Source organism: Arthrobacter sp. 01N442 (genome assembly GCF_056399345.1).
Window position 1 is genome coordinate 1 of the sequence record NZ_JBFTRD010000001.1, and the last position, 57,671, is coordinate 57,671.

Consider the following 57,671-nt stretch of genomic DNA (forward strand, 5'->3'; position numbering starts at 1 on the left):
CCCCGCCGTGGGCCAGGTTCAGGCCCATGATGGTGTCGCCGGGGCGGATCAGGGCGTGCATGACCGAGGCGTTCGCCTGCGCCCCGGAGTGCGGCTGGACGTTCGCGTATTCCGCGCCGAACAGGGCCTTGACCCGGTCGATCGCGAGCTGCTCGACGACGTCGACGTGCTCGCAGCCGCCGTAGTAGCGCTTGCCCGGGTAGCCCTCGGCGTACTTGTTCGTCAGCACCGAGCCCTGCGCCTGCATCACCGCCCGGGCGGTGTGGTTCTCCGAAGCGATCATCTCCAGCCCATCCCGCTGGCGGGTGAGCTCGGCGTCGATCTTCGCGGCGATCTCCGGATCCAGCGCGGACAGCTCCGCGTCCAGCGACGGGGACACAACCTGCTCAAACGTCGCCGTCGCGACGCCCGCCCCGCTCACAGCTCGCCGCCGTTGGCTGCGGCGTATTCTTCAGCCGACATCAGCGGGCCTTCTTCGGCTACGGCCACCTTGAACAGCCAGCCGGCACCGTACGGATCGCTGTTGATCAGCGCCGGATCGGACACGACCGCGTCGTTGATCTCCGTGACCTCGCCCGTCACCGGGGCGTAGAGATCCGAAACCGACTTGGTCGACTCAACCTCACCACAGGTCTCACCCGCCGTCACCGACGAGCCCACCTCGGGCAGGTCAACGTAGACGATGTCGCCCAGCGCATCTGCGGCCACAGCGGAAATGCCGATGCCGGCCGGCCCCGACCCGTCAGCGGCAACCCATTCGTGCTCTGCGGAGTACTTCAGTTCAGCAACAACCTTGCTCATGTGTTTTTTCCTTCTGTTTGATCTGTAGTCGATGTGTGGCGGTTTCACCGCCTGTGGAGCTATTTTTCGCGCTTGTAGAAAGGCAGTGACACGACTTCGAACGGCTCGCTCTTGCCGCGCAGGTCGATGTCCAGGGCGGTGCCGGGTTCGGCGAACTCGACGTCAACGTAGGCCATGGCGACCGGGTAGCCCAGCGTCGGGGACGGCTGCCCGGAGGTGACTTCGCCGACGACATTGCCGTCCTTGAGGACCGGATAGTGGCTGCGGCCGGAGCGCCGGCCCAGGCCCTTGAGCCCCACGAGCTTGCGGCCCGTCGTGGAACCGGCGCCGCCGGCCTTCAGCGCCTCAAGTGCCGTGCGGCCCACGAAGTCGGATTCCTTGGCGAGGGACACCACCGGGCCCAGCCCTGCCTCGTACGGGTTGCCGTTCCGGGAGAGTTCGTTGCCGTAGAGCGGCATGCCGGCCTCGAGGCGCAGCGAGTCGCGGCACGCCAGCCCGGCAGGGATCAGTCCACGGTCTGCGCCGGCCTCCAGCAGCGTCTCCCATAGCGCCGGAGCGTCCGCGTTGGGGACGTAGATCTCGAAGCCGTCCTCTCCGGTGTAGCCGGTGCGGGCCAGCAGCAGGTTCTTGCTGGCACCGCCGAAGTTGAAGCCGACCTCGACGGCGGCGTAGTACTTCAGTTCCGTGACCAGGCTGTGCTGCGCGGCCGGGACGAGGGCCAGCAGGATGGCTTCCGCGTTCGGCCCCTGGACGGCGATCAGCGAGGTCTCGTCCGAGACGTCCTCGACGGTGACGTCGAAACCGCCTTCCTGGGCAGAACCGGCGCGATCGGCCAGGGCCGCGGCCACGACCTTGGCGTTGCCGGCGTTGGGGACCACCAGGTACTGCTCGTCGCCGCGGCGGTAGGAGATCAGGTCGTCGATGATGCCGCCGTCCTCCTGGCAGATCAGCGAGTACTTCGCCTTGCCGACGGCGACTGCCGAGAGCTTGCCGGCCAGGGCGTAGTCGAGGAAGGCGGCGGCGTCCGGGCCGGTGACCCAGACTTCGCCCATGTGCGAGAGGTCGAACAGGCCCGCGGCGTTGCGGACGGCGTGGTGTTCGGCCAGCTCGGAACTATATTTGAGCGGCATCTGCCAGCCACCGAAATCGGTGAAAGACGCACCGGCCTTCTTATGCTCTTCGTAGAGCGCGGTGTAACTCTCAGTCATTGTTGGTCCTTAGTTCTCGAAGTCTTCGATCGGGGGGCAGGAGCAGACCAGGTTGCGGTCGCCGGCGGCGCCGTCGATCCGGCCGACCGGCGGGAAGTACTTGTCCTGCCGCAGCGTGTGGACCGGGAAGGCGGCCTGTTCGCGCGGGTACGCACGGTCCCAATCGGAGGAAACGACGGCGGCCGCAGTGTGCGGTGCGTTGCGCAGCGGGGAGTCCGCCAAGGTGAAGTCGCCGGCCGCAAGCTGTTCAATTTCGGCGTGGATGGCGATCATCGCGTCGATGAACCGGTCGATCTCGCCCAGGTCCTCGGACTCGGTGGGCTCGACCATCAGGGTCCCGGCAACCGGGAACGCCAGCGTCGGGGCGTGGAATCCGTAATCGATCAGGCGCTTGGCGACGTCCTCGGCCGTGACGCCGGTCTTGGCCGTGAGTTCGCGCAGGTCCAGGATGCACTCGTGCGCGACGAGGCCGCCCTCGCCGGTGTAGAGCACCGGGAAGAACTCATTGAGCCTCGAGGCAACATAGTTCGCGGCGAGCAGCGCGGACTTGGTCGCCTCGGTCAGGCCCTGGCCGCCCATCAGCTTCACGTAAGCCCAGGAGATCGGCAGCACGCCGGCCGAGCCGTAGCGGGAGGCAGAGATCGGGGTGCCCTCGGCGCCGCTGGCCGGATCTGCCGCGTTGCCGGGCATGAACGGGGCCAGGTGGGCCTTGGCCGCCACCGGTCCCACGCCGGGTCCGCCGCCGCCGTGCGGGATGCAGAAGGTCTTGTGCAGGTTCAGGTGCGAGACGTCACCGCCGAACTTACCCGGCTGGGCCAGTCCGACGAGGGCGTTCAGGTTGGCACCGTCAACGTACACCTGGCCGCCGGCTGCATGGACAGCGTCACAAACCTCACGGACATCGGCGTCGTACACCCCGTGCGTGGACGGGTAGGTGATCATGATCGCCGAGAGGGCATCCTTGTGCTGTTCGATCTTGGCCTGCAGGTCGGCATGGTCGATCGTGCCGTCCGAGGCGGTGGCCACGACGACGACCTTCATGCCGGCCAGCACCGCGGACGCGGCGTTGGTGCCGTGCGCGGAGGCCGGGATCAGGCAGATATTGCGCTGGTCATCACCCCGGGAGAGGTGGTAGCCGCGGATCGCGAGGAGCCCGGCGAGTTCGCCCTGGGAGCCGGCGTTGGGCTGGATGGAGACCTGGTCGTAGCCGGTGATCTCGGTCAGGTCCGCTTCGAGGTCCTCGATCAGTTCGCGCCAGCCGGCGGTCTGGGAGTCCGGGGCGAAGGGGTGGATGGAGGCGAATTCCGGCCAGGAGATGGCTTCCATTTCGGCCGTGGCGTTCAGCTTCATGGTGCAGGACCCCAGCGGGATCATGGTGCGGTCCAGAGCGAGGTCGCGGTCCGAGAGGCGGCGGATGTAGCGCAGCAACTGGGTTTCGGAGCGGTGCGTGTTGAAGACCGGGTGCTGCAGGTAATCGGAGGTGCGCAGCACCGCTTCCGGCAGTTCAAAGCCGTTCGCTTCTCTCACCGGGCCGGCACCGAAGGCCACGGCCACCGCGGAGAGGACTTCCGGCGTCGTGGTCTCATCGACCGACACGCCAACTGTGTCCGGGTCGATGAAGCGCAGGTTGATGCCGCGGGCTTCCGCGGCGGTGATGACCTTGCGGGCTTTGCCGGGGACGCGGACGGTCAGGGTGTCGAAGAAGGACCCGCTGAGCAGTTCGCGGCCCGCCGTTTCCAGTGCGGTGGCGAGGACCCGGGCGTTGTTGTGGACGTTGTCGGCGATCGCTTTCAGTCCGTCCGGGCCGTGGTAGACGGCGTAGAACGAGGAGACGATCGCCAGCAGGGCCTGCGCGGTGCAGATGTTGGACGTGGCCTTCTCGCGGCGGATGTGCTGCTCGCGGGTCTGCAGCGCCAGCCGATAGGCGGGGGCGCCGGCGTTGTCCTTGGACACCCCCACGATGCGGCCCGGCAGGGTGCGTTCCATCCCGGCCCGCACGGCCATGTAGGCGGCGTGCGGGCCGCCGAAGAACAGCGGCACGCCGAAGCGCTGGGTGGATCCGACGGCGATATCGGCGCCCTGCTCACCGGGAGGTGTGATCAGGGTCAGGGCAAGCAGGTCCGCGGCGACGGTGACGAGGGCGCCGCGCTCCTTCGCGTCCGCAATGATCGTGGACTGGTCCCAGACGCGGCCGGAAACGCCGGGCTGCTGCAGCACGATGCCGTTGATGTCGCCCTCGGGCAGGCCGTGGGACAGGTCAGCGACCTCGACCTCGAAGCCGAGGGCCTCGGCGCGGCCCTTGACGATCGCGATGGTCTGCGGGAGGCAGTCGGCGTCGATGACGGTCTTGCCGTCGTGGGCCGCCTTGTCCTTATTGGCCCGGCGCATCAGCAGCACTGCCTCGGCGACGGCGGTGGCTTCGTCCAGCAGCGAGGCGTTGGCAACCGGCAGGGCGGTCAAATCCTGGACCATGGTCTGGAAGTTCAACAGCGCCTCCAGCCGGCCCTGCGATATTTCCGGCTGGTAGGGCGTGTAGGCGGTGTACCAGGCCGGAGCTTCGAGGATGTTCCGCCGGATCACGGCGGGGGTCACCGTGTCGTAGTAGCCCTGCCCGATCATCTGCACGGCGGTTTTGTTTTTCGATGCCAGCCTGCGCAGCTCGGCCAGGACCTCCACCTCGCTGAGGGCATCGGTCAATCGCAGGGGAACATCCTGGCGGATGGAATCGGGAACGGCGGTATCAACCAGGCCGTCAACGCTGTCGTAGCCGACAGCCTTCAGCATGGTGTCGACGTCGGCCTGGCGGCGCGCGCCGATATGGCGGTCGGCGAAGTTGGATGGAAGAGATTGAACCGTCAAGAGGAACTCCAAGGTTTGGCCGGCGCAACGCGCCGGAGGGGACCGGGTTCCTCCCCGCTCTGTATTGGACCTGAGAGATTCCGCAGACCTTTGTCCGCTTGCACCGTCGGTGAGCCAGGAACGTGCCTGACTGCTTTCCAGAGTTGCCTCGCCGCGGCGGTACGGGGGCCTGAGAGATTCCTGGGGAGGATTTGCTCCTACGGCGCCTGCCCGGTGATGACGGGGAGGACTCTCCCGCCACGGCTCGAAAGGCTTATTTGAATGTGGTGATTCGGCTCACACGCTACACACAATCCCCGCACCCGGCAACACGATGGCGCCGTGCGACGAAACAATTCGACGGGGTTGACTTTCCAGCGTGATCCATCCCACACTGAATCGGCCAAGCAATGTTCCGGACGGAACAGATGGCCAGTGTTTCTGCGGATCCGGGGATTCCCGGAGGCGCGGAATTCGGTTGCGGCCGGTGGTGGAGCGGGGTTGATCTCCCCGCCACTGCGCCTTCCGCACCACAACAAAATCAACATGCTTACGATCTGCGGCGGGAGAGTCCTGCCGGTACATTCAGCAGGCGCCGTAGGAGCAAATCCTCCCCAGGAATCTCTCAGGCCCATGTACCGCCGCGGCGAGGCGACTCTGGAAAGCAGCCGGACGGCGTCCGGCTCACCGAAGGTGCAAGCGGTTCCTGCGGGGGCAGGAAACGCGGAAACTCTCAGGTCCAAGACAGAGCGGGGAGGAACCCGAATCATCGTGGCACCGATGCCACTTGAACGATGGAGTTCCTCATGACGATTCAGCGACCACCCACTACCGCAGTCGAAGCCCCGCACCTTGAGCGGCAGCTCAGCAACCGGCACATCCAGCTCATCGCGATCGGCGGCGCCATCGGCACCGGCCTGTTCATGGGCTCGGGCAAGACCATCTCGGCGGCCGGCCCGTCGGTGATCTTCGTTTACATGATTATCGGCTTCATGCTGTTTTTCGTCATGCGGGCCATGGGCGAGCTGCTCCTGTCCAACCTGCACTACAAGTCGTTCAGCGATTTCGCGGCAGATCTATTGGGTCCCTGGGCCGGGTTCTTCACCGGGTGGACTTACTGGTTCTGCTGGGTGATCACCGGCATTGCAGACGTCATTGCCATCGCCGGGTACTCCCAGGAACTCTGGCCGGGACTGCCCCTCTGGATCCCGGGGCTGGTCACCATTGCGATCCTGCTGCTGTTGAACCTGACAACGGTGAAGGCGTTCGGTGAGACCGAGTTCTGGTTTGCCCTCATCAAGATCATCGCCATCGCTGCGCTGATCGTCGTGGGCCTGTTCATGATCTTCAGCGGATTCAGCTCCGAGGCCGGACCGGCAACCTTCAGCAACCTCTGGAGCCATGGCGGCTTCTTCCCGAATGAGTTCATGGGCTTCGTGGCCGGATTCCAGATCGCCGTGTTCGCTTTCGTGGGCATCGAACTGGTGGGCACGACGGCGGCAGAGGCCAAGGACCCGGAGAAGAACCTGCCCCGCGCCATCAACTCCATCCCGGTGCGCGTCCTCCTCTTCTACGTCGGCGCCCTCATCATCCTGATGTCCGTCATCCCGTGGACCCAGTTCGCCGCCGGACACAGCCCATTCATCGCCATGTTCTCCCTGGCCGGCCTCGGCGCGGCCGCCACGGTCGTCAACCTGGTGGTCCTCAGCTCGGCGATGTCCTCGGCCAACTCCGGCATCTACTCCACCTCGCGCATGGTCTACGGCCTGGCCCAGGAAGGTGACGCGCCGGCACGCTTCGGCGACCTGTCCCGCCGCAAGGTTCCGCAGAACGCACTCTTCCTGTCCTGCGTGCTGCTGCTGGCCGGCGTCGTGCTCATGTACGCGGGGGAGAACATCGGCAAGGCCTTTGAAATGGTCACCACCGTTTCCGCGGTCTGCTTCATCTTTGTCTGGTCGATCATCCTCGCCAGCTACGTAGCGTTCCGCCGTCGCCGTCCCGGTTTGCATGACTCATCCAAGTTCAAAATGCCCGGCGGCGTTCCCATGGTCTGGGTTGTCTTCGCCTTCTTCGCCTTCGTGCTCTGGACCCTGACCACCCAGCCCGACACGCTGGCGGCGCTGCTGGTGACTCCGGTGTGGTTCCTCGTGCTCGGCGCCGCATGGTTCGTGCTGCGCCGCAGGCCCGTCCACCTGGCCCGCTACGAGGCGTTCAAGGCAGAGCTGCAGTCCGAACAGGATGTCGCAGCCGAGCTCCGGGCGGTGGACAGCAAGTGAGCACCGGAACAGGCACGCCATCCAACGTCCCGGCCCCCGAACAGCTGGAGGGATCGAGTACGGAGTTTGTCCTCACCCTCGACTGCGCGGAATCGCCGGGGATCATTCACTCCGTGTCCAAATTCCTCCTGGACCACGGCTGCAACATCGTCGACATCAAGCAGTTCGGAGACCGGCAGGAACAGCACTTCTTCATGAGGGTGCATTTCGTCTCGACCGGCAGCTTCGCCGACGTCGAAGAACTCCGGCGCGACTTCACGCCGGTGGCCGCGGAATGGACCATGAACTGGCGCCTGGAGCGGCACGGCCGGAAACAGCGAATCCTCGTCATGGTCTCCAAATACGGCCACTGCCTCAACGACCTGCTCTTCCGCGCCCGCATCGGGGAACTGCCGGTCGAGATAGTGGCGGTGGTGTCCAACCACCGGGACCACGAGGACCTGGTCACCTGGCACGGGATCCCCTTCCACCACTTGCCCGTGACCCAGGCAACGAAGCCGGAGGCCGAGGCAACGCTGCTCTCCCTGGTGGACACCTACGATGTGGAGCTGGTTGTCCTTGCCCGCTACATGCAGGTCCTGAGCGACAACCTCACGGCCCGGCTCGCCGGCAGGGCGATCAACATCCACCATTCCTTCCTGCCGAGTTTCAAGGGAGCCAAGCCCTACCACCAGGCATACGAACGGGGGGTCAAGACCGTTGGGGCCACAGCCCACTACGTTAATTCGGAGCTGGATGAGGGGCCGATCATCGCGCAGCAGGTCATCGAAGTGGACCACACCTACGCGCCCGCTGACCTGGTGGCGGTGGGCCGCGACGCCGAATGCAAAGCCCTGACGAACGCCGTCCGCTGGCATTCCGAAGGCCGCATCATTCTCTCCGGCAACCGGACCGTCATCCTTCGCTGACGGCCTCCCGCCCGGTCATGCGAAGCCACCCGACGTCCGGGTGGCTTCGCATGACGAACCTGGTCCGGTCCCCGGATCCCACCGCTCAGGCCTGTCCCTTCCGGCGCATCGCGCCGGCCATTCCTTGGAGTTCCACGTGACGGTTCAGTCTCTTTCATCCACGTCTTCGAAATCCCGGCCCGCGGCCAGTGCCCCTGCGCTTCCGACCCGGCTGGAAATCGTGCCCACCGACGGCATCGTCGCCAGGGTCCAGTCAAGCCTGCCGCCGGGCTCCGCGCTCACGGTCACCTGCCTGCCGCACCACGGGGTCAACCCCACCATGCGGGCAGCTGTCCAGCTTCGGCTCCTGGGTTATGACGTGGTGCCGCACCTCGCCGCCCGCAGCCTCGAGAGCCGCACCCAGCTCGCCGGCATCCTTAAGGATTGCGGTGCTGCCGGAATCAACGAGGTCTTCGCCGTCGGCGGGGACACGGCGCAGGCAGCGGGCCCCTACCTGAGCAGCGCCCGGCTGTTGGAAGACATCGCCCAGCTCTCCGGCGGGAGCGTGGCCGTGGGCGTCGCCGGCTACCCCGAGGGGCATCCGCAGCAGAGCCAGCTGCGCATGCTCGACGCCCTGCTGGAGAAGCAGCACCTTGCCACCAGCGTGGTCACGCAGATGTGCTTCTCCGCCGCCCGGATCAGCTGGTACGTGGAGCTGCTGCGCCGTGAAGGCGTCGCCCTGCCGGTGTGGGCCGGCGTCGCCGGGTCGGTGCCGCGGACCAAGCTCATCTCGCTGGCCACCAAGATCGGCGTGGGACCCTCGCTCCGGTTCATCAGCCGCAAGGGTCCGCTGGCCCGGCGGCTCATGGACGGCGGCAACTATTCGCCGCAACGGCTCGTATCCGAGTTGTCGGCCGTCCAGCCCTCCCTGGCCGGCGTGCACCTGTACACCTTCAACAATCTGGAACCGTACCTGGCCGCCCGCAGGGCCGAAAGCGTGGCTGTCCCCTGAGCCGAGGCGGTTAAGGGCGGCCGATAATCCCGGGCACAGCAGGGGCCCCGCCCTGAATCCGGACGGGGCCCCGGCAGTGCCAGCCGCTTAGTGGCCGCACTGTGGAAGTAGTCGCTTAGTGGCCGCGCGCGATCCATTCCTCAAGCTGCGGCGCCTCGGCGCCGACCGTCGTCGAATCTCCGTGCCCGGTCCGCACCACGGTGTCCGCCGGCAGGGTCAGGAGCCGGGACTTGATGGATTCGATGATGGTGGGGAAATCGCTAAAGGACCGGCCGGTGGCTCCGGGACCGCCCTGGAAGAGGGTGTCGCCGGTGAAGACCGTGCCCTCGCTCTCCAGCCGGAAGCTCACGGAGCCGGGGGAGTGGCCCGGCGTGTGCAGCGCCACCAGTCGGGCGCCGGCGACGTCGAAGGTCTCGCCGTCGTCGATGCCGTGGTCCGGCTCGGTCCCCGGGAAGACCCGGTCCCAGAGCATCCAGTCGTCCCGGTGCAGGTAGACCGGTGCGTTGACCAGGCCGCGGAACGCGCCCACGGCGGCGATGTGGTCGTCGTGGCCGTGCGTGAGCAGGATGGCCTTAACAGTGCGCCCGGCGACGGCGGACGCGATGGCCTCGGCGTCGTGGGCCGGATCGATCACGACGCATTCCTGCTCGTCTCCGACGATCCAGACGTTGTTGTCGACGTCCCACGTGCCGCCGTCCAGCGAGAACGTGCCCGAAGTGACGAGCTGGTCGATCCTGAGGCCGTTACCGGAACCGCCGGTCACAGCTCAACCACCGAGCGGAGCACGGACCCGGAGTGCATCTTCTCAAACGCTTCCTCGATCTGCTCGATCCTGATCCGCTCCGTGACGAAGGCGTCCAGATCCAGCCGGCCCTGCCGGTAGAGGTCAATCAGCATGGGGAAGTCGCGGGACGGCAAGCAGTCGCCGTACCAGGAGGACTTCAGCGAGCCGCCGCGGCCAAAGACGTCCAGCAGCGGCAGCTCCAGGGTCATCTCCGGGCTGGGGACGCCGACCAGAACAACAGTTCCGGCGAGGTCGCGGGCGTAGAAAGCCTGCTTGTACGTCTCCGGCCGTCCTACGGCATCGATGACGACGTCGGCACCGAAGCCGCCGGTCAGTTCGCGGATCGCCTCGACCGGGTCGACGGCGGAGGAGTCCACGGTGTGGGTGGCGCCGAGTTCCTTGGCGCGTTCGAGCTTCTTGGCGTCGATGTCCACCGCGATCACGGTGGTGGCGCCGGCGAGCGCGGCACCGGCCACGGCCGCCACGCCCACGCCGCCGCAACCGATCACGGCGACGGAATCGCCGCGCTGGACGTCACCGGTGTTGATCGCGGCGCCGAGGCCGGCCATGACGCCGCAGCCGAGCAAGCCAATCGCGGCTGGGTCGGCGTCGGGGTCCACCTTAGTGCACTGGCCGGCGGCGACCAGGGTCTTCTCAGCGAAGGCGCCGATGCCCAGCGCGGCGGTGAGCTCGGTGCCGTCAGCCAGCGTCATCTTCTGCGTGGCGTTGTGCGTGTTGAAGCAGTACTGCGGCTCGCCGCGGCGGCAGGCGCGGCACTCGCCGCAGACCGCTCGCCAGTTCAGCACCACCCGGTCGCCGGGGGCCACCTCGGTGACGTCGGGGCCGACCGCGTTCACTACGCCCGTTGCCTCGTGGCCGAGCAGGAACGGGAAATCGTCGTTGATGGCGCCCTGCTTGTAGTGCAGGTCGGTGTGGCAGACGCCGCAGGTGAGGATGTCCACCAGGGCTTCGCCGGGTCCGGGATCCGGGACCAGGATGGTTTCCAGGGTGACGGGTGCGTTCTTGGAACGGACGACTGCGCCTTTGACTTCGTGGACCATGGGCTGGCTCCTTTGCTCGTGTCGCTGATGTTGCCGTGAAACTCTGTCTTACTACTCTGTCGCACAACTGGACACGGCGCGGCCCTGAGGGGGCCGCGCCGTGTCGCGAGGGCTACATATCGCTAAAAAGTGGGGCCTAGGCCGCGAGGCGGCTCTTGACCTCGGCCGCGGACGGGTTGGTGGCGGCGGTACCGTCCGGGAAGAGCACGGTGGGGACCGTGCGGTTGCCTCCGTTGAGCTGCTCGACGAGTTCGGCGGTGCCTTCGACTTCCTCGATGTTGATCTCGGTGTACCCGATGCCCTGCGCGTCCAGCTGCTTCTTCAGCCGGTTGCAGTAGCCGCACCAGGTGGTCGAAAACATGGTGATGGTGCCGGAATCGGGGGTGAAGTCCACGAAGTTCTCCTCAAAGCTGGGTTGGCGGCGCTGGTTGCAGGTACTGCGTGGCAGCGCCGGTTGCCGACAAAAGTCGTACGTCACTACCAATAACCGTAACCCGAAGTGCGCTATTCCCTGGCTCTATTCCCGGTAGGCGGCCCGCGGTGGCATGCTGTTGCCATGTGTGGACGCTACGTGATGGCCCGGGCCGTCGGGGACCTGCTCGCCGAATTCGACGCCGAACTGGAAGAAGAGATCGTGATTCCGCCCTCGTGGAACGTGGCGCCGACCGCGGACGTGCCGATCCTGCTGGAGCGGCTCGTCGAGGACGGGGCCGCGCCAAAGCCGGTGCGGCAGCTGCACATGGCCCGCTGGGGACTCGTGCCGTCCTGGGCCAAAGACCCCGGCATCGGCTCGAAGATGATCAACGCGCGCAGCGAGAGCGTTTTGGAGAAGCCGGCGTTCCGCAAGGCCACCCGCACCCGGCGCTGTGCCGTTCCGGCAGATGGCTATTACGAGTGGAAGGGCGAGGGCAAGGCCAAGCAGCCCTACTACGTCCACCCGAAGGACGGCAGCCCGGTAGTTTTTGCGGGACTCTATGAATGGTGGAAGGACCCGACGAAGGCCGAGGGGGATCCGGAGCGCTGGTTGCTCTCGACCTCGATCCTGACCACGGATTCTCCGCCGGAGGGTTACGCGGGCGGCATGCTCGCGGAATTGACGGCGCTGCACGACCGGGTCCCGCTGCCGATGGACCGCCGGACGATGGAGGCCTGGCTGGACCCGCACGCCGACGACGCAGCCGCCCTCGTGGGGCTGGTCCGGGCCGGCGCGCACGACGTCGCGGAGGGCTGGCGGATCGACGCCGTCGGCACCGCCGTCGGGAACGTGAAGAATGATTCCCCGGAGCTGATCGAACCGGTGGGCAGCCTCTTCTAGGAGTCCCTAGACGGTGACCTTGCCGCCGGCGTCGACCGTCCAGGTGGGGTTGAAGGCGACCTCCCAGCGGAACCCGTCCGGATCCGCGAAGTAGCCCGTGTAGCCGCCCCACGGCTGGGTCTTCGGCGCGGCGACGACGACGGCGCCGGCGGCCTCCGCCTGGCGCATCACCTTGTCCACCTCGTCGGCGCTGCCCACGTTGTGGCTCAGCGTGATGCAGGGGATGCCGGCCGGAGCGTCGGTGCCCGCCTCGGCCTGCATCTGCCCGGCGTCCCAGAGCGAGAGGATAAGGCCGTGGTTGACCTGGAGGAAGACCACGTCGCCGGGAACCTCCCGGTGGACTGGCCACCCGAGGCCTGCCACGTAGAAGCGGCGTGAGGCGTCAACGCTGCGGACACCCAATGAGATGAAGTCGACTCGTGGTTGCATCATTCGATACTGTCATGCACATGTCCACACATCACCGTGACGCCAAAGAAGCCCAGGCCGATAAGGAACAGCTCGCCGCCGTGCGGGTGGCCGTGGATGAGGTGGACGAGCAGATCGTCGCGCTGATCGGCCGCCGCGAACGGCTGATCCGGATTGCCGGCACCCTTAAGGCGGACAGTGCCGAGGTGAGGGCGCCAGGCCGCGTGGAGCGGGTCTTGGAACACGTCAAGGCCACGGCGGAGCAAAAGGACATCGACACCGAGATTGTCGAACAGACCTACCGGGCCATGATCGATGCCTTCATTAGGCTCGAGCTGGACGTCTACAAAGCCTCCAGCTAAGGCTGGTTGAGTCGGTTAGAGCGACTCTTCGACCGGGACGTTGGCCTGGTATTCGCGGCCCTCGCAATCGCTGTAAGCCGTCATCAGGTGGCCCTTGGCCAGGCCCATCACCGTACTGAGCGGAAAGTTGCCGGTAATGGTGTTGCCGGAGTGCTCTACGCCCTTGAGGTCGAAGTTCTCTTCCGTGCCGTCATGGCTGAAGCAGAAAAAAGAAACGGCCTCGCCGTTCATGAACTCGATTTCCATCCGGCGCTGGTGCGAATGGTCCGGAGTGGCCGCCACGAGCCCCACCACATAGGCCCCGGAACTCGGGATATTCCCGTCTATATCGAACTTCGCCACCAAGGTTGAATCCTTGGCGGCGATGCTTACGTGCTTCAGGAGTGCGCTATGGGAGCTCATAGCTCAATCCTGCTACCTGCGCCTGCGTCCGTCCACCCCCCATCTAGGTTTTGTCCCAGGCCCGGCGTAGACTTGAAGTGTTCGAAGATATATTCGAATACCCTCTCAAAATTCTTGCCAGAGGGCTGCGCTTCCGGGAGGCATCATGGGGACATTCAGTCAGTCGGTGGATGTCGCCTGCACCCCGGCCGACCAGCCGTTGTCCCTTGACTGGGCCGGGCGGCATTACGAGGTCTGCGCCGAACCCGTCCGCTGGTTCGAGCGGCGGCAATGGTGGGCCGAAGAACAACGCGCGCCATTGGGCAGCGGGCCGGGGCTGGTGGACCACGAGATCTGGCGGATCCAGGTCAGGGAGGCCGGCACACCGGAACAGACCCTCACCCTGGACCTGAGCCGGCACCTTGGCAGCGGCCGCTGGCGGTTGCTGCGGATCCATGATGCCCTTCACCCCCTCAGGAAGACCGAGTCGGCATGAGTTTCACCCATCTGCACGTTGCCACCGCCTTCAGCGCCCACTACGGGGTGTCCTGGCCGGAGGAACTCGCAGCCGCTGCAGCCGCTGACGGTGCCACAGCGCTCGCCTGCACGGACCGCGACGGCCTCTACGGCACGGTCAAGCACCTGAAGGCGTGCATGGCCGCGGGCCTGGACGCGATCGTCGGGGTGGACCTGGCAGTCTTCGACGACGACGGGGACCTCCGCACCCAGCTGGGCGGACGGGTCGTCGTCCTGGCGCACGGACAAAACGACGGTGCCGGCTACCGTGCGCTGTGCAGGCTGGTTTCCGATGCCCACGCCCGAACCACGGGCAAGGCCGGGGGAACTGTGCCGGTCGCCGTGACCAGGGCGGAACTGGCCTCGCGCGCCCTGGACCCGCAGACCCTCAAACCGGTGCTAACGGTACTGATCGGCCCGGACTCGGATGTCGGCCGTGCCATGGGAGGCCGGCGGTACCTGCGCCCCCGGACGCTCTTCAAGCGCTGGCTGGATGCCATGCCGGCAGGAACCCTCGCCGCAGAGGTCGTCTCGCAGCTCAGCCCTCCCGGGGAACCGCTGAGCACCGCCCATGCCGTGCGGATGCTCAAGCTTGCCGCGGAACACGCCGTTCCCGCGGTGCTGAGCAATGCCGTACGGTACTGCGCCGAGGACGGCGCCGCCACGGCGGACGTACTGGACTCCGCCCGGGCACTGAAATCGCTGCCCGAGCTCTCCGCCGCGCCGCTGCTGCAACCCAACGGGCAGGGCTGGCTGAAGTCCTCCGCGCAGATGCTGCGGCTGGGCCAGGAAATCATGCACGCCGCGGGCTATGGTGCCGCGGACCTGAAGAGCCTGCTGGCCCATACCCAGGCGCTCGCGGACCGCTGCCGGATGGACCCGGGCGCGGACATGGGATGGAAGCAGCCCGTGGTCCCGGAAGCCTCGGTCATCGGGATCGCGGGGGATCCGCTCGTGGAACTCACGCAGCGCTGCGAGGCCGGCATCAGCCGTCGCTTCCCGGGAATCTCCGGCAAACCCGCGGAAGAGCTGCGCGCCCGGCTGGAGCACGAACTGCGGATCATCGACAGCCTGGGCTTCGCCTCCTACTTCCTGACGGTCGCCGAAGTTTCCCGGATGATCCTGGACATGGGGGTCCGGGCGGCCGCCCGCGGCTCGGGAGCCTCCAGCCTGGTCAACTTCCTGATCGAGGTCAGCCAGGTCAACCCGCTGAAGCACGACCTCATCTTCGAACGCTTCCTCTCCCGGGACCGCGCCACCCTGCCGGACATCGACATCGACGTCGAAAGCGCCGAGCGGCACAACGTCTACCGGAAGATCTTTGAGCGCTTCGGCTCCGAGCGCGTCACGCTGATGAGCATGCAGAACGGTTACCGCGCCCGCGGCGCCGTTCGCGACGCCGGCTTGGCCCTGGGCATGGACGGCGGCGACATCGACGAGATCGCCAAGCAGCTGTGGCGGTTTTCGGCCCGGAACTTCCGCGAAGCCCTGGTGGAGAAGCCGGAGCTGAAGGAATTCGCCGGCCGGGTGGAACAACGGGACTTCACCGAAAACCAACAGCTGGACCTGCTGGTGGACCTCACCGAACGGTTGGACCGGCTGCCGCGCCACATCTCCATGCATCCCTGCGGTGTCATCCTCGGCGACGCCACCCTGCTGGACCGTACCCCCGTGCAGCCCAGCGGCCTGGGCCTGCCGATGAGCCAGTTCGACAAGCACGACATGGATCCGATGGGCATGCTCAAACTCGACGTCCTCGGCGTCCGCATGCAAAGCGCCATGGCGTTCGCGGTCCGGGAAGTGATCCGGCTGCACCCGTCCAAAGCCGAGGTGGTGGCAGCAGGCCGCCACCCGGCAGGGCCGGATGGAAACGGCCCGGATTACATCTCCGCCGACGGCCACATCGACCTCAACGCCGTCCCGCTCGACGACGAACCCACCTTTGAGCTGATCCGCAGCACCCACACCCTGGGCTGCTTCCAGATCGAGTCCCCGGGCCAGCGGGAGCTGATCGGGAAGCTGGCGCCCCGGGAATTCAATGACCTCATCATCGACATCTCGTTGTTCCGGCCGGGGCCGATGAAGTCGGACATGGTCCGGCCATTCCTCGAACACCGGCATGGCTTCGCGCCGGAGGTCTACCCGCACCCCGACCTCAAGCCGGTGCTTCAGGAGACCCATGGGGTCACCGTCTTCCACGAGCAGATCCTCAAGACGTTCCATGTCATGACCGGCTGCGGACTGGCCCGGGCCGACGAATTCCGGCGGGCGCTCGGCAACGAGGTACTGGAGGCCAAGGTGGAGGAATTCTTCCGCCGGGAAGCCCGGGCCCGGAACTACACGCCCGAGGTGGTGGACAAGGTCTGGGGGACCCTGAAGGCGTTCGGCAGCTTTGGCTTCTGCAAGGCCCATGGCGCCGCCTTCGCCGTGCCTACCTACCAGTCGGCGTGGCTTAAGGCCCACCACCCGGAGGCCTTCCTTGCCGGGCTCTGGGAACACGACCCGGGCATGTATCCCAAGCGGCTGCTGGTGGCCGAAGCGCGGCGGCTGGGGATTCCCATCCTTCCGCTGGACATCAACCGCAGCCACGCCGAATACCGGGTGGAACGGGTGGACGCCGGCCCGGACCGGGGCAAGCTCGGCATCCGGCTCAGCCTGAACGGCATTTTCGGGCTGTCCGGGGCCGAGCTGAAGCGGATCGTGGCAGGCCAGCCCTATGATTCCCTCGCGGACCTGCGGGCCCGCTCCCGGATCAGCAAACCGAGCATCCAGCGGCTGGCACAGCTGGGCGCTTTCGACTCGCTGCACCGTTCCTCCGGCGGCACCGCCAACCGGGCAGACCTGGTCCAGCACCTGCAGCAACTGCAGGGCCGGCCGCAACGCAAGGGCGTGGAGGTCATTGAGGGGCAGCTGGCGCTGCCGCTGGGCGACGTCGAGCTCAAGAACCTGAAGGGCGGGCTGCCCGCCCCCACGCTGGTGGAAACAGTCCGCGCCGAACTGGACCTGATGGCGCTGGATGTCAGCGGACACCTGATGGCCAGCCACCAACCCCTGCTGGAGCGGCTGGGCGTAACAACGGCCGACAAGCTGCTGGGGTTGCGCAACGGCACCGAGGTGCTGGTGGCCGGGGTGCGCGTGGCCACCCAGACACCGCCGATGCGCGGCGGCCGGCGGGTGGTGTTCATCAGCATCGATGACGGCACCGGCTGCGTCGACTCGGTCTTCTTCCATGAAGCCCAAGAGCAGGCCGGTCCGCTGCTGTTCAGCACGCGGCTGCTGCTGATCCGGGGAACCACCCGGCGGACCGGACCGCGGGGCATCAGCATCAGCGCCTCGATGGCCTGGGACCTCAGCCGCACCGAGACCCTGCCGTTCCCCACACCCGGGCCCGGAACCGTACCCGGGGACGCGCCCGGAGCCGTACCAGGAACCGTACCGGGAACCGCGGCGGAAGAGGGGTCCGCTTCAGCCGGCGCCGGCGCCGGGAACCAGCCCGACGTCGCGGTGCCCGGGCCGCTGGACGGAATCCGCCGGACCCTTGCCATTACCGGGTTTGGCGGCTGAACCACCGCTGACGGGCGGCTCACCCGCCGCAAGCTGCGTTGGTTGGCCTATCCGGAACCCGATAGCATGGACGAGGCTGGCTGTGGTCCCCGTACGCCACAAGCTACGAAGCCTTAACTTTGAATAGGAGACACCCGTGTCAGATGCCCAGCAGATCACCCTTCTCGTCGACGGCGAAGAGACCAAGGTGACTACCGGGACCACCGGCGCGGAACTCTTTTTTGAGCGCCGCGACGTCGTTGTGGCCCGCGTCAACGGCGAGCTCAAGGACCTGGACCAGCCGCTGCCTGAAGCCGCCACCATCGAAGGTGTCACCATTGATTCCCCGGATGGCCTCAACGTGCTGCGCCACTCCACCGCCCACGTCATGGCACAGGCCGTGCAGCAGCTGCGCCCCGATGCCAAGCTCGGCATCGGCCCGTACATCACCGACGGTTTCTACTTCGACTTCGATGTCGCGGAGCCGTTCACCCCGGAGGACCTGCGCCAGCTGGAAAAGATGATGCAGAAGATCATCAACCAGAACCAGAAATTCGTCCGCCGCGTCGTCTCCGAGGACGAGGCGCGCGAGGCCATGAAGAACGAGCCCTACAAGCTCGAGCTCCTGGGCAAGAAGAACGAAGCGGCCGACGCCGGCGAGGGCGTCAACGTCGAGGTCGGCGCCGGTGACATCACCATCTACGACAACGTGGACCGCAAGAGCGGGGACAGCGTCTGGTGCGATCTGTGCCGCGGCCCGCACCTGCCCAACACCAAGCTGATCTCCAACGCTTTCGCGCTGACCCGCTCCTCTGCCGCCTACTGGCTGGGCAACCAGAACAACCAGCAGTTGCAGCGCATCTACGGCACCGCCTGGCCCACCAAGGACGCGCTCAAGGCTTACCAGGAGCGAATTGCCGAGGCTGAGCGACGCGACCACCGCAAGCTCGGCGCCGAGCTGGACCTGTTCTCCTTCCCGGACGAACTCGGCTCCGGCCTGCCGGTGTTCCACCCCAAGGGCGGCATCATCCGCAAGGCCATGGAGGACTACTCCCGGCAACGCCACGTCGACGCCGGCTACGAGTTCGTCTACACCCCGCACATCACCAAGGGCCACCTGTACGAGGTCTCCGGCCACCTTGACTGGTACCGCGACGGCATGTTCCCGGCGATGCACATCGACGCGGAACTGAACGAGGACGGCACGGTCCGTAAGCCCGGCCAGGACTACTACCTGAAGCCGATGAACTGCCCCATGCACAACCTGATCTTCAGGTCCCGTGGACGTTCCTACCGCGAACTCCCGCTGCGTCTCTTCGAATTCGGCTCGGTCTACCGCTACGAGAAGTCCGGCGTGGTACACGGGCTGACCCGCGTCCGGGGCATGACCCAGGACGACGCCCACATTTACTGCACCCGCGAGCAGATGAAGGACGAGCTCACCTCGACGCTGAACTTCGTCCTCGGGCTGCTCAAGGACTACGGCCTGGACGACTTCTACCTCGAGCTCTCCACCAAGAACGAGGAGAAGTTTGTCGGCGACGACGCCACCTGGGAGGAAGCCACCCGCACCCTCGCCGAAGTGGCCGAAGCTTCCGGGCTCGAGCTCATCCCGGATCCGGGTGGAGCAGCGTTCTACGGGCCGAAGATTTCGGTCCAGGCTAGGGACGCGCTCGGCCGTACCTGGCAGATGTCCACCATCCAGCTGGACTTCAACCTGCCCGAACGCTTCGAACTGGAGTTCCAGGCCGCCGACGGCACCCGCCAGCGGCCCGTGATGATCCACCGCGCCCTGTTCGGCTCGGTGGAGCGCTTCATGGGGGTCCTGACCGAGCACTACGCCGGCGCCTTCCCGGCGTGGCTGGCCCCCGTGCAGGTGGTCGGCATCCCCGTGGCCGAAGCCTTCAACGACTACATGTTCGACGTCGTCGACCAGCTCAAGGCCGCCGGCATCCGGGCCGAGGTGGACATCTCCTCGGACCGGTTCCCGAAGAAGATCCGCACCGCCAGCAAGGACAAGATCCCGTTCGTGCTGATCGCCGGCGGGGACGACGCAGAGGCCGGCGCCGTGTCCTTCCGCTTCCGTGACGGCAGCCAGGATAACGGCGTGCCCGTTGCCGAGGCCGTCCGGCGGATCGTCGACGCCGTCCGTAACCGGACCAGCTAGGGGAGCCGCGCGTGCAGGAGACCACAGGCGCCGGCCCGGGATACCCGGGCGATGACGGCGTGACCGACGACTTTGGCCTGGCCGGGGTTCCGGACGCCTTCCAGCGCCTGTGGACTCCGCACCGCATGGCCTACATCAAGGGCGGACAGCACCAGTTCAAGAACCCGGATGACTGCCCGTTCTGCGTCGCCCCCGAGCGCGAGGACGACGATTCCCTGATCGTGTACCGCGGCCGGTCCTGCTACGTGGTGCTCAATCTCTTTCCCTACAACCCGGGCCACCTGCTCGTCTGCCCCTACCGCCACATCCCGGATTACACGGACCTGACCGTGGAGGAAACCGCGGAGTTTGCCGAGCTCACCCAGACCGCCATGCGGGTGCTGCGCAAGGTCGCGAACCCCACCGGTTTCAACTTAGGCATGAACCAGGGCGTGACCGGCGGTGCCGGCATCGCGGGCCACCTGCACCAGCATGTAGTGCCGCGTTGGGGCGGGGACGGTAACTTCTTCCCGATCATCGCGCAGACCAAGGCGATCACCCAGACCCTCGGCGAAGTCCGCCAGCAGGTCGCCGAGGCCTGGCCCCAAAATCCTGACCGGAACCTGGGACAGGACACCGCCCGGGGCGGCGACCACGGTGGCGACCAGGCCAGAAAGACAGGGCAGATGCCCTCCGGGGCGTCGAATGCTGAATAAGCACGCCCGCGGCTTCTTCACCGCGCTGTTCACGCCGCTGGCCCGCTGGCTGCTGCGGATGGGTGTCTCGCCCGACGCCGTCACGATCGTCGGCACCGCCGGCGTCGTCGTCGGCGCGCTCGTGTTCTACCCGCTGGGCCAGCTCTGGTGGGGAACGCTGTTCATTACCGCGTTCATCTTCTCCGACGTCATCGACGGCATCATGGCCCGGATGCAGGAACGCGGCGGGCGGTGGGGGAACTTCCTGGACTCCACCCTGGACCGCGTTGCCGACGGAGCCCTCTTCGCCGGTGTCGCCATCTGGTTCTTTACCGGCGGAGCGGACACGCCCATCGCCATCGCCGCCGTCGTCTGCCTGGTGCTGGGCATGGTGGTGTCCTACGCGCGGGCGAAGGCCGAGGCGCTCGGCTACCACGCGAACGTCGGCATCGCCGAGCGCGCCGAACGGCTGGTGTCGGTGCTGGTGGTCACCGGCTTCACCGGCATCGGCCTCCCCACCGTGGTCCTGTTTGCCACCCTTTGCCTGCTGGCCGTGGCCAGCTTCGTGACCGTGGTGCAGCGCATCGGTTCGGTTCGCCGACAGTCGCTGGAAGAAACCACCGGGAGTGCCAGCGAACAGGCCGCCTAACCGCGGTTCCGGCAGGCCGGTCCACCCGTGTTTCCAGTCCCGGCGAGAGGGCTGTAATCGGAATTCAACCCGGCCGGGGCGGGGGACTAGTATTAGGCGTACCGGCCAATGGTTCCCGGTAATCCGGTGTGTGCGAGCCGGTGTATGCGAGATTGTCATCCGCGTGCCGTCCGCGCCCCGGCGAGGTCATCTATCTACCCATAGGGGTTTTTGTGTCTACACCTGATGTAAGCAACGAAGCCGGCGCGTCCGCGAAGAACGTTACGGGCAGCAGCCGCGTCAAGCGCGGCATGGCGGAGATGCTCAAGGGCGGCGTCATCATGGACGTCGTCAACGTCGAGCAGGCCCGCATCGCCGAGGATGCCGGTGCCGTGGCCGTCATGGCGCTGGAACGCGTTCCCGCCGACATCCGCGCCCAGGGCGGCGTGTCCCGGATGAGCGATCCGGACATGATCGACAAGATCATCGACGCCGTCTCCGTGCCGGTCATGGCGAAGGCGCGGATCGGCCACTTCGTCGAGGCCCAGGTCCTGCAGTCCCTCGGCGTCGACTACATCGACGAGTCCGAGGTCCTGACCCCGGCCGACTACACCAACCACATCGACAAGTGGAACTTCACCGTTCCCTTCGTCTGCGGTGCCACGAACCTCGGCGAAGCGCTGCGCCGCATCAACGAAGGCGCGGCCATGATCCGCTCCAAGGGCGAGGCCGGCACCGGAGACGTCTCCAACGCCACCACGCACATGCGCCAGATCCGCGCCGAAATCCTGAAGCTGGCCGCGCTGCCCGAGGACGAGCTCTACGTCGCCGCCAAGGAACTCCAGGCCCCGTACGAACTGGTCAAGGAAGTTGCCTCCACCGGCAAGCTTCCGGTGGTGCTGTTCACCGCCGGCGGCATCGCCACCCCGGCCGACGCAGCCATGATGATGCAGCTCGGCGCCGACGGCGTCTTCGTCGGCTCCGGCATCTTCAAGTCCGGCAACCCGGCCCAGCGTGCCGCCGCCGTCGTGAAGGCAACCACCTTCTTCGACGACCCGGACGTCATCGCCAAGGCCTCCCGCGGCCTGGGTGAGGCCATGGTGGGCATCAACGTCGACGAAATCCCGCAGCCGCACCGCCTCGCCGAGCGCGGCTGGTAATTCGCGCTGATGAGGGCGCCGGACGGCGCTGATCCTCTGCGTGCTATTCCCCGCGCCTTGTTGGCAGCTAAGCGGCTGGCCGGGGCGCGGGGCCCCTTTTACGCACGCTGCCGCATCACACCGCCCGGCGCCTTGCGCTCCTGATTAGTACGACGGCGGCCGGTCACCTTCCTGAGGTGGCCGGCCGCCGTCGTGCTTTAAGTTCGTCGATTGCTCCGTAGATGCCCTTTAGAGGGTTCTAAACGGCGTCTACGGAGCAATCGATGAGGGTCAGTCGAGGCCGCGGCGCTTGAGCAGCGGTTCGAGCCGGGCGTCGCGGCCGCGGAAGGCGCGGAAGGACTCCAGCGGGTCGCGGCTGTTGCCTCGGGAGAGCAGCTCGGCCCGGAAGAAGTCGCCGTTCGTCCGGGTCAGGCCGCCGTTGTCCTTGAACCATTCGACCGTCTCGGCGTCGAGCACTTCGCTCCAAATGTAGGAGTAGTAGCCGGCGGCGTACCAGCCGCCGGCGAAGATGTGCTGGAAGTAGCCGGTCCGGTAGCGCGGCGGGATCAGGCTGTGCGCGACTCCGGCTGCGGCCAGGGCCTTGGCCTCGAACTCCAGGGCGTCATCCGGGATCTCGTTACCGTCGAGCACGTGCCAGGCAAGGTCCAGAAGGGCGGCGCCAAGGTACTCGGTGGTGCCGAAGCCCTCGCCCCACAGGGCGGCCTCGTTGAGCTTGTTCACTGCTTCCTGCGGCAGTGGTTCGCCGGTGGCGTGGTGCCGCGCGTAGTTGGCGAGCACCTCCGGCCACATGATCCACATTTCGTTGACCTGTGAGGGGTATTCGACGAAGTCACGCGGCACGGAGGTGCCGGCGAAGCGCGGGTAGGTGACGGAGGAGAACAGGCCGTGCAGGGCGTGGCCGAACTCGTGGAAGGTGGTCCGCAATTCGTCCAGGGTCAGCAGGGTGGGCTCACCGGCGGGCGGCTTGGAGATGTTGAGGTTGTTGATCACCACCGGCCGGGTGTTCAACAGCCCGGACTGCTCGACGAGCGAGTTCATCCAGGCTCCGCCGCGCTTTGAATCCCTGGTGTAGTAGTCGCCGAGGAACAGGCCCAGATCGGTACCGTCGGAGTTCTTGACCTCCCAAACCCGGACGTCCGGGTGGTATCCCGCCAGGTCGGTGCGTTCGTGGAAGGTGATGCCGTACAGGGCCGTGGCGGCGAAGAACACGCCGTCCTTCAGCACCCGGTCCAGTTCGAAGTACGGCCGCAGGGCCTGCTCGTCCACGGAGTACCGCTCGCGCTTCACCTGCGCCGAGTAGTAGGCCCAGTCCCATGCCTCGAGCGGGTGGCCGGCGACCTCGGCCAGGGCTTCCGCCTCGGCGTCGGCGTTCCGGACGGCGGCCGGAGCGAGGCGGTTCATCATGGCCTGCACGGCTTCGAAATCGGGGGCGGTCTGCTGGTCCACGCTGAGCTCGGCGAAGTTGGCGAAGCCCAGCAGCGCTGCCTTCTCGGCGCGGAGCCGGACCATGTCCTTGACCAGGCCCAGTACGTCGAGGCTGCCGCCGCCGCTGCCGCGACCGATCGACGCACCGTACAATCGGCGCCGCACCTCCCGGTTTTCCAGCGCAGCCATGGCGGGCTGGTTGCTGGGCTGGATCAGGGTGAGAAGGTACTTTCCGGAGTGACCGGCGGTGCGTGCCGCCTCGGCGGCACTGGCGACGTCGTCCGCGGGCAGGCCGGCAAGTTCGGTGGCATCGTCAAGCAGCAGCGAGGCTGACTTCATGCCCTCCTTGACCCGCTGGCCGAACTCGGTGCCGAGGGTGGAGAGCTCGGCGTTGATGGCCTTGAGCCGATCCTGGCCGGCCGCGTCGAGCTGGATGCCGGTCTGGCGGAACTCTTTGAGGTACTCCTCCACGAGGCGGTTTGATTCCGGGTCCAGCCGGTCCGTGTTGATGGCGGCGAAGCGCTCGAACAGGCCACGGTTCAAGTAGACGGCGTCCTGGTGGGCCGAAAAACTGGGGGAGAGGCGCGTCTCCAGCTCCCGGATGGCCTCGGAGGCGTCCGCGGACACAAGCGTGAAGAAGGACGCCGCTGCACGCTGCAGCAACTGCCCGGAGCGCTCCATCGCCAGCGCAGTGTTCTCAAAGGTCGCCGGCTCCGGATCGTCTACGATCGCCTGGATTTCCGCCAGATGCACGGCGAGTCCGGCCTCGACGGCTTCGGCGTAGTGCTGGACTTCGATGTCCGCGAAAGGCGGCAGTCCGTACGGCAGGGGGCTGGGGCTCAGCAGGGGATTGGTCATGAAATAACTCTTTCATGCCGGGGGCCGGTTCTCAATGGATCGCTAGGCGTGTTGTGACCGGCGCCACCGTACGATGGCGGAATGCGAACAAATTTCCCCACGCTGCGCGGACGCCTCCTGGCCGGGTCCGCCGTGGCGCTCATGGCGGTCTCCCTGGCCTCCTGCGGCCTCGTTGCCCGCCCCGACGCTGACGCGGGGCCGAGCTCGGCCGCCGCTGGGCCCACTGGCGGCGCCACTGCCGGCGCCACTGCGGCGGGAACCCCGGGATCCACGCCGGAGGCGTCCTCGTCCGAGACGCCTACGCCGACCCCGACGCCGACGCCCGGGAAGGGTCCGGCCTGCGCCGCCGTCCGTTGCACCACCGTCCTGGTCACCGGGGACATGCTGGTCCACGCCCAACTCTGGGATCAGGCCCGCGCCGACGCCCTCTCCGCAGGCGCCAAGGGCCTGGACTTCGAACCTCTCCTGGCGGGCCAGCGCAGGTACATCGAAAAGAGCGACCTCGCCATCTGCCACCAGGAAACACCGGTGGCCGGACCAACCGGGCCGTTCTCTGCCTACCCCTCGTTCAACGTTCCGCCGCAGATCATCCACGCTGCCAAGCAGGTGGGTTACCAGGCCTGCACCACCGCCAGCAACCACACCATCGACCAGGGCACCGCTGGCCTGGTCCGCACCCTGGACGCCCTCGACGCGTCCGGGCTGCAGCATACCGGTTCCTACCGCAGTGAGGCGGACTCCCGCAGCGTGCTGATCCTGCCGACGGCGGCGGCCAAGGTCGCCGTGATCGAAGCCGCGTACGGGCTGAACGGCCAGACCCCGGAGCACGCCTGGCAAGTGGACATGCTGGATCCCGCAGCGATGATCGCCAAGGCCCGCAAGGCGAGGGCGCTCGGCGCCGACATTGTGCTGGGCGTCATGCATGCCGGGGACGAGTACGCCAGTGTGCCGAACGAGGAGCAGCGCAGGGTGGCCCACGCGCTGGTGGACAGCGGCCAGTTCACCATGATCTACGGCCACCACACCCATTCGGTGCTCCCGATCGAGCGCTACAAAGGAACCTGGATCGTGTACGGGCTCGGCAACGGCGTTACCGAACTCTCGCCCTGGTATGTGGTCAACAACGAGGGACTGCTGGTGCGCGCCCAATTCAGCCAGGACGCCGCGGGCAAGTGGTCCGCCTCGGACCTCGCCTGGGCGCCTTCCGTGATTGTCCGTGACCCTTACCGGTGGTGCTCCGTCGCCACGGACGCCCCGCAGGGCCCCTGCGCCGGTGCCGCCGCGGACGCCGCGACCCGGCTGCGGACCCGGACGGTGGTGGAATCGATGGGCGCTGCCGCGGCCGGGGCCCACGAACTGCTGATCACCAAGGAACGCTGACCGTGGACACACTGATGGAACGACGGCGGACCGTATCCTCGCACGGCGCCGAGCTGGCCGTCTACGAATACGGCCCGGAACCTGGCCCGGAAGTGCCGACGCTGGTGCTGGTCCACGGCTATCCCGACGATCACCGGGTGTTCCTGCCCGCCATCCGCGAACTGGGCTCGACACACCACGTGGTCGCCTACGACACGCGGAACGCCGGCGCGTCCACCGTGCCCGGGAGGCCCGGAGACTTCACCTTGGCCACCCTGTCTGATGACCTGTTTACGGTCATCGACGCCGTCGGGGCCGCCGGTGTGCACCTGGTGGGCCACGACTGGGGGTCGATCCAGGGCTGGGCTGCCGTGCAGGACCCGCGTGCCGCCACGCGGATCAGCCGGTACACGAGCATCTCGGGACCGGACCTGCGCCACTTCTCGCGCTGGGTCCGCTCACGGTTCCGGAACCCGCGCTCCTGGCGGCAACTGGCCGGGCAGTTACTGCGCAGCTGGTACATCGCCGGCTTCCTCGTCCCGGTCCTGCCCGAGGCCGCCTGGCGGCTCTTCCTGACGCGGCGCTACGAACGGGTGGCTAAGCGCAGTGTCGACAATGACCCGGTCCGCGGACTGGCGCTCTACCGCAGCAATATCCCATCGGCCCGGCACTGGCCCGCTGCCGCCCGGGTGACGATTCCGGTGCAGGTTGTGGTGCCGACGCGTGACCCATTCCTGTCCCCGGACTTGGTGGAGGGGCTGGAGGACTGGGTGGCGGACCTGACCGTGATCCGGGTGGACAGCGGCCACTGGTGGCCAGCAACCCGGCCGGCGGAATTCGCGGCGCTGTTCAGAAACAGCCAGGCAGGGTGATGACGACGGCGGAGCCCGTCGTCCATCTGCTGTGCGGGCTCAACGGTGCCGGCAAGTCCACGTTGGCCAGGGATCTCGAAACCTCCCTGCCGGCCGTCCGCTTCAGCCTGGATGACTGGATGCTGCGGCTATACCCGGGACTGCACTACGCCTCCGAGGACTATGGAAGGCTCGCGGAAGACTGCAAACTGCTGATCTGGGACACAGCGGTCCAGGTCCTGCGGGCCGGGACCGACGTCGTGCTGGACTGGAACCAATGGAGCCGTGAGCGGCGGGCACAATGGCGGGAAAAGACCGCGGAGGCCGGGTTCGACGCAGTGCTGCACCACGTCCAGACGCCTCTGGACGTCGCTATCGAGCGCGTTCGCCGTCGCACCCTGGCCGCAGAACCTGGCACGCATCCGTTGACGGAGGAAGGTGTCCGCCACCTGGCGGGAATCTTCGAGGAGCCGGCCGGCTCGGAGGGGTTGCGGATCCTTAGGGTTGCCGGGCCATGAAGACGCTGTGCGGGTCCTCAACGTAGCCGGCAAAGGGCGGGCAGAGCTCAAAGCCATGCCGTGCGTAGAGTCGGCGGGCGGGAGCGAAATACTCCTGCGAGCCGGTTTCCAAGCAAAGCCGTCCGTAGCCGCGATGCCGGGCCTCGTCCAGGATCCTGGTCAGCAGGAGTGCGGCAACTCCCCGGCCGCGCGCGTGCCCGGCCGTCCGCATGGATTTGATTTCGCCCTCACCCGAGCCGAGGTCCTTGAGCGCGCCGCAGCCGAGAAGCTGCCCGGGGCCCGTCCCGTGACTGCCCGTCCCGTGACTGCCCGACCCATAACCGGCCCGCGCGGTCCAGAAGGTGATTTCCGGGACTGTCAGGGCGGCCGGGTCCAGGGCGTGCACGCTCTCGGCCGGCGAGGTCGCAAACATGTCGGCGAGGTGTTCGTCGAGCAGCAGCCGGACGTCCGCCCGCGCAGGGTCGTCCTGGGCAATGACGATCACGGAATCCGCCTGCACCGCTTGCTGGGCCTCAGCGCGGCCGGCGGGCAGCGTGCTCGCGGGCCAGCACGGCGTACGAGTCGTCCGGGGTGCCCGGCGAGAAGCTGCCGTATTTGCGTTCGACGGCGGTCTTGATCAGGAAGTCCGCCAGTGCGGGATTCTTGGGCAGCAGGGAACCGTGCAGGTAGCTCGCGACGATGTTGCGGTAGCGGGCGCCTTCGTGGCCGTCGCTGCTGTTGTTGCCGGTGCCCTTGGCCGTCGTACCCAGCGGCTCGACGCCGGGGCCCAGCGTGGTCTGGCCACTGTGGTTTTCGTAGCCCAGCACCGTGCCGAACTCGGGGGAGGCCACCGAGACGTTACCGATCAGCCGTTCATCGGTGCCGTGCGTCTCCACGTCCAGGATGCCGATGCCCGGGATGACGGAGCCGGTCCTGGTCTTGAAGAACTTCCCGAACAGCTGGTACAGACCGCAGATGACCAGCATCGGCGTACCGTCCTCGGCGAGCTCCTTGAGGACACTCTCGCGGGAGAGCAGGTCGTCCTGGATTACCAGCTGGCCGCTGTCCTGGCCGCCGCCGCCGACGATCAGGTCGACTCCGGCAGGGAATTCGTCCCCCACGTTGTACTCAAGCAGCTCCGGAGAGTAGCCGTGCCACCGCAGCCGTTGGGCCAGGACGAGGGCGTTGCCCCAGTCGCCGTAGATGTTCATATCCCGGGGGTAGAGCTGCAGCACGCGGATCGTGCCTTTGCTGGGGGTTCCGGCGTCTTCGGGCGGGAGCTCATGCCCGAAGGAGAGTCCGTGCGGGGCTTCAGGGGTTTCAGGAGTTTCGGGGGACTCGGGGGTCATGAGACCACCTCCACTGTGGTGATTTTGGACAGCTCGCGCCGGATGGCCAGCATGGCAGTGTAGGTGCAGAAAATCCGTTTCGGCTTGTCCGCCGAGCCGCGGATGAAGGCGGCAAGGGCGGCGGCGATGTCCGTGTCGACCGCGCCGATCGCCACGTCGTCGTACTGCAGCCGCAGCGCCATGTCGTAGGCGCGCGAGCCGGAGAGCTGGTCCACGCCGCCGTCGCGCAGGGTGTCGAATTCCACGTCCCACAGCCAGGACATGTCCCGGCCGTCCGCGTAGTTGTCGTTGATGGCGATCATGGTGGCGTAGCCGGCGGCCGGGAAGGACTTCAGGCCCAGCCGGAAGCCGCTCGGGTTCTTGACCAGGACCAGTTCCAGCGGCAGGCCGTCAACCACCAGGCTCTCGCCGCGGCCGAAGGCAGGCGCCACGTTGGCCAGGGCCTTGAGCAGGCCGGGGTGGTCGGTGCCCGTGCCGCGGGCGCCCGTGATGGCCCGGGCCAGGGTCAGGGCCGCCGCCGCGTTGAAGATGTTGTACACACCGCGGAGCTTCATCCGGGTGCTGACCGTGGCGCCGTCGTACTCGAAGTCGGCGTCGTCCGCTCCGACCCGGCGGAGGACGACGTCGGCTGCCGGCTTGGCGGGGGCCGGCGGCACCGGGCTGCCCGGGGCCGCCCGCATTTCGTCGTCGTTGGGGAAGGTGCTCAGCAGCGAGTCATCGAGGCCGAAGTAGCGGACCTCGGGGCCGTCCACCGTCCCTGCGATCCGGGCGACCCGGGGGTCCTCACGGTTCAGGACGACGGTCCCGGTGGTTTTGGCGGCGATATGCTGCAGCAGCTCGGCAGTCTTGTCGATCTCGCCGAAGCGGTCCAGCTGGTCGCGCAGAACGTTCAGCAGCAGGCAGTACCGCGGCGGGACCTTGTTGACGAAGTGCACAGCGTGGGCCTCGTCCAACTCCAGGACGGCGACGTCGGCGTCGAGCCGTCCGCGCCAGTCCACCTCGCCGAGCAGCGCGGCGGCCACGCCCCGGGTGAAGTTGCTGCCGGTGCGGTTGGTGAAGACTTTCAGGCCCTGGCTTTCCAGCAGTTCCACCACCATCTTGGTGGTGGTGGTCTTCCCGTTCGTGCCGCTGACGACGGCGACGCCCAGCGGCAGCGTCGAGAGTGTCCGTTGCATGAAGCCGGGATCGATTTTTTCGACCACCAGACCGGGAAGGGCCGAGCCTCCACCCCGGAGCCGGGAGACCCGGCGGACGAGCTTGCCGAGCGGAACGCTGAAGTAGAGCATGCTTTGTAATATATCCCAGCGGCGGCATGGAACCCGGTGCAGCCGCACCTGCCGGTGCGGCTGCAGTGCACCTATATGGGGCGCCGCGCACTATGCTGGCAACATGACCACCCCCCATTCCCTGCCTGGCTCCCGCGCGGGTTCAGGCCTGCGGATCGGCGTCCTGGCGCTCCAGGGCGACTTCCGCGAACACTTGCACGCTGTGGAAGCCGCCGGCGCCACGGGCATCGGCGTGCGCCGCCCCGCCGAGCTGGACGACCTGGACGGCCTCATCATTCCCGGCGGGGAATCCACGACGATCGACAAGCTCTCCCGGATCTTCGAACTGCGGGATCCGCTGCGCGAACGCATCCAGGCCGGCCTGCCGGTCTACGGTTCCTGCGCCGGCATGATCCTGCTGGCGGAGGACATCGCCGACCCGGCCCGGGACCTTGCGGGCAACCCCCAGCAGACCTTTGGCGGACTGGACATCACGGTCCGGCGCAACGCCTTCGGCCGGCAACGCGAATCATTCGAGACAGACCTGGAGTTCAAGGGACTCGAGTTCAGCGCGGATGAGTCCGGCGTGGCCCCCGTGCACGCCGTGTTCATCCGCGGCCCTTGGGTGGAACGCGTCGGCGCGGGCGTGGAAGTCCTGGCCCAGGTGGAACCGTCCAGGGCGGGCCACCCGGAATCCCTCGACGGGACAGCTAGAATTGTTGCAGTGCGTTCCGGCAAGCTGCTGGCCACCTCCTTCCACCCGGAAGTGACGGGGGAGAAGCGCGTGCACGAATTGTTTATTCGAATGATCAGAGGAGAAGCGTAAAGCATGTCAGGCCACTCCAAATGGGCGACGACCAAGCACAAGAAGGCTATCCTGGACAGCCGCCGGGCCAAGTCGTTCGCCAAGCTGATCAAGAACATCGAAGTTGCCGCACGCATGGGCGGACCCGACCTCGCGGGCAACCCGAGCCTGGAACTCGCCGTCACCAAGGCCAAGAAGACCTCGGTACCCGCTGACAACATCGACCGCGCCATCAAGCGCGGCGCCGGCCTCACCGGTGAGGTCGTCGACTACACCGAGATCATGTACGAATGCCGCGGCCCGCAGGGCTCGGCCCTGCTGATCGAGTGCCTCACGGACAACAAGAACCGCGCGGCCTCCGAGGTCCGGCTCGCCATTTCCCGCAACGGCGGCACCATCGCCGATCCCGGTTCGGTCAGCTACCTGTTCTCCCGCAAGGGCGTCGTCTCGCTGCCCAAGAACGGCTTGACCGAAGACGACGTCCTGATGGCCGTCCTCGACGCCGGCGCGGAGGAAGTCAAGGACAACGGCGAGACGTTTGAGATCCACTCCGAACCGACGGACCTGCAGGCCATCCGCGATGCGCTCAAGGAAGCCGGCATTGACTACGACACCGACGAGGCCGAGTTCGTGCCCTCCATGCAGGTGCCGCTGGACCTCGACGCCGCCAAGAAGTTCATGAAGCTCGTGGACGCCCTGGAAGAGCTCGACGACGTGCAGAACGTCTACAGCAACGCAGACCTCAGCGACGAAGTGCAGGCCGCACTGGAAGCCGAGTGACCCTGCGCGTCCTCGGCGTCGATCCGGGCCTCACCCGCTGCGGAATCGGCGTCGTGGACGTCGAGCGGAACCGCCGCGCCACGATGGTGGCTTTCGGCGTCGTTGGTACCCCCCCGGAGGAAAGCCTTGACCAGCGGCTGCTTGTCATTGCCACCGCGATCGATGACTGGCTGGACAAGTACGAGCCGCATGTCCTCGCTGTCGAACGTGTTTTCTCCCAGCTCAACGTCAGCACCGTGATGGGCGTGGCCCAGGCTTCCGGCGTCGTGATCGCGGCCGCCGCGCGCCGCAGCATTCCGGTGGCGTTGCATACGCCTTCCGAGGTCAAGGCCGCCGTGACCGGCAGCGGCACCTCCAACAAGGACGCCGTCACCAAGCTCGTCACCAAGATCCTGCGGTTGGATGCCCCGCCGCGGCCCGCCGACGCCGCCGATGCCCTGGCGCTGGCCATCACGCACGCGTGGCGGTCCGGCGGCGGCACGGCGACCACAGGGACTACCGCCGCGGGGGCGGCCGGCCAGTCGCTCACGCCCGCGCAACGCGCCTGGGCCGCCGCGGAGGCCAAGGCGCGCCGCGCGCGCTGAATGTCCGGGGCGCTTGCTAGGGTATTCGTAGATATGTTCGGATAGTCGGCTGCAGCCCAGCCGTAGACCAGGAGCCAGGCCTTGATCAGTTTTCTCCGCGGAACCGTAGCGCACGTCGGCCTGTCCTCGGCAGTGATCGACCTCAACGGCGCCGGCATGAGCGTCAATGCGACGCCGCAGACCCTCAGCAAGCTCCGTGTCGGGGAGGAGGGCAAACTCTTCACCTCCCTGATCGTGCGGGAGGATTCGCTGACCCTCTTTGGCTTCTCGAGCGACGACGAACGCGAGGTCTTCGACGTGCTGCTCAGTGTCAGCGGCGTCGGACCGCGGCTGGCGCTGGCCGTCCTGGCTGTCCACGAACCCGAAGCCATTCGCGTTGCCGCGCATTCCGGCGACGGCAAGGCCTTCACCAAGGTGCCGGGCATCGGGCCCAAGGTCGCCGGCCGGATCGTGCTGGAACTCGCCGGGAAGCTGGTGCCGCATGGCCCCCCCGGCGGGACTGCGCCGGTCAAGTCCGCCGAGGCAGTGTGGAAGCCGCAGGTGGTTGCCGCGATGACGAGCCTGGGCTGGTCCGAGAAGGACGCCACCGCCAGCATCGACAAGTCGCTGGAAGATTCCCCGGGGCTCGCCGCGCAGGGCAACGTCGCGGAAATCCTCCGCGCCACGCTGCGCTGGCTCGGCCAGGACGGCGCCCGCGCCGGGAACCGGGTAGGCGCCCGTGGCTGAGCCGTCGCTCACCGCCGGGGGAGAGGAACCGGAAGAGCGCGCCATCGAGGCCGCCCTCCGGCCCAAGAACCTGCACGATTTCGTGGGCCAGCACCGGGTCCGCAAACAACTCTCGCTCGTCCTGGAGGCTTCCCGGATGCGCGGCCGCAGCGCCGACCACGTGCTGCTGTCCGGTCCGCCCGGCCTGGGCAAGACCACGCTTTCCATGATTATCGCCGCCGAGATGAACGCCCCGTTGCGGATCAGCAGCGGCCCGGCCATCCAGCACGCCGGGGACCTGGCCGCCATTCTCTCCTCGCTGTCCGAGGGCGAAGTCCTGTTCCTCGACGAGATCCACCGTATGTCCCGGCCGGCCGAAGAGATGCTCTACATGGCGATGGAGGACTTCCGCGTCGACATTGTCGTCGGCAAGGGCGCCGGGGCCACGGCGATCCCGCTCGAGCTGCCGCCCTTCACCCTGGTCGGCGCCACCACCCGCGCGGGCCTGCTGCCGGGGCCGTTGCGGGACAGGTTCGGCTTCACCGGGCACCTGGAGTTCTACTCCGTCGAGGAACTCGAGCTGGTGCTGCGCCGGTCCGCCGGCCTGCTGGACCTGAAGGTCAACTCCGCCGGGTTCAGCGAGATCGCCGGCCGTTCACGCGGCACGCCCCGCATCGCCAACCGCCTGCTCCGCCGCGTCCGGGACTGGGCGCTGGTGCACGGCGTGGACCAGATCGACGCCCGGGCAGCGTCGGCCGCCCTCGACATGTACGAGGTGGACAAACGCGGCTTGGACCGCCTTGACCGTGCCGTCCTCGAGGCGTTGATCACCAAGTTCGGCGGCGGCCCGGTTGGCCTGTCGACCCTGGCGATCGCCGTCGGCGAGGAAACCGAAACGGTGGAAACCGTCGCAGAACCGTACCTGGTCAGGGAAGGCCTGCTGGGCAGGACGCCCCGCGGCCGGATTGCCCTTGCCCCGGCATGGACCCACCTTGGTTTCGCGGTACCCGCCGGCGCCTTCGGGCAGGATCCCTTGGACCTGTTCCAGGCCGGCGGGGCCGATGCTGAAGCTGCCGGCTTCGGCCCGGAGGGCGCGGAAGAAGCCGATCCGGAATGGATCCGTAATAGTCAATAGCACTCGCTAGTGACCTTTTCCCTTTAGACTGGTATGACGCTCGGCACGTTCGGGCCTTTGTTTCCGTGTGCGGCTACCGCTAGCCGTTGCTGGCCGGGCATGATTTTCTGCCAGATTTACTACCGGGTCTACCCGGCGGCCCCCGGAACGGAACGGACGTTGCTGTGAAACCAGCTTGCAAGTACAGAACGGAACTTTCCCCTTGGATCCAATGACAATTCTCCTGTTCGTCATGCTCGGCGTGTTCGTCTTCATGATGTTCCGCCGCAACAAGAAGACGCAGCAGCAGCAGGCGGAACTCCAGTCGAAGTTCGCCCCCGGTGTCGACGTCATGACCAGCTTCGGCCTGTTCGGCCGGATCGTCGAGATCGACGAGGCTGAAAACAAGGTTGTGCTGGAACTCTCCCCGGGTAACACCGCCACCGTGCACCGCCAGGCCGTCACCAAGGTCGTGGAGCCGGTCGTTGCCGCCGAGGAGGCCCCCGTGGTTCCCGACGACGCGTCCTCTCTCACCCTGGGCAAGACCGACGAGACCGTCACCGGCGTCGACACCGCCGCTGCCGCCGGCGAGACGCCCCGCAACGAAACGCCGGACGAAACCCTGCGCCGCCTGAACGACGAAGGCAAGAACAACAGCTAGTCTGCCTCCTGAGCTATCCCGCGAAGCTACGGTGCGCGGGCATCCGCCGGTGCAGGCCTGACGGGCCGCACCGGCGGTTCCTCCGTAAACAATAGAAAGATCGACAATGGCACGAACTGGCCCTAAAAACTCAGCCCTCAGGGTGCTGGTCTGGCTTGGCGTTATTCTCGCCGTCTTGACGGCCGTCCTGGCGGGCGGCACCATGGCCGGGCAGGCGAGCTGGGCTCCGAAGCTGGCCCTGGACCTTGAAGGCGGCACCCAGATGATTCTGGCGCCCAAGGTTGCGGGCGGTTCGGACATTAACGAAGAGCAGCTAAACCAGGCCGTGGCGATCATCCGCCAGCGCGTGGACGGCTCCGGCGTCGCGGAAGCCGAAATCAGCACGCAGTCCGGCCGCAACGTGGTCGTGAGCCTGCCTGGTACTCCTTCCAAGGAGACGCGCAAGCTGATTCAGGCCTCCGCCGACATGAACTTCCGCCCGGTCATCCAGGCCGGTGCCGGCGCGGCGGTTCCCGCCGCGTCCCGGACTCCGGAAGCGAAGCTGCCCAAGCCCACCGCCGCGCCGAAGAACAGCAGCGACGAGAACTGGGTCACCGCGGACGTCTACAAGAAGTTCGAGGCGCTTGACTGCGACAACCCGTCCCAGGACAAGCAGGAGCGCTCCGATCCCGCCAAGCCGCTGGTCACCTGCGAGCCCGCCGCCGACGGCCGGCCCGCGGTCAAGTACATCCTCGGACCGGTCGAGGTCAAGGGATCCAACATCAAGACCTCCTCCTTCCAGCTGCAGCGCGGCGCGCAGGGTGCGGTCACCAACCAGTGGGCCGTCGACATCCAGTTCGACGACGAGGGCACCGCCAAGTTCAAGACCGTCACCGAGCGGCTGAACAAGTTCTACGTCGACGCCGGCGGCGAGACCGGATCGGATCCGAAGTCGCAGTTCGCCATCGTGCTGGACGACCAGGTCATCTCCGCGCCGAGGTCCCAGGCCGTCATCACCGATGGCCGTCCCCAGATCACCGGCGGCTTCACCGAGGAGTCCGCCAAGGCGCTCTCCGACCAGCTCCGCTTCGGCGCGTTGCCGATCAGCTTCGAGATCCAGAGCGACCAGCAGATCTCGGCCACGCTCGGCGGGGAGCAGCTCCGCATGGGCATGCTCGCCGGCCTGATCGGCCTGCTGCTGGTGGTGGTCTACTCGCTGTTCCAGTACCGGGCACTCGGCTTCGTTACCGTCGCCTCGCTCGTCGTGGCCGGTGCGCTGACCTACCTGGCCATCGCCATCCTGGGCTGGACGGAAAACTACCGCCTGTCCCTGGCAGGTGTGGCCGGCATCATCGTGGCAATCGGCCAGACCGCGGACTCCTTCATCGTCTACTTCGAACGTATCCGTGACGAGCTCCGTGAGGGCCGCGGTTTGATCTCAGCCGTGGAGAACGGCTGGAAGCGCGCCAAGCGGACCGTGCTGGCCTCCAAGGCCGTCAACCTGCTGGCAGCCCTCGTGCTCTACTTCGTGGCGGTCGGCAACGTCCGCGGCTTCGCGTTCACGCTGGGCCTGACCGCGATCGCCGACCTGATCGTCGTCTTTATGTTCACCCATCCGACCCTCCAGGTCCTCGCCCGGACCAAGTTCTTCGGCGAAGGCCACAAGTTCTCCGGCCTGGACCCCAAGCGGCTCGGCGCCGTGCCCCTCTACCGGGGTGCCGGACGGATCCGCACACCGGAGGACAGGCCGGTTGCGGCCCCGCGCGCCAAGAACACCGGTGCCGTGGCCGAGGCCGAACGCCGGATGACCATTGCAGAACGACGCCTCGCGGAAAAGCAGGAACAGCTTGCTGGTTCCTCCAAGAGCGCGTCCAAGGAGGGCAAGTAAATGGCCAGCTTCGCTACGTTCGGTAACGAGCTTTACACGGGCAAGCGCTCGTACGACTTTGTCGGTTCCAAGAAAATCTGGTTCCTGATCGCCGCGGCCGCCGTCGTGCTCTCGATCCTGCTGCCGATCGCCAAGGGCGGGTTCAACCTGGGCATCGAATTCCGCGGCGGTTCGGAGTTCACGGTGTCCAACGTCAAGGATCGCGACGCCACGCTCGGCGAGAAGGCCGTCCAGGAAGTCGTTTCCGGCAGCCTGCCGCGTGTTGCCAACGTGGCCGGCAACACCATGCGCATCCAGACGGACAAGCTCAGCGACGACGAGGTCATCAAGGTCAAGGAAGGCCTCACCAAGGCCTACGGCGTGACCGACAATGAGGTCACGTCCACCTTCGTGGGCCCGACCTGGGGCGCGGACGTCACCAAGCAGGCGCTGATCGGCCTGGCGGTCTTCGTGGGCCTCGCCGCGGTCCTGATGGCGCTGTACTTCCGAACCTGGAAAATGTCGCTGTCCGCCCTCGCCGGCATGGTCGTGACGATGTTCATCACCGCCGGGGTTTACTCGCTGAGCGACTTCGAAGTCACCCCCTCGGCCATCATCGGCTTCCTGACCGTGCTGAGCTACTCGCTCTACGACACCGTGGTGGTCTTCGACAAGATCCGGGAAAACACCTCGGATCTGCAGGCGTCCACCCGGCGGACGTTCGCCGAAGAGGTCAACCTCGCCGTGAACCAAACGCTGGTGCGGTCCATCAACACCATGATGGTGGCCATCCTGCCGGTCGGTGCGATCCTCTTCATCGGCGCCGGCCTGCTGGGCGCGGGAACCCTCCGGGATCTCTCGCTGGCCCTGTTCGTGGGCATCCTGATCGGCACCGCGGCGACCATTTTCGTCGCCGCACCGCTGTACGCCTGGCTGCGCCAGGGGGAGCCGGACCTGATCAAGCAGGCCCGGCGCGTCGAGCAGCGCCGCACCGAGAATGCCGCCAAGGCGGCACCCGCCACGGCCTAGCCGCAGGCACCGCAGCAGACCGCCCGACGGGCCGGAGAACGTCCCCGCGACGTTGTCCGGCCCGTCGCCGTTGGTCCCGGTTATCGAAGTATCCAGCTGCGGGAATAGACTTGAATAATTAACGGGTTGTGAGAGGTGCTTCATTGGAAGAACGTTCGACGCCGGTGCCTGCAGCCCCGGCGGATAAGGCTACCGGCCAGGGGCCCCAGACTGGCGTGGTTGCTGCCGGACGCCCGGACACGGCCGTGCCTGTCGACAACTCCGGAACCCGTCCCACCTTCCCCGGACGCCGCGAACGCACCCGCTCCCGGCTCGCGCGCCTGACCGGCCGCGGGACGCCGTCGTACTCGCCCATTCTGGAACCCCTGCTGCGCACCGTGCGCGCCAACAACCCCAAAGACGATTTCGAGCTCATCCAGCGCGCTTTCGTCGTGGCCGAACGCTGCCACCGCGGGCAAAAGCGCAAGAGCGGCGACCCGTACATCACCCATCCGGTGGCCGTCGCCACGATCCTGGCCGAGCTTGGATTGAGCGGAACGACGCTGGCCGCCGCACTGCTGCATGACACGGTCGAGGACACCTCGTACACCTTGGACGACCTCAAGGGCGAGTTCGGTCCCGAGGTCGCGATGCTGGTAGACGGCGTGACCAAGCTGGACAAGGTCAGCTTCGGCGAGGCCGCCCAGTCCGAGACCGTCCGCAAGATGGTCGTGGCCATGGCCAAGGACATCCGCGTGCTGATGATCAAGCTCGCCGACCGGCTGCACAACGCCCGCACCTGGCGTTTCGTCTCAGCGGAATCTTCTGCCCGAAAGGCCCGGGAGACCCTGGAGATCTTTGCGCCGCTGGCCCACCGGCTCGGCATGAACACCATCAAGTGGGAACTCGAGGACCTCTCTTTTGCCGCGCTTTACCCCAAGGTGTACGAGGAAATCGTGCGCATGGTGGGGGACCGCACCCCTGAGCGGGAGAAGAACCTCGCCGTCATCCGCAGCCAGATCACCGAGGATCTGCGCGCGGCCAAGATCAAGGCCACGATCACCGGCCGGCCCAAGCACTACTACTCCATCTACCAGAAGATGATCGTCCGCGATAAGGACTTCGACGACATCAACGACCTGATGGGTGTCCGGGTGCTCGTCGACTCGGTGCGGGACTGCTACGCCGCCCTCGGTGCGATGCACTCGCGCTGGAACCCGCTTCCGGGCCGGTTCAAGGACTACATCGCGATGCCCAAGTTCAACATGTACCAGTCACTGCACACCACGGTGATTGGCCCTGGCGGCAAGCCCGTGGAAATCCAGATCAGGACCCACGAGATGCACCGCCGCGCCGAATACGGCGTCGCGGCGCACTGGAAATACAAGGACCAGCCCAACCGCACGGCCGCCGGTCCGGGGAGCCCCCGCGACGGCGACATGGGCTGGTTGCGCTCCCTTGTGGACTGGCAGCAGGAAACCTCCGATCCCGGCGAGTTCCTCGATTCGCTGCGCTTCGAGATCAATGCCCGCGAGGTGTTCGTCTTCACCCCCAAGGGCGAGGTCATGGCCCTCCCCGCCGGTTCGACGCCGGTGGACTTCGCCTACGCGGTCCACACCGAGGTGGGGCACCGGACCATCGGCGCACGCGTCAACGGCAAACTGGTGCCGCTCAACAGCGAACTCAACCACGGCGACTGGGTGGAGATCTTCACCTCCAAGGCCGAAGGCGCCGGCCCCAGCCAGGACTGGCAGCACTTCGTCAAGAGCGCCCGCGCCCGGAATAAGATCCGGCAGTGGTTCAGCAAGGAACGCCGCGAAGAGGCCATTGACCGGGGCAAGGACCTGCTCACCAAGGCGATGCGCAAGCAGAACCTGCCGCTGCAGCGCCTGATGACGCACGACGCCCTGGCCGCGATCGCCGAGGACTTCAAGTACACCGACATTTCCGGGCTCTACGCGGGCGTTGGCGACGGCCACACCTCGGCCCAGTCCGTGATGGAGCGGCTCGTCGAAAGCCTCGGCGGCAACGAGACTCCCGAGGACGACCTCACCGAGGTTTCGATTCCCACGCAGGTCACCAAGGCCCGGTACTCGGACTCCGGCGTCGTGGTCCGCGGCGTTGACGATGTCTGGGTGAAGCTGGCACGCTGCTGCACGCCGGTGCCGCCGGACCCGATCCTGGGCTTCGTCACGCGCGGCTCCGGCGTGTCAGTGCACCGGACCGACTGCACCAATGTGTCCGGCCTGATGGACCAGCCGGACCGGATCGTCGAAGTCGAGTGGGCGCCGACCCAGTCCAGCGTGTTCCTGGTGGAAATCCAGGTTGAAGCCCTGGACCGCAAGTCGCTGCTCTCCGACGTCACCCGGATCCTCTCCGAGAACCACGTCAATATCCTGGCCGCAAGCGTGCACACCTCCACCGACCGGGTGGCGATCTCCAAGTTCGCCTTCGAGATGGGCGATCCGAAGTACCTGAGCCACGTCCTCAGCGCTGTCCGGCGCATCGACGGTGTCTTCGACGTCTATCGCACCACGGGCAACCGCCGCCGCAGCTAGCGGCCCGGCCCGGCGAGGGCTCCGGACAGCTAGGGGTCCGGGCCAGCCGTGCCATCCCGCTCAGCCAGCAGTGTCGCGAGCTTTGCCAGGGCCGACTTCCGGTACGGCACCCGGGGGACGGCCTCCACCGCCCGGATGAGCAGCCGCAGCCGCACCCCGAGGGCGGGTGCGGCCAGGAAGGCGCTGAGGGCCGGGAGGGCCCGCTCCGCTTCCACGTGCAGGGCGATGTCCACCGCCGTCCGCAGCGGGCTGGACACCATGAGCCCGCCCATGCTGACGACGTCGAACGGCCCCAGCCGGACTTCATGGAAAGTGCAGCCGCGGGCACCCCGGAGGCTCGAAACGCGGCGGTTGGCGTCGACGAGCAGCGCGGTGCGGTCCGGCTCCCCGGTGCAGCCGTAGATCCATGCAGCGGTCATCCGTCCGGCGACTACCCGTTGGCGGATGGACGCCGGAATCGTGCAGGCGGCCGCCCGTGCGCGCAACTGCGGGGTGGAGGCGGCGCCGGGCGGCAGGTAGCCGTGCTGCGAGAGCCGCGTCAGCACGCCGTCGGATGCCATGGCCTGCAGTTCGGCCCAGGAGAAGAGCGTCCCCGGGGAATAGAGCACCCCGGCGCCGCCGGGCTGGTTCGAACCCGCGGGCTGGTTCGAACCCGCGGGCGCGGCCGCGCGGGCCCTGTTGGGCGGTGCGGGGCTGGCGTCGGGGAGACTCGCGGCGGGGTAGCCCGGATGCAGCGTCATCTAGCCATCGTGGCGCCCGGCCCCGGACATGAGACAGGCCCCGTCCCGGTCATGTGGATAACCGGGGCGGGGCCTGCTGCTGTCAGCGGGTCCTAGGACAGTTCGCTGGCGGACCGCTCGAGCTGCTCAAGCCAGGCCTGGCGTGCGTCCAGCGCTTCCTGGGCAGCCTTGATCTTGCGCTCGTCACCGGCCTTCTCGGCTTTGGCCAGATCCTCCTTGAGCCCTGCGATCGCGGACTCGAGCTGGGACAGGGCGCTATTGGTGCGTGCCTTGGTCTCCGGGTTGGAGCGCTTCCAGTTCTCGTCCTCGGCGTGGCGGACGGCGTCCTCCACCTTCCGCAGGCCGGCTTCGATCCGTCCCATGTCGGCGCGGGGAACCTTGCCGGCTTCCTCCCAGCGGTCACGGATGGACTGCAGCGCCTTCTTGGCTGCGGCGAGGTCCTTGATGGGGAGCAGCTCGTTGGCCTCCACCAGCAGGGCTTCCTTCACCTTGAGGTTGGCGCCGTACTCCTGGTCGATCTCCTCGTTGGCGGCCTGGCGATTCGTGAAGAAGACGTCCTGCGCGGCGCGGAAACGGGCCCACAGGGCGTCGTCGTCCTTGCGGCTGGCGCGCGGGGAGGCCTTCCACTGGTCCATCAGTCGGCGGTACTCGCCGGCGGCGAAGCCCCAGTCGGTCGAGGAGGAGAGCGCCTCGGCCTCGGTGATCAGCTTTTCCTTGGCGGCCTTGGCTGCCGAGTTGTTGCTGTCCAGCTGGGAGAAGTACGCACGGCGGTGACGGTCGAAGACGGTGCGGGCGGCGCGGAACCGCTTCCAGAGGGCGTCTTCGTTGCTGCGGCCGAGCCGGACGCCGCTCTTCTGGGCCGTCTTCCAGCTCTCGAAGAGCTCGTTCATCCGGGCGCTGGAGGTCTTCCACTGGATCTGCGCCGGGTCGTGGCCGGCGATTTCCTCGGCTTCGGCCACGATGGCTTCACGGGCTGCGAGCTCGGCGGCGCGGACGGCGTCATGCTCCGCCTTCTCGGTCTTTTCGAGTTCGGTGATCTGGCCGGACAGCGTGTCCAAGCGGGCCTCCGCGGCGCGCAGATCGCCCACCATGTTGCGCTCAGCCAGCAGTTCGCGCAGGTGCGTGACGGTCTTCTGCATGTCCGTGGCCGGAGCCTTGGAGGCTACGCGTTGTTCCAACAGCACGATCTGGGCAACGACGTCGTCGTACTTGCGGGCAAAGTAGCCAAGGGCCTCGTCATCGCTGACGCCCGGGTACTGGCCGACAGGGTGCTCCTCGCCATCGATGGTCAGGAACACGTGGCCGTCGCCCTCGACGCGGCCCCAGCGTGCAGCCTCGGCCAGCGAAGTGGCACTCGACGCGGAGGTGGCGGCAGGCGTTGCCAGCGAGGGTGCCGCCTTCGGGCGCGCGGCGAAGGCGGCCGGCGATGGGGCCGGACGGGGCGCGGGGGCCGGGGCAGGGGCCGCGGCCGGAGCAGACTCCGGCGCTGCCGGCGCCTCTGCCGGGCTGGCACCGGTCTCGGTTACCGCACCAGCTTCGTTGGCCGTGTCGGTCACCGTCGCCTCGGCTTCGGTCTCGTTGGCAGCTGCTGCCACTGTTTCGTCGGATTTCTGACTGTCTGTCACCGCTAGAAGTCTTTCGCTTGGAGGGAAATACCGGCACCGCGGCCGCGAGGGCCCCGGCTGGTTACTTCAGAGAGAACGAGTCTATCGTGACTGGTTCCACAGGCGCGCCGTCCGTGGCGCTGGCGCCGGGTTTGACTCCGGCTGCCGCAATCTTGCTAACCACATCCAAGCCGGATGTGACCTTACCTACCACCGTGTATCCGCCGGCGGCGTCGGCAGGGATCTCGGTGTCCTTGTAGACGATGAAGAACTGCGTACCGTTGCCGTACGCATTGCCGCCGGTCCGTGCCACGGCAATGGTGCCCGCCGGGTACTTGTTGTTGGCGGGGGTGTTCTCCAGCGGACCCCAGGTGTAGGCGGGGTCGCCATTGCCGTCGCCGGTCTTGGAACCGCACTGCAACACGCCGAAAGAGGGGGCGGTGGTGAGCCGGTGGCAGCTGAGGCCCTTGTAGAAGTTCTTGTCCGCGAGCGATTTGAACACGGCGGCCGCCTGCGGTGCCTTGCGGCCGTCGAGCGAAACGCCCAGGCTGCCGCGGTTGAGGGCCAGGGTGCCGGTGAAGGTCTTCCCGGCCGCTGTTTCCGGCTTGGGGATGTTCGCGCCGTTGCTTGCTGCGGGGGAGGGGGAACCTGAGGCCGACGGACTTTCCAGTCCTGCCTCCGCTGCCTTGAATTCATCCTCGCTGGGGTTGCTGGAAAATACCGTCAGCTGCAGCACGACGGCGAGGATGAGCGCGGCGGCACCGCCGGCGGTCGCGAGGAGGTTATCGCGTTTCCGGCGTTTGTCCTGCTCCCGGCGAAGCTCGCGCTTCGCCTCCATCTGCTGGACGCGCCGCTTGGCTTCGCGGGCGCTCCGTGAACTGGCCGCCAAAAGTCCTCCTGGTTCTAGGGCCGCATCCCTGGCCGCGCCGTCGGCGCAGATCGGGGTGCAGCGCGCATGCTGCGGCAGCGCCGCCGGCCGCAGCCGCATTAGAGATGCGCGCGCCGAAAGCATAAACTGACTGCCGCACACAGTTTATGCACGACCGGCCGGTCAGCGCGCGACGCCGCGGCCGTTGCAGCCGCCGTCGTTATTAGAGGAGAAAATTCCACCATGGCACGCACCGCCTCCCTGTCCGGATTCCCCGAGTGGCTTCCCGAGGAGCGGCTGGTGGAGCTGCATGTGCTGGACACCCTTCGGCGGACTTTTGAACTGCACGGCTTCTCCTCGATCGAGACGCGTGCCGTGGAGACGGTGGGCCAGCTGCTCCGCAAGGGCGAAATCGACAAAGAGGTTTACGGCCTGAGCCGTCTGCAGGACGACGAGGGAGAGTCCGCGGGCGGTGCAGCCGCGGCGCACAAGGCCGACCCGCACGCCCTCGCCCTGCACTTCGACCTCACCGTGCCGTTCGCGCGCTACGTGGTGGAGAATGCCGGCTACCTGGCGTTCCCGTTCCGCCGCTACCAGATCCAGAAGGTCTGGCGCGGCGAGCGTCCGCAGGAGGGACGCGCCCGCGAGTTCACCCAGGCGGACATCGACGTCGTCGGCGACGGCGAGCTCCCGTTCCGCTACGACGTCGAGATCGCGCTGGTGATCGCGGAGGCCCTGAGCGCCCTCCCGATTCCGGACTTCCTGCTCCGGATCAACAACCGGAAGCTGGCCGAGGGCTTCTACAACGGCATCGGCCTGACCGACACGGCCGGGGTGCTGCGCAGCATCGACAAACTCGAGAAGATCGGCCCGGCCAAGGTGGCGGAGCTGCTCAAGACCGAGCTCGGCGCCACCGAGGAGCAGGCGCAGGCAGCGCTCAAACTCGCCGCGATCCGCACCGGGGACACCTCGTTCGTGCAGCAGGTCCGGGCGCTCGGCGTGAACAACGAGTTGCTCGAGGAAGGCCTGAACGAGCTGGAACAGGTCATTGCTGCCGCCGTCCAGCGTGCCCCGGGCAAGGTGGTCGCGGACCTCAGCATCGCCCGGGGGCTCGACTACTACACCGGCACCGTGGTGGAAACCATCCTGGTGGGCCACGAGCAGCTCGGTTCAATCTGCTCCGGCGGACGTTACGACGCGCTGGCGAGCAAGGGAAACCGAAAGTTCCCCGGCGTCGGACTGTCGATTGGCGTCACCCGCCTGGTGTCGCGGATCCTCAGCCAGGAGCTGGCCAAGGCGTCCCGCGCAGTGCCCACCGCCGTGCTGGTGGCGCTCAACAACGATGAAAGCTGGGGCGCGGCGCAGGACGTCGCCGCGCAGCTGCGGGCCCGGGGGATCGCCACCGAGGTTGCGGCCAAGGCTGAGAAGTTCGGCAAGCAGATCAAGTTCGCGGACCGCCGCGGCATCCCGTTCGTCTGGTTCACCGACGACGACGGCAAGCACCAGGTCAAGGACATTCGCACCGGCGAACAGTCCGACGCCGATCCGGCCAGTTGGACGCCGGCCGAGGAAGACCTGCACGTCCGCGTGACCCGGGCCTAGGCCCGCACGCTCAGTTCCCGCTGCGCCGCCGGTGTCGGAGGACCAGTAAGCGACCGGCGACACCGACGGCCAGTACAGCGGCCATGCCCAGCGCCGAGGCCGGCGGCAGCGTCACAGCCAGGACCAGGCAGCCGGCGAAACCCAGCACGTTGAGCCACCGCGGGGCGAGGCGGCGGGGCCCGGTGAGGGTGAAGGCCGCGGCGTTGGTCACGGCGTAATAGATCAGCACCCCGAAGCTTGAGAATCCGACCACGGTCATTACGTTGGTGCTCAGTAGCAGGATGATGACGACGGCGGCGACGGCCAGTTCCGCCACAAACGGGACCGTGTGGGTGCCGCCCACTCGGGCAAGTGGCGCCGGCAGGTCGCGTTCCCGTGCCATTGCCAGGGTGGTCCTGGCCACCCCGGTGATGAGAGCCAGCAGGGCGCCCAGGCACGCGGCCGCGGCCCCGGCCTGGACGAAGGGAACGCCGGCGTTGAGCTGGGAAGCCGACACCGCGTCCAGCAGCGGCGCCGACGAACCGGCCAGCCGCTCAGCCGGCAAATGCCACTGCAGCAGCGCGGCGAGCCCTAGGTAGATCACGAAGGCGCCGGCCAAAGCGGCCAGGATGGCCCGCGGGATGGTGCGCGCCGGATCTCTTACTTCCTCGCCCAGGGTGGCGATCCGGGCATAGCCGGCGAAGGCGAAAAACATCAGCCCGGCCGCGGGCAACACGCCCCACGGGTTCCCGCCCGCAACTCCGGTGCCGGCTACGCCGCCCAGCGTCCCGCCCTGCGCTGCGCCGGCGCCGGCAGGGTGCGGGCCGAGCAGCGAGGCCACGGCGACAAACACCAAAGTGGCCAGCACCACGGCGAGCAGGATCCTGGTCAGCAGTGCCGTCCGCGTGATGCCGAGCAGGTTGACACCGGTCAGCACGACCGCGGCGGCCACCGCCAGCGGGGTGGCGAAGCCGGGCGCCACATAGTGCCCGAAGGTCAGCGCCATCGCCGCGCAGGAGGCGGTCTTGCCGGTCACGAATCCCCAGCCGGCGATGAAGCCCGGCCATTCTCCCAGTTGCTTCCGGCCGTACACGTAGGTGCCGCCGCTGGACGGATACCGGGCTGCCAGTTGTGCCGACGCCACCGCGTTGCAGTAGGCCACCACACCGGCCAGGGCCACGGCGACGGTCAGCAGCAGGCCGGCGAGGGCGGCGGCGGGGGAGAAGACCACGAACACCCCGGCCCCCAGCATGGAGCCCAGGCCGATCGCGGTGGAATCAAAGACGCCCAGGCGCCGCTGCAGCTGCCCGGGCCGGGTCGGTTGGCTTGCCATGGCGGGGGTGGCCTTTCCAGCGGGTAAACTCGAACGGGACCGTTCCCGTAGCGGTCCCATTTAACACCACCCTGTTTTCCTTCTGAAAGGCGAGCTGTGCTGCGCACACACGACCTCGGATCCCTTCGCTCCGAGCACATTGGAAAAACCGTAACCCTCGCCGGCTGGGTCGGCCGGCGTCGTGACCACGGTGGTGTCGCATTCGTGGACCTGCGCGACGCTTCGGGCGTCGCCCAGGTGGTCGTCCGCGAGGAAGAGGTCTTCCACGGCCTCCGCAACGAGTTTGTGCTGCAGGTGATCGGCACGGTTTCCAAGCGGCCCGAGGGCAACGAGAACCCGGCGCTGTCCACCGGCGAGATCGAGGTCATGGCCGAGAAGGTCACCATCCTCAACACCTCCGACCCGCTGCCGTTCCAGATCGACGAGCACGTCGAAGTGGGCGAAGAAGCACGCCTCAAGCACCGCTACCTGGATCTGCGCCGCCCCGGCCCCGCCCGCAACCTGCGCCTGCGCTCCGAAGCCAACCGGGTGGCCCGCGAACTGCTGCACCAGGACGGTTACGTCGAGATCGAGACGCCCACGCTGACGCGTTCGACGCCGGAAGGCGCCCGCGACTTCGTTGTCCCCGCCCGTCTCGCGCCGGGTTCCTGGTACGCCCTGCCGCAGTCGCCGCAGCTCTTCAAGCAGCTCCTGCAGGTCGGCGGCTTCGAGAAGTACTACCAGATCGCCCGTTGCTACCGCGATGAGGACTTCCGCGCGGACCGCCAGCCGGAATTCACCCAGCTCGACATCGAAGCCAGCTTCGTCGAGCAGGATGACATCATCAACCTCGGCGAAAGCATCGTGAAGGCGCTGTGGAAGCTGATCGACGTCGAGATCCCGACGCCCATCCAGCGCATCACCTACAACGACGCGATGGCCCGCTACGGCTCTGACAAGCCGGACCTGCGCTTCGGCCTGGAGCTCACCGAGCTCACCGAATTCTTCAAGGACACCAACTTCGGCGTCTTCAAGGCTCCCTACGTCGGTGCCGTCGTCATGCCGGGCGGCGCCTCGCAGGCCCGCCGCGCCCTCGATGCCTGGCAGGAATGGGCCAAGCAGCGCGGGGCAAAGGGCCTCGCCTACGTGCTGTTCAAGGAAGACGGCGAGCTGGCCGGCCCCGTGGCCAAGAACCTGACCGAGACCGAACGTGCCGGCCTCGCCGACGCCGTGGGCGCCAAGCCGGGCGACTGCATCTTCTTCGCCGCCGGCGAGAAGACCCCGTCCCGGGCGCTGCTCGGCGCCGCTCGCGTCGAGATCGGCCACCGCACCGGCCTGATCAACCCGAGCGACTGGGCTTTCTGCTGGGTTGTCGACGCGCCGATGTTCGAACCGGCAGCCGCAGCGGTCGCCTCCGGCGACGTCGCGGTCGGCGGCGGCAAGTGGACGGCCGTGCACCACGCCTTCACCTCGCCCAAGCCGGAGTTCATGGACAGCTTCGACACGGACCCGGAAACCGCCTTGGCCTACGCCTACGACATCGTCTGCAACGGCAACGAAATCGGCGGCGGCTCCATCCGTATCCACCAGGGCGACGTCCAGGAGCGCGTCTTCAAGGTGATGGGCCTTTCGCACGAGGACGCCCAGGAGAAGTTCGGCTTCCTGCTCGAGGGCTTCAAGTTCGGCGCGCCCCCGCACGGCGGCATCGCCTTCGGCTGGGACCGCGTCGTCTCGCTGCTCGCCGGCGTTGACTCCATCCGCGACGTCATCGCGTTCCCGAAGTCCGGCGGCGGCTACGACCCGCTGACCCAGGCGCCTGCACCCATCACGGCGCAGCAGCGCAAGGAAGCCGGCGTCGACTTCAAGCCGGAGGCTAAGAAGGACGACGGCGCCAAGTAGCCCGGCATGATCTGCGGCAACGGCTCCCCGGGCAACCGGGGGGCCGTTGCTGTGCCGACGGACAATCACCTTGCGGAGGTCACAGACATGGCAGCAGCACCCGGAGTGGAAACGTTGATGGACGCCGCCTGGGCTGCCCCCGAACGCGAGGAGTCCGGTGGCTGGGTCCTCCGGGCTGCCTCGGGAGTGACGCAGCGGGCCAACTCGGTCTGGCCCCGCGAGCCGGGAGTGGACGGTCCCGCACTGTCCGCCGCGCTCCGGGACGCCCGGCTCTGGTACCGCGTCCGGCGCCAGCCGCTGATCTTCCAGGTCTTCGACGACCCGCGGTCCGCGCCGCTCAACACCCTGCTCGACGCGGAGGGCTTCACCCGGCAATCGGAAACCCTCATCCTGGTCCGGGACGCCCGCAGCTCCGTTCCCGGCTCCGGCCGTGGCGTCGAGATCGCCACGGAGCCCTCGGCAGAGTGGCTGCAACTGTGGTGGAGCGTCGACGGCCGCGGTGGGCCGGCCGAACTCGACGTCGCCCGCGGGATTCTGACCCGCTGCCACTCGCTGTACGCCCTCGTCCGGGACGACAACGGCGCCCCCGCCGCCGTCGGGCGCCTTGCGCTGCCCGAAGCGGAACCCGGTGGTCCGCGGTGGGGCGGGCTGTACTGCATGGCGACCCGCCCCGATGCGCGCAGGCGTGGCCACGCCGGACGGGTGTTGCAGGCGTTGCTTGGTGAGGGGCTGCGCCTGGGCCTTGACGGGTACTGGCTGCTCGTTACGAAGGCCAACGCCGGCGCGCAGGAGCTCTACGCCAAGGCAGGCTTCGAGGAATCGGGCCGCTACCTTTACCGGCAGGAACGGCCGAAGCGGCACCTGACCGGCTGCTGACGCCTTCCCGCCAACGACCCCGCCTGCCTGCCCCGCCCGTCCCGCCGTTTAGACGGTTCCCTGCGCGCTAGACGTAGCGCAGCATCGAATGGGCACGAAACCGTCGAAATGGCGGAGGAGACGGTCCCGGCGGCCGGACAGGACCTAGCCCGGGCCGGCGGCGGCAGTGACACCGGGATCGGTGGAGTACACGATTCGTGAGTGGTACAGGTACCTCACCACGAACGCCGCAAGAAGCGTCGACGCCTGCGCGAGCACGGGGTCGATTTGAAGGATGTTGACCGCGAGCATCAGGACCGGCAGCCGGACCAGAGCCTCAAGATTGTTGAAGCAGAACGACTGCGCGAAGCGGGTGGAAATACCCTTGGACTTCTCCGCCAAGGTGCCGAACACGATGTTCTCCTGCATGAGGAAATTCGAGACAATCGTCAGCTCGGCGGCCACGGCTGCTGCGACGACGAAATGCGTTCCGAGGGAGAGCAGGAGCGCCATGATCAAAAGATTCAGCACGGCTCCGATGGCGCCCACGGCGGCAAAGAGCGCAGCCGTGCCAACTCGCAGTTCGCCGAGCTGCCTGAGGAAACGCAGGCCCTGGGCGATGCTCGCCTTGGATCTCCCCGCCGTCCTTGACCCAAGGGTGAACGGAACCTCGGACAACGAAAGTTTGTGCCGGACCAGGATTTCCAGCAGGATCTTGAATCCGCTGGGACGCATGCTGCTGCAGTCGATGGCGGCCCGCCGAACCCCAAAAAATCCGGTCATGGGATCCGAACAGCCCCGCAACCGCACAGGAAACAGCGATTGCGTGACGCGCGTGGCACCGGCGGAGACGGCGCGGCGGTGCCAGGTCGCCGTCGACTGGGTACCGCTGCCGCTGGCGGAATAACGCGAGGCGACCACGACGTCCGCGGTCTTTCCCTCAAGCGCAGTGAGCAGGTCCGGGATGAGCTCCGGCGGATGCTGAAGGTCCCCACTCATCACCATGCAAAACTCGGCCTCGCTGGAGCGCACACCTGCCACCACAGCCCCGCTCAGGCCGCCGGCCGGCACCTTACGGTGGATCACCCTCACGGGCAGCTGCTCGGCTGCGGCGGCAGCCTCGATGACCGCCGGCGTGTCATCCGTTGAGTCGTCGACGAACACCAGTTCTGCCTCAATGCAGCTGCAGGCCTCCGCGGCCCGCCGGATCAGTTGCCGGACGTTTGGCGCTTCGTTGCGCGTGGGAATGATGACAGAAAGTTTCATGGCTGCTGTCCTAATGCTCTGCGTCTTAGCGCGACGGCGGGGGCACAATGCGGTGAATGCTCCACTCTCCGAACGACTGCACCTGTTCGGAGTTTTCCAGTGCTGTCTTCACGCGGCTCAGCCCAAGGGAATCGATGTTGGCAGTGACCGAGGGGCCGACGATGATCCACTGGATTTCCCGCCAACCGCCGGGTCGCTCAATTTCGAACTGCTTATCCAGATCGGGCTTTTCCGTGGCGATCATGGTCCACGCGTCGTTCCAGCCGCTCGAATCGAGGTCATGCCACATGGAATAGGGGGCCAGGACGACGTCGTTCCTGGAGATGTTGGACTGGACCCACTGCATGGTGCTCCGCCAGTTGGAGTTGGTCTGAGCGGTGAGCAGGGTCCGATCCTGCTCGAACCACTGCGGCAGCGACATCAGCAGCAACAATGCCGACAGGACCGTGATGAACCCGGTCCTCAGCGGTGCCAAGCGCTGGGGAGATTGGCGTGCGAGCCGTTCCATTCCGTTCCACGAGATGTCGACGGCAGTACCGCAGGCCAGCGCCAGGAATGGAATCACGCCGATGATGTACATCGCCGGCAGGTAGCCCTGGCCCAGAAGCACAGGCGTGGCGAACGTGGCCACGGCTATGAACAGGAACCGGCTCTGCCGGCGCAGCAGGCAAACGACGGCGGCAATCAGTCCGGCGCCAATGAGGTATTTGTCGAAATAGAGCCAGCCGGCCAACAGCTCGGCGCGGCTTGAGCCGGCCTGGAAAATGGTGCCCGACCCGGAACGGTTCAGGAACTGGTACGCCAGGGCATCCTGGAGGGACACGTGGTCCGGTCCGGAGAAGAGCTCGTTCCGAAGCAGCGCCGAGAGCGGGTAAAAAGCCAGCAGCAGGCCACCGGCGGCGAGGAAACCCACGACCGAAAAGGACCGGTTGCTCCATTTGGGCCGGTAGAGCAGGGCGAGCAACAGGGCGGGGCCGAAGATGGACAGGGTTTCCTTGGAGAGCACGGCGATGGCGAAACATATGCCGGCGCCGACGTGGTGCCACAGCGCGTCCCGCGAGGACAACGCGAGGTAGAAGGCCAGAAGGAGCCAGGGTACGCCGATATTATCCAAGTAGATCTGGCGCCCGAGAACGAGGGATAACGGAGACAGGATGAAGAGCACTGTCGACAACGCGGCGAATGGAGTGCGCACTCGCATACGCCGGGCGACCATGTAGAGCAGTACCGCGCTGGCGACGAAGTAGGCGGATATCACGTACCGGGTGGCGCCGATGGCCGTGCCGTCGCCGAGGCGCAGGAGGCTTGGCAGCCAGTTGAGCGCCGCCAGCTGGATCCAGCCCAGTGGGGGGTGGTCGTACCAGTAGGTATAGGGGGCAAGGGTTCCGGAGTGCACGGCGAACGCCTGGGAGGTGTAGGTGCCTTCATCGTCCTGGTAGCTTGGCGCTCCATCGAGGTTCCAGAGGCTGAGGACGGCCGACATGAAGGTGAGTCCGATAAGCGCTATCTTGTCCGATTTGTGAAGGTTCCCCAGTTTGAACGGTGCTCCGTGTCCCGGGCCGCGGTGTTTGGCTAGTTTTGGGCTCTTTAGGACCTTGCGGCCGGACACGGCCGGAACGTGAAGGTCAGGGTCTAGCTCAGTAGTTGACATGACTACCTCCCGGGCGGTCTACGAAGAGCTGGCGGTTTTATGGCTGGGCGAGTTCGGCCCCGCTCTCCAGATAGGCCAAATGGGAGCCGGAGTGGTCTGTCTTTTCCCAGGCAAAGTCGCGGCGCAGGAATTTGAGCAGGGCCCTTATGGCTGAGAAGGCGAGAACGATTTGGTAGAAGGGTGTGCCGACGATAAGCCGGAAGTAGTCGTACCAGCCGATGGAGAACTTGTGGTCGCGGCCAAATTCGTGAAGCATGCACACGTCGAACGCGACGGTGACGAGCGTGGGTATCAGCGGCAGGAAAGTGATCAGGGTAACCACGAGGGGGAACTTGCCCCAGATTGCCGCTGCGATTGCGACCGGAATACAAGCACCGGCCAGGGCGATGAAATGCTGCTGCATCAGCGTCCACCAGGCAATCGTCCGCATCCGCCGGGAGGGCAGGCTCTTCCAATCGCCCTTTGCGAACACCTGCATGAAGCCCAGCGACCACCGCGTGCGCTGACGGATCAGCCCGGCAAGGCTGTCGGGCGTTTCCTCGCGCGTAACCAGTTGCGGGGCGTATGCCACAACGATCTTTCGGCGGAGCGTGGACAGGCGCACACCGAGATCGCAGTCCTCGGCAAGGCAGGCGCCGTCCCATCCGCCGACCTCAGCGAGCAACTCACGCTTGATGAACACCGTGTTGCCGCCGAGCGGTATGAACCCTTGCCGGGAGTGGGCGTGCAGCCGGGACCGGAACCACGTGAAGTACTCCAGGCAGTTCCGCAGCGAATACCACGTGTCCCTGTAGTTGATCAGCTGGACCGCACCCTGGACGACGTCGGCGTTCTTTGTCGTGAACACGCTATCGATGTGCGCCAGCAGCTCTTCGGCAGCGATCGACTCCGCGTCAAAGACGCCGACCACGCTGTTCCGGCACATCGACAGCGCCTTGTTGAGCTGCCGCGGCTTGTTTTTCCTCTCGCTCGCGTCGACGCTGACCCGAACGAAGCCAGGAAACTCCCTGGCGATTCGGTGCGCGATCTCGGTAGTTTCGGTGTCGTCATGACCTACCGAGATGATGACTTCCTTGCGGGAATGGGTCTGTGCCAGGAGCGCCGCCAGCGTGGCGCGCATTACATCTTCGCGTTCCTTCCTGCAGGGCATGATGAGCGAAAAGGAATGTCCCTCCGTCGACTGGAGGCCCGAGTAGGAGGTCCTGACCTGCGTCTTGGGGTCCCACCAGGCGTAGGTGTTCAAGTAGAGGGTGGACATGGCGATGGCGAAGAGGGCAACTGCGAGGACGATGACGATGGCGCTGGCCAGCAAAGTAGCAGACATCTAGTGCTCCAATGAGTTTGTTTAACGCCGGGAACGCGGGGGAGGGGTGGTGTTGGTCGGGATTGCTAGTCGGCGGGACCGCAGGCAATCCCGTCTGCATTCGCGTCAAGCTTCTGCGGATCGACTCCGCTTTGGCGGACGATAATTCCGTTCTTGAAGTAGGTGCGGACCTCCGTGCAGGTCCAAACGTGCGGCATCGATCCGGGATCGAGTCCGGCGTCTTTCATCTCCTTTAGGTGCTGGCTCAGGCTCGGCGGGACGACGGGAAGGCACTGCCCGGCGGCGCCGTATTGCGGGAGGCATCCGCCCAAGGACGGACCCCTGTCCGACAGCACCGTCGTCGGGTCCACGGCGCCCCGTCGCTTAAGGCCGGTGGAATTTCCACCCTTCAGCTTGGAAGCAGCCGCACCGGACGCTCCCCGGCCGGCTTCGGTCAAGGAGACCTCGGGTGCGTTGCCGGATCCGGGGGAAGCCTTCGGCCCGGCGGGGCGGTTGGCAAGGGGCTGATGCTTCGGGACCGCCGCGTTCGTTGCGGCGGTGCCCGAGGCGTGTGTGGTGGCGTGATCGGAAACTGAATTTGCCGGCGCAGCGGCATCGGACGCATGGGCGGCCATCGCAGCCGGTGACACCTGAACCCCCGGGGATCCAGTGGTGACGCCCCTGACTGTGTCCAGGGCAGCCATCCCGCTCCAGGTCAGGGCGGCTGCCGCCGCCAGTCCGGCCACTGCCAGGGCGAGGATGACACGACCTTCCCGTGCCGGGGTTTCCTGGCGCCGCGTCATGAGACCCACACCCAGCTTGCAACACTAGGAATTCCGTCGGAGGACAGGACGGAGAGCATGTACGGCCCGGGCGGCAAGAGATTGGGATTGCTGGGGACCTGCGCAGTGCGGCTTGTCCCCGTTCCAGCCAGTGGCAGATCGACGACGCGCGCGTTGGTGTCGGTCTGATGCGTCTGGGACATCGGCGGAATGAGGGAGGCTGCCGTGACGTCGCCTGTCACACCGAGCTGTATGTTCTGTCCGTAGGTGACGCGGCTCGGTGCCGTCGTAATCGTGGGCCGGGTGCCCTTGAACAGGTACGGCGGACTGTAAACCGAGATCCTTGTTTCGAAGGAATTGTCCAAGGGGTTGGATCCCATGACAGCCACCCTGCCGTCCGGCAGGAGGATGGACGTCGAATGGTAGTTACGGCCCACCGGGTCTGCGGCCACAGCCTTCCACGAGTTGGTCGAGGGAGTATAGATGGCTGCCGTTTGGATATTCCCGGAACGATTCAACTGCGCGCCGTTGGCCGCCAGCACGGAACGGTCCGGAAGATTCAGGACGTTGACGTACATCTTGCCGGGGCCCGGGAGATCAGGGCCCGGGACGTAATGGGGACTGGGCTGCTTCAAGTCGATGATGTCAACGAGGTTTATGGCCGGCGTATTGCCGTCGGCGTTGCCGCCGCCGACGATCATGATCTTCTGGTCCTGCGCCGGACCGACGAAGACCGACCCGGCTTGGTCCCTGAGATCCTTCTGCCGCAGCCCGGGCACGTCCCATATTTGCGCCGTCGGCCAGTCGTAGAGTGAGGCGCCTGTCCCGGGTAGCCCGTTGCCGAACGTATGGCCTCCCGAATAGAACATCCTGCCGTTCTCCAGGAGATACATGTGCGGGTAGGTGCCCCAGAAACTCCAGGTCTGGGGAACCTGGTTTTGCGGCAGCCATTTCATCGCCGAGGTGTTGAACATCTCGGTGAGAACGGTGCCCTGGGCTTTCTCATCGAGTCCGCCCGCAGACCAGATGTCGCCGTTCCCGAGCTTCGTCAGCGAGGGATACCAGTGCGCCCCGGCCATGTCAGCAAGCTGGTGAAAACTGTCGTCCGCGGGGTCGAAGTAGTAGCTCTTCTTGGAGCCCTGGAAGGTTGTCGGCCCGACATTGGCGGTCGGAAACGCTTGCGTGCCGCCAGCCAGCAGGACCTTGCCGTCCGGCAGGGTCACGTGCCCGGCACAAAACATGTCGTACGGCACCGGGATGTCCTTGAACTCGTTGGTGCCGGGGGTCCAGACCACCGCCCGGAACGAGCCGGCGTTGAAATTGGTCTCGTCATTGCCCGACCCCGCGATGAGCAGCAGGCGTCCGTCGTGGAGCAGCGTTGAGTGGAGCGCCCGCACTGGCATCTGCGAGGAAAGGGTTTCCCACGAACCGATGGTGTCCGGACCTCCCACCGGGTTTGGTCCTGATGCGTCGTATTTGATCATCGAGTAGTTGGTCGTCGACAATGAGCCGTTGCCGGCGAGGGAGACGCCAAATGAAATTCGGTCGACGCCGTTGGGTATCGCCGGCGTCCGGGCCTGCCCGGTCGTCCAGGAAGCCACGGGCGGGAGCGACTTAAGGTCCGTCCAGTACTGCCAGCCGCTGGCTGTATGGCTGAAGACCGTCAGCCCGGAAGGGTCTGCCGCGGTGGACTTGTAGTCGACCTGGATGTCATATTGTTCGCCGGGCGTTACGGCCGGTGCGCACCCGGGGGCATCCGACTGAAGCAGTTTTGCGTCACCGGACTGGTAGGACGTTGCATTAATAACAAACGACTGCCCGCCGGCGGGTGTATTCACAGGAACGTCATTTGATAATGAATGGGAAATTTGCCTGTCTCCCCACCCTGCCAACATAAAACAATCGGGCATCGCGCCACTATTTGCCAGGTCTCCGTTGATTATCAGTTGACCCGTGCTCTGGGTGGGTGCCGGGATGTCGGTCAGGGAATAATCGTCTGTTGTCAGGGTTCCGTCCGTTCCGAGCGAAAGACCAAAACTTATTAGGTCCGTTCCCTCCGGGATCACGGGTGTGGAGGCTGCGGCCAGGCTCCAGTCACCGGCCGGAGCCTGCTGCTGGACGTCGCCCCAGTAGCTCCAGCCCTGGCTGGAGTGCCGGAACATGGTGAGGGACACGGGCGCCGTGGACTTGTACCAAATCTTCATGGCATAGCTGTGGCCCGCGAGCACCGCCGGTGCGCACTGGGTGCTTTCCGCCTGAAGCAGCTTGCGGTCTCCCGCCGAATAGCCTTGGAGGGTGACTGAGAGCGCCCGCCCGCCCAGCCGGCCGTCGACGAAGCTCCAGCTCCCTTCCGTGCCCCAGCCGGAGCGCTCGAAGCACGTGGCGTCCGCCGCGCCCTCTTCAAGGGACGGGTTCTGTACAAGATTCACCGCGTCGGCCGCCAGTGCGACGGAGCCGGCAAACAGGTTCGGTGGAATTAGGAGCGTCATAACGACCAAAAGTTTCGTGACGATCCGTTGCTGCTTATTCACGATCTCAAACCTGGGCGAAATAGGTGCCGACGAACGCCAAGGAAAGTCGAATTTGAAGTCGGGCTCGCAATGCCGGCTGGCCAAAACTGCTCATTGAGGTCCCCCATTAGCTTTTGTTTTGTTTGACCGTGAATGCGCATGAGTCTATGGGGGCGCAATGTTTGCGGAAACCAGTAAGTGTTACTTGATTTCGTTCGGCTCTTAACTGGCCGTGTACTCAGGTGGCCGTTTTTGCTCCGACTAATTACCCGGTTGCAATAGGGCAGCCAATGGGCTGCAGCTAGCCATCGTGCCGGCAGCAGCCGGCCGGCCAGCGCAAGGCGCCGTCAGCAGATCCACCTAGGACGCAGGCGGGTCCGTGACCAGTATCCGCACTGCACACGCGTCGGCCGCGGCTTTCTTTAGCACTGCCGCCCGCGGATCCGGAACGTCCAGGAACGGGAGCCGGAGATGCGCCGCGTAACCCTTGAGCACGGGTTCGGCGAGTACTTGCTCTGCCAGGGAACGGTCCCCGCCCGGGGCGAGGTATTCGACGCTTTGGTCCGCGAAAATCCTTGCGGCGTGCTCGGCGACGGCCTCCACCAGGGCGTCCGCCTGGTTGGCGCGGCGCCGGGCAAAGCGCTGCTGGGACCAGCCTCCGGCCGCCGTGCGGGACTGCACATGCCGGGTCCCGGTCTTGGATGCAAGGATCTGCCCCTCGGACACCACCGCTACCGAATAGCCGCCGCGCCGCACCAGGACCAGGCCGAGCCGACGCGGCTGCGATGCCAGGGACGCCAGCCGGGCGACGGAATCGCCGCCGCGCCCCGGGCGCCCGCCGTCCGGCCAGGGTGGCAGCAGCAGGGCCGTGGCGCCGTCGGCCGCCAACAGCCGCAGCCCGGACTCCTCCGGTTCTTCCCGCGACTCTCCATGGCTCGCCTTGAAGCGCTCCACCCAGCCGGGCAGCCGGTCACCGGAGACGAACGCCACACGGGTGTCGGGGCTGGCCATGGCGGGGATCTCCGTCGGGGGTAGCAGGGGCGGCTGCCGTGTCAGGGCGGCCCGGGAACTAGAAGTAGCCTATCTATGTGGATGATCTCTTTGGCTCAGGGCAGGACAACGCGTCCGCTAACGACGACGTTGACGTCGAAGAGCCCGGCGGCAGCTCCCTGAACGCCGCCCCGACCCGTTCCGCACCGCGAAGCCCACTGGCAGTCCGGATGCGGCCGCGCAGCCTGGACGATGTCGTGGGCCAGCAGCACCTCCTGGGCCAGGGATCACCGCTCCGGCAGCTCGCGGCCGGCAGCGACGCCACCGGGCCGGCCGGGCCGAGCTCCCTTATTCTCTGGGGACCGCCGGGCACCGGCAAGACCACCTTGGCGCACGTCATCGCCAAGGGCCCGGGCCGGAAGTTCGTTGAGCTCTCCGCCATCACCGCCGGTGTGAAAGACGTCCGGCGCGTCATGGACGAGGCCCTCACCGCGCGGGACCTTTACAAAACGACGACGGTGCTGTTCCTGGACGAGATTCACCGATTCAACAAGGCCCAGCAGGACGCCCTGCTGCCCGGGGTCGAGAACCGCTGGGTGGTCCTGGTCGCGGCCACCACCGAGA

The 57,671-nt window shown here is 66.8% G+C and carries 49 protein-coding genes, 1 pseudogene and 2 riboswitches (1 of these 52 running past the window's edge); of the genes and pseudogenes, 27 read left to right on the forward strand and 23 right to left on the reverse strand.

All coding sequences use genetic code 11. The features are described 5' to 3' along the window. From AC1DNC_RS00005 to gcvP, 4 genes and pseudogenes are all read right to left on the reverse strand, one after another. Positions 1-421: pseudogene (locus AC1DNC_RS00005) on the reverse strand (serine hydroxymethyltransferase); the annotation flags it as partial. Continuing rightward, on the reverse strand, positions 418-801 hold the full coding sequence (gcvH, locus tag AC1DNC_RS00010) for a glycine cleavage system protein GcvH (RefSeq protein WP_476860536.1): 384 nt from the start codon (positions 799-801) through the stop codon (positions 418-420). The pseudogene AC1DNC_RS00005 and the gene gcvH, both read right to left, overlap by 4 nt. A gap of 59 nt (positions 802-860) precedes the next feature. After that, on the reverse strand, positions 861-2,009 hold the full coding sequence (gcvT, locus tag AC1DNC_RS00015) for a glycine cleavage system aminomethyltransferase GcvT (RefSeq protein ID WP_476860537.1): 1,149 nt from the start codon (positions 2,007-2,009) through the stop codon (positions 861-863). A gap of 9 nt (positions 2,010-2,018) precedes the next feature. After that, positions 2,019-4,880 carry an aminomethyl-transferring glycine dehydrogenase gene (gcvP, locus tag AC1DNC_RS00020; RefSeq protein WP_476860538.1) on the reverse strand — a complete coding sequence of 954 codons (2,862 nt, stop codon included), beginning with the start codon at positions 4,878-4,880 and terminating at the stop codon, positions 2,019-2,021. Positions 4,881-5,015: 135 nt separating this feature from the next. Further along, positions 5,016-5,115: riboswitch (glycine riboswitch) on the reverse strand. Positions 5,116-5,400: 285 nt separating this feature from the next. Next, a riboswitch (glycine riboswitch) is annotated at positions 5,401-5,498 on the forward strand. A gap of 155 nt (positions 5,499-5,653) precedes the next feature. Here gcvP and AC1DNC_RS00025 point away from each other — a divergent pair. The 3 genes from AC1DNC_RS00025 to AC1DNC_RS00035 all read left to right on the forward strand — a co-directional run bounded on the left by AC1DNC_RS00025 (position 5,654) and on the right by AC1DNC_RS00035 (position 9,022). After that, the gene (locus tag AC1DNC_RS00025; protein ID WP_476860539.1) at positions 5,654-7,123 is read left to right on the forward strand and encodes an amino acid permease; all 1,470 of its coding nucleotides are present in this window, start codon (positions 5,654-5,656) and stop codon (positions 7,121-7,123) included. Between the two features lie 44 nt (positions 7,124-7,167). Beyond that, positions 7,168-8,031 carry a formyltetrahydrofolate deformylase gene (gene purU, locus AC1DNC_RS00030; RefSeq protein WP_476860945.1) on the forward strand — a complete coding sequence of 288 codons (864 nt, stop codon included), beginning with the start codon at positions 7,168-7,170 and terminating at the stop codon, positions 8,029-8,031. Between the two features lie 136 nt (positions 8,032-8,167). Beyond that, the gene (locus tag AC1DNC_RS00035) at positions 8,168-9,022 is read left to right on the forward strand and encodes a methylenetetrahydrofolate reductase (protein WP_476860540.1); all 855 of its coding nucleotides are present in this window, start codon (positions 8,168-8,170) and stop codon (positions 9,020-9,022) included. Positions 9,023-9,137: 115 nt separating this feature from the next. Here AC1DNC_RS00035 and AC1DNC_RS00040 read toward each other — a convergent pair whose 3' ends face one another. The 3 genes from AC1DNC_RS00040 to AC1DNC_RS00050 form a co-directional block, all read right to left on the reverse strand. Beyond that, on the reverse strand, positions 9,138-9,785 hold the full coding sequence (locus tag AC1DNC_RS00040) for an MBL fold metallo-hydrolase (protein ID WP_476860541.1): 648 nt from the start codon (positions 9,783-9,785) through the stop codon (positions 9,138-9,140). After that, complete coding sequence (locus AC1DNC_RS00045; RefSeq protein WP_476860542.1) at positions 9,782-10,867, reverse strand: S-(hydroxymethyl)mycothiol dehydrogenase; 1,086 nt, start codon at positions 10,865-10,867, stop codon at positions 9,782-9,784. Before AC1DNC_RS00045 ends, AC1DNC_RS00040 begins: the two co-directional genes overlap by 4 nt. 136 nt (positions 10,868-11,003) lie before the next feature. After that, a complete protein-coding gene (locus AC1DNC_RS00050) occupies positions 11,004-11,261 on the reverse strand; it encodes a mycoredoxin (protein ID WP_056739948.1) in 258 nt (85 codons plus the stop codon). Between the two features lie 162 nt (positions 11,262-11,423). Between AC1DNC_RS00050 and AC1DNC_RS00055 the strand changes: the two genes are divergently transcribed. Then, positions 11,424-12,182 carry an SOS response-associated peptidase gene (locus AC1DNC_RS00055; protein WP_476860543.1) on the forward strand — a complete coding sequence of 253 codons (759 nt, stop codon included), beginning with the start codon at positions 11,424-11,426 and terminating at the stop codon, positions 12,180-12,182. Positions 12,183-12,188: 6 nt separating this feature from the next. Here AC1DNC_RS00055 and AC1DNC_RS00060 read toward each other — a convergent pair whose 3' ends face one another. Beyond that, the gene (locus tag AC1DNC_RS00060) at positions 12,189-12,611 is read right to left on the reverse strand and encodes a VOC family protein (RefSeq protein ID WP_476860946.1); all 423 of its coding nucleotides are present in this window, start codon (positions 12,609-12,611) and stop codon (positions 12,189-12,191) included. Positions 12,612-12,625: 14 nt separating this feature from the next. On the opposite strand from AC1DNC_RS00060, the gene AC1DNC_RS00065 reads away from it, so the two are divergent. Further along, on the forward strand, positions 12,626-12,952 hold the full coding sequence (locus tag AC1DNC_RS00065; RefSeq protein ID WP_476860544.1) for a chorismate mutase: 327 nt from the start codon (positions 12,626-12,628) through the stop codon (positions 12,950-12,952). 15 nt (positions 12,953-12,967) lie between these two features. Here the strand turns inward: AC1DNC_RS00065 and AC1DNC_RS00070 are convergent, their stop codons facing one another. Then, positions 12,968-13,354: a hypothetical protein gene (locus AC1DNC_RS00070; RefSeq protein ID WP_441417674.1), complete on the reverse strand. Its 387-nt coding sequence runs from the start codon at positions 13,352-13,354 to the stop codon at positions 12,968-12,970. Between the two features lie 145 nt (positions 13,355-13,499). Between AC1DNC_RS00070 and AC1DNC_RS00075 the strand changes: the two genes are divergently transcribed. The 6 genes from AC1DNC_RS00075 to pdxS all read left to right on the forward strand — a co-directional run bounded on the left by AC1DNC_RS00075 (position 13,500) and on the right by pdxS (position 22,021). After that, positions 13,500-13,829, forward strand: coding sequence for a DUF6504 family protein (locus AC1DNC_RS00075; RefSeq protein ID WP_476860545.1), 330 nt, complete (start codon positions 13,500-13,502; stop codon positions 13,827-13,829). After that, entirely contained in the window at positions 13,826-17,413 is a 3,588-nt protein-coding gene (locus AC1DNC_RS00080; protein WP_476860546.1) for a DNA polymerase III subunit alpha, read from the forward strand. Before AC1DNC_RS00075 ends, AC1DNC_RS00080 begins: the two co-directional genes overlap by 4 nt. Before the next feature lie 136 nt (positions 17,414-17,549). Then, complete coding sequence (gene thrS, locus AC1DNC_RS00085; protein ID WP_476860547.1) at positions 17,550-19,559, forward strand: threonine--tRNA ligase; 2,010 nt, start codon at positions 17,550-17,552, stop codon at positions 19,557-19,559. A gap of 11 nt (positions 19,560-19,570) precedes the next feature. Beyond that, positions 19,571-20,254: an HIT family protein gene (locus AC1DNC_RS00090; RefSeq protein WP_476860548.1), complete on the forward strand. Its 684-nt coding sequence runs from the start codon at positions 19,571-19,573 to the stop codon at positions 20,252-20,254. Then, on the forward strand, positions 20,244-20,882 hold the full coding sequence (pgsA, locus tag AC1DNC_RS00095; RefSeq protein ID WP_476860549.1) for a phosphatidylinositol phosphate synthase: 639 nt from the start codon (positions 20,244-20,246) through the stop codon (positions 20,880-20,882). The genes AC1DNC_RS00090 and pgsA overlap by 11 nt, the downstream gene beginning before the upstream one ends. Before the next feature lie 212 nt (positions 20,883-21,094). Further along, positions 21,095-22,021: a pyridoxal 5'-phosphate synthase lyase subunit PdxS gene (gene pdxS / locus AC1DNC_RS00100; protein ID WP_146337446.1), complete on the forward strand. Its 927-nt coding sequence runs from the start codon at positions 21,095-21,097 to the stop codon at positions 22,019-22,021. Positions 22,022-22,291: 270 nt separating this feature from the next. On the opposite strand, the gene AC1DNC_RS00105 is transcribed toward pdxS, so the two are convergent. Further along, on the reverse strand, positions 22,292-24,304 hold the full coding sequence (locus tag AC1DNC_RS00105; RefSeq protein WP_476860550.1) for a M3 family metallopeptidase: 2,013 nt from the start codon (positions 24,302-24,304) through the stop codon (positions 22,292-22,294). Positions 24,305-24,385: 81 nt separating this feature from the next. Between AC1DNC_RS00105 and AC1DNC_RS00110 the strand changes: the two genes are divergently transcribed. From AC1DNC_RS00110 to AC1DNC_RS00120, 3 genes are read left to right on the forward strand one after another with little or no spacing between them, the layout of a single operon-like run. Further along, the gene (locus AC1DNC_RS00110) at positions 24,386-25,684 is read left to right on the forward strand and encodes a CapA family protein (protein ID WP_476860551.1); all 1,299 of its coding nucleotides are present in this window, start codon (positions 24,386-24,388) and stop codon (positions 25,682-25,684) included. A gap of 2 nt (positions 25,685-25,686) precedes the next feature. Next, positions 25,687-26,535 carry an alpha/beta fold hydrolase gene (locus AC1DNC_RS00115; RefSeq protein WP_476860552.1) on the forward strand — a complete coding sequence of 283 codons (849 nt, stop codon included), beginning with the start codon at positions 25,687-25,689 and terminating at the stop codon, positions 26,533-26,535. After that, entirely contained in the window at positions 26,535-27,032 is a 498-nt protein-coding gene (locus tag AC1DNC_RS00120) for a P-loop nucleotide/nucleoside kinase family protein (RefSeq protein WP_476860553.1), read from the forward strand. The genes AC1DNC_RS00115 and AC1DNC_RS00120 overlap by 1 nt, the downstream gene beginning before the upstream one ends. On the opposite strand, the gene AC1DNC_RS00125 is transcribed toward AC1DNC_RS00120, so the two are convergent. From AC1DNC_RS00125 to AC1DNC_RS00135, 3 genes are read right to left on the reverse strand one after another with little or no spacing between them, the layout of a single operon-like run. Continuing rightward, entirely contained in the window at positions 27,013-27,516 is a 504-nt protein-coding gene (locus AC1DNC_RS00125) for a GNAT family N-acetyltransferase (RefSeq protein WP_476860554.1), read from the reverse strand. The genes AC1DNC_RS00120 and AC1DNC_RS00125 overlap by 20 nt on opposite strands. 28 nt (positions 27,517-27,544) lie before the next feature. Further along, a complete protein-coding gene (locus AC1DNC_RS00130) occupies positions 27,545-28,360 on the reverse strand; it encodes a type 1 glutamine amidotransferase (protein ID WP_476860555.1) in 816 nt (271 codons plus the stop codon). Beyond that, complete coding sequence (locus AC1DNC_RS00135; protein ID WP_476860556.1) at positions 28,357-29,646, reverse strand: MurT ligase domain-containing protein; 1,290 nt, start codon at positions 29,644-29,646, stop codon at positions 28,357-28,359. The genes AC1DNC_RS00130 and AC1DNC_RS00135 overlap by 4 nt, the downstream gene beginning before the upstream one ends. A gap of 103 nt (positions 29,647-29,749) precedes the next feature. Here AC1DNC_RS00135 and pdxT point away from each other — a divergent pair, with 103 nt between their 5' ends. From pdxT to AC1DNC_RS00180, 9 genes are all read left to right on the forward strand, one after another. Next, positions 29,750-30,451 (forward strand): pyridoxal 5'-phosphate synthase glutaminase subunit PdxT, encoded by a 702-nt coding sequence (gene pdxT / locus AC1DNC_RS00140; protein ID WP_476860557.1) that lies wholly within the window; start codon positions 29,750-29,752, stop codon positions 30,449-30,451. 3 nt (positions 30,452-30,454) lie between these two features. Further along, on the forward strand, positions 30,455-31,210 hold the full coding sequence (locus AC1DNC_RS00145) for a YebC/PmpR family DNA-binding transcriptional regulator (RefSeq protein ID WP_476860558.1): 756 nt from the start codon (positions 30,455-30,457) through the stop codon (positions 31,208-31,210). Further along, positions 31,207-31,794, forward strand: coding sequence for a crossover junction endodeoxyribonuclease RuvC (gene ruvC, locus AC1DNC_RS00150; RefSeq protein WP_476860559.1), 588 nt, complete (start codon positions 31,207-31,209; stop codon positions 31,792-31,794). Before AC1DNC_RS00145 ends, ruvC begins: the two co-directional genes overlap by 4 nt. 81 nt (positions 31,795-31,875) lie before the next feature. Further along, positions 31,876-32,520, forward strand: a complete 645-nt coding sequence (gene ruvA / locus AC1DNC_RS00155; protein WP_476860560.1) for a Holliday junction branch migration protein RuvA — start codon at positions 31,876-31,878, stop codon at positions 32,518-32,520. Continuing rightward, the gene (gene ruvB, locus AC1DNC_RS00160) at positions 32,513-33,634 is read left to right on the forward strand and encodes a Holliday junction branch migration DNA helicase RuvB (protein WP_476860561.1); all 1,122 of its coding nucleotides are present in this window, start codon (positions 32,513-32,515) and stop codon (positions 33,632-33,634) included. Before ruvA ends, ruvB begins: the two co-directional genes overlap by 8 nt. Before the next feature lie 211 nt (positions 33,635-33,845). Beyond that, entirely contained in the window at positions 33,846-34,274 is a 429-nt protein-coding gene (yajC, locus tag AC1DNC_RS00165; RefSeq protein WP_476860562.1) for a preprotein translocase subunit YajC, read from the forward strand. Between the two features lie 106 nt (positions 34,275-34,380). Next, positions 34,381-36,141 (forward strand): protein translocase subunit SecD, encoded by a 1,761-nt coding sequence (gene secD / locus AC1DNC_RS00170; RefSeq protein ID WP_476860563.1) that lies wholly within the window; start codon positions 34,381-34,383, stop codon positions 36,139-36,141. Further along, a complete protein-coding gene (secF, locus tag AC1DNC_RS00175) occupies positions 36,142-37,149 on the forward strand; it encodes a protein translocase subunit SecF (protein ID WP_476860564.1) in 1,008 nt (335 codons plus the stop codon). Positions 37,150-37,292: 143 nt separating this feature from the next. After that, positions 37,293-39,686 carry a RelA/SpoT family protein gene (locus tag AC1DNC_RS00180; RefSeq protein WP_476860565.1) on the forward strand — a complete coding sequence of 798 codons (2,394 nt, stop codon included), beginning with the start codon at positions 37,293-37,295 and terminating at the stop codon, positions 39,684-39,686. A gap of 29 nt (positions 39,687-39,715) precedes the next feature. Here the strand turns inward: AC1DNC_RS00180 and AC1DNC_RS00185 are convergent, their stop codons facing one another. From AC1DNC_RS00185 to AC1DNC_RS00195, 3 genes are all read right to left on the reverse strand, one after another. Next, the gene (locus tag AC1DNC_RS00185; RefSeq protein WP_476860566.1) at positions 39,716-40,426 is read right to left on the reverse strand and encodes a hypothetical protein; all 711 of its coding nucleotides are present in this window, start codon (positions 40,424-40,426) and stop codon (positions 39,716-39,718) included. A gap of 92 nt (positions 40,427-40,518) precedes the next feature. Then, positions 40,519-42,051, reverse strand: a complete 1,533-nt coding sequence (locus AC1DNC_RS00190; protein ID WP_476860567.1) for a DUF349 domain-containing protein — start codon at positions 42,049-42,051, stop codon at positions 40,519-40,521. A gap of 61 nt (positions 42,052-42,112) precedes the next feature. Then, entirely contained in the window at positions 42,113-42,919 is an 807-nt protein-coding gene (locus AC1DNC_RS00195; protein WP_476860568.1) for a peptidylprolyl isomerase, read from the reverse strand. A gap of 222 nt (positions 42,920-43,141) precedes the next feature. On the opposite strand from AC1DNC_RS00195, the gene hisS reads away from it, so the two are divergent. Beyond that, entirely contained in the window at positions 43,142-44,500 is a 1,359-nt protein-coding gene (hisS, locus tag AC1DNC_RS00200) for a histidine--tRNA ligase (RefSeq protein WP_476860569.1), read from the forward strand. A gap of 10 nt (positions 44,501-44,510) precedes the next feature. Here the strand turns inward: hisS and AC1DNC_RS00205 are convergent, their stop codons facing one another. Beyond that, a complete protein-coding gene (locus AC1DNC_RS00205) occupies positions 44,511-45,812 on the reverse strand; it encodes an APC family permease (protein ID WP_476860570.1) in 1,302 nt (433 codons plus the stop codon). A gap of 96 nt (positions 45,813-45,908) precedes the next feature. Between AC1DNC_RS00205 and aspS the strand changes: the two genes are divergently transcribed. Both aspS and AC1DNC_RS00215 read left to right on the forward strand, forming a co-directional pair. Further along, entirely contained in the window at positions 45,909-47,690 is a 1,782-nt protein-coding gene (gene aspS / locus AC1DNC_RS00210; protein WP_476860571.1) for an aspartate--tRNA ligase, read from the forward strand. 87 nt (positions 47,691-47,777) lie between these two features. Beyond that, positions 47,778-48,566 (forward strand): GNAT family N-acetyltransferase, encoded by a 789-nt coding sequence (locus tag AC1DNC_RS00215; protein ID WP_476860572.1) that lies wholly within the window; start codon positions 47,778-47,780, stop codon positions 48,564-48,566. Between the two features lie 144 nt (positions 48,567-48,710). Here the strand turns inward: AC1DNC_RS00215 and AC1DNC_RS00220 are convergent, their stop codons facing one another. From AC1DNC_RS00220 to AC1DNC_RS00245, 6 genes are all read right to left on the reverse strand, one after another. Continuing rightward, positions 48,711-49,811, reverse strand: a complete 1,101-nt coding sequence (locus AC1DNC_RS00220) for a glycosyltransferase (protein ID WP_476860573.1) — start codon at positions 49,809-49,811, stop codon at positions 48,711-48,713. Between the two features lie 25 nt (positions 49,812-49,836). Then, the gene (locus AC1DNC_RS00225) at positions 49,837-51,294 is read right to left on the reverse strand and encodes an ArnT family glycosyltransferase (protein ID WP_476860574.1); all 1,458 of its coding nucleotides are present in this window, start codon (positions 51,292-51,294) and stop codon (positions 49,837-49,839) included. A gap of 205 nt (positions 51,295-51,499) precedes the next feature. Continuing rightward, positions 51,500-52,786: a glycosyltransferase gene (locus AC1DNC_RS00230; RefSeq protein ID WP_476860575.1), complete on the reverse strand. Its 1,287-nt coding sequence runs from the start codon at positions 52,784-52,786 to the stop codon at positions 51,500-51,502. A gap of 65 nt (positions 52,787-52,851) precedes the next feature. Then, entirely contained in the window at positions 52,852-53,568 is a 717-nt protein-coding gene (locus AC1DNC_RS00235) for a hypothetical protein (protein ID WP_476860576.1), read from the reverse strand. Beyond that, positions 53,565-56,078, reverse strand: coding sequence for a galactose oxidase-like domain-containing protein (locus AC1DNC_RS00240; RefSeq protein WP_476860577.1), 2,514 nt, complete (start codon positions 56,076-56,078; stop codon positions 53,565-53,567). Before AC1DNC_RS00240 ends, AC1DNC_RS00235 begins: the two co-directional genes overlap by 4 nt. Before the next feature lie 339 nt (positions 56,079-56,417). Further along, positions 56,418-57,068: an acVLRF1 family peptidyl-tRNA hydrolase gene (locus AC1DNC_RS00245; protein WP_476860578.1), complete on the reverse strand. Its 651-nt coding sequence runs from the start codon at positions 57,066-57,068 to the stop codon at positions 56,418-56,420. A gap of 77 nt (positions 57,069-57,145) precedes the next feature. Here AC1DNC_RS00245 and AC1DNC_RS00250 point away from each other — a divergent pair, with 77 nt between their 5' ends. Then, a protein-coding gene (locus tag AC1DNC_RS00250) for a replication-associated recombination protein A (protein ID WP_476860579.1) crosses the window boundary here: on the forward strand, positions 57,146-57,671 show its 5' portion. 926 nt of this gene lie beyond the right edge of the window; only the first 526 of its 1,452 coding nucleotides appear in the window; the start codon lies at positions 57,146-57,148; the stop codon falls past the right edge of the window.

Excerpts from the sequence above, each read along its gene's own strand:
- gcvH (WP_476860536.1), bottom strand. The coding sequence starts at position 801 with ATGAGCAAGGTTGTTGCTGAACTGAAGTACTCCGCAGAGCACGAATGG.
- gcvT (WP_476860537.1), bottom strand. The coding sequence starts at position 2,009 with ATGACTGAGAGTTACACCGCGCTCTACGAAGAGCATAAGAAGGCCGGT.
- AC1DNC_RS00025 (WP_476860539.1), top strand. The coding sequence starts at position 5,654 with ATGACGATTCAGCGACCACCCACTACCGCAGTCGAAGCCCCGCACCTT.
- AC1DNC_RS00045 (WP_476860542.1), bottom strand. The coding sequence starts at position 10,867 with ATGGTCCACGAAGTCAAAGGCGCAGTCGTCCGTTCCAAGAACGCACCC.
- AC1DNC_RS00055 (WP_476860543.1), top strand. The coding sequence starts at position 11,424 with ATGTGTGGACGCTACGTGATGGCCCGGGCCGTCGGGGACCTGCTCGCC.
- AC1DNC_RS00060 (WP_476860946.1), bottom strand. The coding sequence starts at position 12,611 with ATGCAACCACGAGTCGACTTCATCTCATTGGGTGTCCGCAGCGTTGAC.
- AC1DNC_RS00065 (WP_476860544.1), top strand. The coding sequence starts at position 12,626 with ATGCACATGTCCACACATCACCGTGACGCCAAAGAAGCCCAGGCCGAT.
- AC1DNC_RS00070 (WP_441417674.1), bottom strand. The coding sequence starts at position 13,354 with ATGAGCTCCCATAGCGCACTCCTGAAGCACGTAAGCATCGCCGCCAAG.
- AC1DNC_RS00075 (WP_476860545.1), top strand. The coding sequence starts at position 13,500 with ATGGGGACATTCAGTCAGTCGGTGGATGTCGCCTGCACCCCGGCCGAC.
- AC1DNC_RS00080 (WP_476860546.1), top strand. The coding sequence starts at position 13,826 with ATGAGTTTCACCCATCTGCACGTTGCCACCGCCTTCAGCGCCCACTAC.
- pgsA (WP_476860549.1), top strand. The coding sequence starts at position 20,244 with ATGCTGAATAAGCACGCCCGCGGCTTCTTCACCGCGCTGTTCACGCCG.
- AC1DNC_RS00105 (WP_476860550.1), bottom strand. The coding sequence starts at position 24,304 with ATGACCAATCCCCTGCTGAGCCCCAGCCCCCTGCCGTACGGACTGCCG.
- AC1DNC_RS00110 (WP_476860551.1), top strand. The coding sequence starts at position 24,386 with ATGCGAACAAATTTCCCCACGCTGCGCGGACGCCTCCTGGCCGGGTCC.
- AC1DNC_RS00120 (WP_476860553.1), top strand. The coding sequence starts at position 26,535 with ATGACGACGGCGGAGCCCGTCGTCCATCTGCTGTGCGGGCTCAACGGT.
- AC1DNC_RS00130 (WP_476860555.1), bottom strand. The coding sequence starts at position 28,360 with ATGACCCCCGAGTCCCCCGAAACTCCTGAAACCCCTGAAGCCCCGCAC.
- AC1DNC_RS00135 (WP_476860556.1), bottom strand. The coding sequence starts at position 29,646 with ATGCTCTACTTCAGCGTTCCGCTCGGCAAGCTCGTCCGCCGGGTCTCC.
- pdxT (WP_476860557.1), top strand. The coding sequence starts at position 29,750 with ATGACCACCCCCCATTCCCTGCCTGGCTCCCGCGCGGGTTCAGGCCTG.
- AC1DNC_RS00145 (WP_476860558.1), top strand. The coding sequence starts at position 30,455 with ATGTCAGGCCACTCCAAATGGGCGACGACCAAGCACAAGAAGGCTATC.
- yajC (WP_476860562.1), top strand. The coding sequence starts at position 33,846 with ATGACAATTCTCCTGTTCGTCATGCTCGGCGTGTTCGTCTTCATGATG.
- secD (WP_476860563.1), top strand. The coding sequence starts at position 34,381 with ATGGCACGAACTGGCCCTAAAAACTCAGCCCTCAGGGTGCTGGTCTGG.
- secF (WP_476860564.1), top strand. The coding sequence starts at position 36,142 with ATGGCCAGCTTCGCTACGTTCGGTAACGAGCTTTACACGGGCAAGCGC.
- AC1DNC_RS00185 (WP_476860566.1), bottom strand. The coding sequence starts at position 40,426 with ATGACGCTGCATCCGGGCTACCCCGCCGCGAGTCTCCCCGACGCCAGC.
- hisS (WP_476860569.1), top strand. The coding sequence starts at position 43,142 with ATGGCACGCACCGCCTCCCTGTCCGGATTCCCCGAGTGGCTTCCCGAG.
- AC1DNC_RS00205 (WP_476860570.1), bottom strand. The coding sequence starts at position 45,812 with ATGGCAAGCCAACCGACCCGGCCCGGGCAGCTGCAGCGGCGCCTGGGC.
- AC1DNC_RS00215 (WP_476860572.1), top strand. The coding sequence starts at position 47,778 with ATGGCAGCAGCACCCGGAGTGGAAACGTTGATGGACGCCGCCTGGGCT.
- AC1DNC_RS00220 (WP_476860573.1), bottom strand. The coding sequence starts at position 49,811 with ATGAAACTTTCTGTCATCATTCCCACGCGCAACGAAGCGCCAAACGTC.
- AC1DNC_RS00225 (WP_476860574.1), bottom strand. The coding sequence starts at position 51,294 with ATGTCGGCCGTCCTCAGCCTCTGGAACCTCGATGGAGCGCCAAGCTAC.
- AC1DNC_RS00230 (WP_476860575.1), bottom strand. The coding sequence starts at position 52,786 with ATGTCTGCTACTTTGCTGGCCAGCGCCATCGTCATCGTCCTCGCAGTT.
- AC1DNC_RS00235 (WP_476860576.1), bottom strand. The coding sequence starts at position 53,568 with ATGACGCGGCGCCAGGAAACCCCGGCACGGGAAGGTCGTGTCATCCTC.
- AC1DNC_RS00245 (WP_476860578.1), bottom strand. The coding sequence starts at position 57,068 with ATGGCCAGCCCCGACACCCGTGTGGCGTTCGTCTCCGGTGACCGGCTG.